We start from the raw sequence: 56,869 nt of genomic DNA, 5'->3' as shown, positions 1-56,869 counted from the left end.
GCACCGTGCACACGCCTGTACCGCTCGCGACCGAATCGCAATATCAACTGTGCTCGTGGCACGTGCGGCGACTAGCCCGGCGTCACCAGCCGCGCCTCGTACGCGAACACCGCCGCCTGCGTGCGGTCCCTGAGGCCCAGCTTCACCAGGACGCGGCTGACATGGGTCTTGATCGTGGACTCGGCCACCACCAGACGCTCGGCCATCTCCGCGTTGGACAGGCCCTGCGCGATCAGGATCAGCACCTCCGTCTCCCGGTCGGTGAGATCGCCGTACGCCGCCTGGGCCGTGGACATCAGCCGCGGGGTGCCGGAGAGCCGGGAGAACTCCGTGATCAGCCGCTTGGTGACCGAAGGGGCCAGCAGGGCCTCGCCCGCCGCCACCACCCGCACCCCGTCGGCCAACTGGCGGGCGGAGGCGTCCTTGAGGAGAAAGCCGGAGGCTCCCGCGCGCAGCGCCTGGTACACGTACTCGTCCAGGTCGAAGGTGGTCAGGACCAGCACCTTGGCCGTGCTGTCGGCCGCCACGATCTCCCGGGTCGCCTCGATGCCGTTCAGCTCGGGCATCCGGATGTCCATCAACACCACGTCGGGGGAGAGTTCACGGACCCGGTCCACCGCCTCGCGGCCGTTGACCGCCTCACCGGCGACCTCGATGTCCGGCATCGCGTTGAGCAGGACCGAGAAGCCCTCGCGCACCATCATCTGGTCGTCGGCGATCAGTACCCGGATGGTCATGCGTCACCTTCCGGGGTGGCCGCGACGGGCAGGAACACCGTCACCTCGTAGCCTCCTTCGGCCGTGCCGGCCGCCGTCATCTCGCCGTTCAGCATCGAGACGCGTTCCCGCATGCCCGTGATGCCGTGACCGGCGCCGGGGGACGGCTTGAGCAGGGCGGTCCGCGGCGGCGGGTCGTTGACCACGCGCAGGCCCAGGCCGCCGAGCACATAGGCGACCTCGACCCGGGCGGCCGCCCCCGGCGCGTGCCGCAGGGTGTTGCTCAGCGCCTCCTGGACGATCCGGTACGCCGACAGCTCCACGCCCTGCGGCAGTTCCCGCACCTTGCCGGTCATCGTCTTCTCGACGTCCAGACCCGCCTCCCGCACATTGGCCAACAGCCCGTCCAGGTCGGCGAGGGTCGGCTGCGGGGCGTCCGGCGCCTCGTAGTCCTCGGCTCTGACCACGCCCAGCACCCGGCGCAGTTCGGTGAGCGCCGCCACCGCGTTCTCCCGGATCGTGACGAACGCCTTCTCCAGTTCCGGCGGCGGGTTCTCGACGCGATAGGGGGCCGCCTCGGCCTGGATGGCGACGACGGACATGTGATGGGCGACCACGTCGTGCAGTTCACGGGCGATCGTCGTGCGCTCCTCCAGGAGGGTGCGCCGGGACCGCTCGTGCGCGGTCACCGTCCGCTGGACGGTCATCTCCCGCCGGGCCGCGCTGCGGATGTGCCAGACGGTCACGCCCAGCAGGGACAGCGCGGACAGGAACAGCAGCGTGGCGGTGTCGGACCCGCCGTAACCGCCGCTGTGGACCGTCTGCGCCATCGCGCCGTACAGCGCCGTCAGCAGCCACATCCACGCCGCCGTGCGCGGCCTGGTGCGTATCGCCACCACGGTGAGCACGAACAGGTGGCAGGCGAAGCTGCCGTCCAGCCAGGGCCACGGGCTGCCCCAGTCGCTCCCCACGACGGCCGCGACGGGGGTCGCCGCCATCGACAGCCAGAACGCGCCGACCGGCCGCACCATGGTCAGCAGGACCGGGACCAGGGCGAGCAGGCCGAGGACCAGGTTGACCGCCGCGCCGTTGACGGCGCTGTTCGAGGCGATGAACATCGCGAGCAGGCCGGCCGCCCCGATCAGGGCGTGCGGCGCCCGGGCCGCGTACTCTTGCAGCCTGGCCGGCAGGCGGCGGGCGAACGGGCCGTCGGTGCTCGCCCGGGGCAGCGGACGATAGGCGAAGGCGTCCTGAAGCAGATCCTGCCGCAGCCCCCGCAGGGCGTCCATCGCCGCCCGGAACTCCGGGCTGCGCGGCTTGTACGGCTCGAACGCGCCGTCCGGCGGCTGCGGTGGTGTGGCGTGCGGGTGGGTCGTCTCGGTCACGTACACGACGGTAGGCGGCGGCGAGGGTCACCGTCGTCACCAGTGAGAAGGGTCCTGCGGGGTCCCTCTCAGGTACTACGGGGCGCAGCCGGGGGCCCTCCGGCCGGTGTCCCGTCAGTATCCCGCCGGGCGCACCAGGCCCGACTCGTACGCGAACACCGCCGCCTGCGTGCGGTCCCTGAGCCCCAGTTTCACCAGGATCCGGCCCACATGCGTCTTCACGGTCTGCTCGGCGACCACCAGCCGCTCGGCGATCTCCGCGTTCGACAGCCCCTGCGCGATCAACGCCAGGACCTCCGTCTCCCGTTCGGTCAGATCGCCGACGCGCGCCTTCAGCGGAGCCCGCACCCCGCCCCCGTCCAGCTGGGAGAACCGGGCGATCAGCCGCCGGGTGATGACGGGCGCGATCAGCGCGTCCCCGGCCGCCACCACCTGCACCGCCTCGGCCAGTTTGGCCGCGGACGCGTCCTTGAGCAGGAACCCGGACGCACCCGCCCGCAGCGCCTCGTACACGTACTCGTCGAGGTCGAAGGTGGTGAGCACCAGCACCTTGATGTGCGGGCGTTCGCCGACGATGCGGCGGGTCGCCTCGATCCCGCCGAGTTCGGGCATGCGGATGTCCATCAGGACGACGTCCGGGGTGAGTTCACCGACCTTGGCGACCGCGTCCAGTCCGTCCACCGCCTGCCCGACCACCTCGATACCGGGCTGGGCGTTCAGCAGCACGGTGAAGCCCTGCCGGACCATCTGCTGGTCGTCGGCGATGACGACGCGGATGGGGCCGCCACTGCTGTTCGTCATGCGCGGTCGTCCTTCGGGTGCAGGGCACGGGGTACGCCGGTGCCGGGGTGCTGGGTACGGCCGGCCACCAGGCCGGCGTCCGGAGCGGTGGCCGGAAGCTCCGCGAAGACCCGGTAGCCACCGTCCGCCCCGGGGCCCGCGGTCAGTGACCCGCCGAGCATCGCCGCCCGCTCGCGCATACCGAGCAGGCCGTGCCCGGCGCCGGGCGACGGCGAAGCGGGCCGGCCCGGACGGGAGTTGGCGACGGACACCAGCAGACCGTAGGGGATGTACTCGATCTCGACATGGGCGGTGGCTCCCGGCGCGTGCCGCAGCACGTTGCTCAGTGCCTCCTGCACGATCCGGTAGGCCGACAGCTCGACGCCCGACTGCATCGGACGGCGCTCGCCGTTGATCCGGGTGGTGACGGTGAGACCGGCCGCCCGGGTGTTCTCGACCAGCGCGTCCAGCCGGTCCAGGGTCGGCTGCGGGCTGTGCGGCCCGGCGCCGCCGTCGTCGGGCGCGTCCGCGTCGGGGCTCTCCGAACGCAGCACGCCCAGGACTCTGCGCAGTTCGGTGAGCGCCTCCAGCGCGTTGTGCCGGATGCCTTCGAGGTTCTCCCTGAGCTCGTCCGAAGGGTTCTCCACGAGGTGGGGGGCGACCTGGGCCTGGATGGAGATCACCGACATGTGGTGAGCGACCACGTCGTGCAGCTCGCGCGCGATCCGGCTGCGCTCCTCCAGGAGGGTGCGCCGGGCTCGTTCCTCGGCGGTGAGCGTGGTCTGGCGGTTGAGCTCCGCGCGGGCCACCCGGCGGCCGCGCAGCGCGGTGCCGAGCGCCACCACGACCGTGGCCAGCACGACGGTGATCAACGAAGTGGACTGGTGGGGCGGCGCGCCCCAGACGCCGTCGAGCAGCCAGGTGACCAGAACGGTCAGACCCAGTGCCTCGGCGGCCGCCCGGGCGCGGACGCGCAGCGTGAGCAGCAGCAGGACCAGCAGCTGCGCGATCATCCCGGCCACGGTCCAGGGCCAGGTGAACAGCACCACCGGTGTCGTGCCCAGCCGGCCGTGCAGCGTGACGGCGGCCACCAGCATGGCGCCCGTCGACAGCCACCAGGCCGGGACGGGCCGCCACATCGCGAGGAGCACGGCGGTGCCCGGGGCGAGGCCGAGCAGGGAGGCGAGACCGGCGCCCAGGTGCCCGTTGTGCTGGAGTTGCGCGACGCCGCCGATCGTGATGCCGACCGCCGCCACGCACAGCACACCGTGCGGCAGCCGGCGCGGCCACCCGGAGGCGGGCAGCGGGTCGGCCCGGAGGGTCCACAGGTCGTCATGGAGTGTCCGCAGCCAGCGCGGCGCGCGGTCGAGCCGCTCCGCCTGCCGGGTCCCCGTTTCCGTCACAGCGGTCAGCCTAGACACGGCGGGCCTCCGTCGGTGTCGCCCGATCGGACGAGCGGTGGGTCCGTACGACGCGCGAAGGGAGGACGACGCCGGTCGGGGCGACGCGGGTGCGGGCGAGGGTGCGAGCGCGGGCGAGGGTGCGGGAGCGGGAGCGGGAGCGGACGACGGTGCGGGAGCGGACGTGGGAGCGGGAGCGGACGACGGTGCGGGAGCGGACGTGGGAGCGGGAGCGGGAGCGGACGACGGTGCGGGAGCGGACGTGGGTGCGGGTGCGCGCCTCACGAGGACGGCCGGGTCGCTTGCGGGGGCGGTGTCCGGGGCCGGAGCGCTCGTACGTGTGGAACGCCGCCCAGCAGACGGCGAGCGCCAGGGCGAACACCGGGAGCCACAGCAGGCGGTCGCCGACCCAGCCGAAATGGTCCGGAGGTGTGTGCAGACCGGGGAGCCGGCCCAGCAGCAGACCGGTGGCCGTGGTCGCCATCAGGGCCGTCTGGTGCCAGAGGAAGATCGTCATCGCGGACAGGTTCACGAAGGCCACCGCCGCCCAGGCGAGCGGACGGCGCATCGTACGGCGCAGCCGCTCGCGCAGGAGCAGGGCGAGGCCGCACTGCGCCAGGCCGAAGGTGACGGCGGCGAGGGTGGGCGGGTCGAGGTTGGAGACGGCGGCGCCCGGGACGCCGACCATCGCCGCCGGATAGCCGGCGAAGCCGACCAGCACGGCCGTCGCCGCCGTACCGCCTATGAGCAGTACCCAACCGGCACGCGGGCGGTCCAGTTCGCCGCGGGTCCAGGCGGCGCCCAGCGTGTACGGCACCAGCCAGCCCGCCGCCAGGTTCACCCAGCCGATCCCGGCCGGGGCGCCGGAACCGAAGCGGAGCAGGTCCACATGGAGTACGACGGCCAGCGGCCACAGCGGGTTGAGCCGGGCGACCAGGGGGGTGGCCGCTGTCAGGGCCGCGAACACCACGAGGAACCAGAGCGGGGACAGGGCGAGTTTGACAAGGGTGTGGACGGTGGCGAGGTCGGTGCCGGACACCAGGAGGGCGGTGGTCGTGACCGTCCACAGGGCGAGGAGGGCGGCGACCGGTTTGCACAGGCGGGCGAGGCGGGAGCGCAGCCAGCGGCGGTAAGGGGTCCCGTTCGCCTGGGCGGTGGCGTGACTGCGGGTCGCCACATGACCGCCGACGAGGAAGAACACGGCGAGCGTCTGGAACAGCCAGGAGACCGGGGCCAGTACGGGCAGGTGCTGGAGGGGGCTGCTGGTGCCCAGCCCCCCGCCGTCCGCCACCAGCGCGGTCACCAGCCAGTGGCCGAGCACCACACCGAGCACCGCGAAGGCGCGCAAGGCGTCCACGGCACGGTCCCGGTCGGGTGGGGTGGCCGCGTCCACGCGGTGGGCGAGCCGCCGCACGGCACCCGGGAGGTGCGGGGCGTGCCGTACCGCGTGCTGGGGGTGTCGGTCGTCGGGTTTCCGGGGCTTACGCACGGGTGACCTCCGTAGTCTCGCCGAGGACGATCCGGGCGAGGTTGGCCAGGGAGGCCGAGCCCGGGGTGAAGTAGTCGCTGTGGCCGCCGGGTCCTGCCGCGAAGACGCGGGCACCGAAGGCCGGGGACACGGGGTCGGTGCCGAAGCCGACGTCCGTGCCGAAGAGGCCGGCACGCACGTGCGGCACGTCGGCGATCCAGTCGTCGGCACCTCGGGCCGCCCACACGCGGGCCGACGTGTGCAGGGCCGCGGCCGAGTCGGCGCCGGTGCCCGGGCTGCCGACCAGGGCGATGTCGGTGACGCCGAGACCGGTGAGGGTGGGGGCGGCGCGGGCGCAGACGACCGTGCCGTAGGAGTGGCAGAGGAGGGAGACGGCCGGCGGCTTCGAGTCAGGGCGGGGACGGGGGCGAGTGCGGGGACGGGGACGGGGGCGGGCGGTGAGGGTGCGGAGCTCGTGGACGAACTCCCGCAGGTGCGGGGCCGCTTGGTCGGCCCGGCCGGGGGTGAGGACCGTGGTGCTGATCGTGGCGGGGGTGCGGTAGCCGAGCCAGGCGACGACGGCGGTGCGGGCGCGCGGCTGCTCGTGGGTCAGGCGCCGGTACAGGGAGTCGGCGGCGGTGTGGAAGCGGGCGTAGGTGTCCAGGGTGGTGTCGGAGCCGGGGACCAGGACGGCGATACGGGTGGCCTGCGCCAGGTCGCCGAGGACCTCGGTGACCTGGCCGGTGCCTCTGGCGTCGAAGTGGAGGAGGTGACGGGACGGGGAGGCGAGGGTCCGGTCGGCGGCGGCGCGGGAGGTGTCGCCGTGGGCGGCGGCCATGCGGGCGGCCTCGGCCGCGTCGGCGCGGTTGGCCGCGTAGACGGTGGCGAGGGCGGTCGGGGTGAGGGGGTTGGGGAGCGTGGCGGGGGGTGGGGCGGGGATGTGGGGGGTGGCGGCCGCGGAGAGGGGGAGGACCACGGCGGTGGTGAGGAGGGCGGCGAGGAGGGTGCGGCGGGTTCTGGAGAGGGGTGCGGACGCGAGTGCGGGCGCAGGCACGGGTGCGGGCGCAGGCACGGGCACGGGTTCGGGTGCGGGCACGGGTTCGGGTGCGGGCACGGGTTCGGGTGCGGGAGCGGGAGCGGCTGGCGAGCGCCGGGGCGAACCGGAGTCCGTGGGGTGGGGCTCGCTGGTCGGCGATGCGTCGTCGAGGGGGGTTTCGCTGGGGCGGGGGGTTTCGCTCGCCCGCGCTCGCGGGGTGCCTCCCCCAGCCTTCGGCCGGGGGGACCCCCAGCGCCCACCTGTGCCGCCCCTGGCGGCACGCGTGCCCGCCGCTGCCCGAACCGGAAGGGCACTCACCCGGCTCCGCAGCTGCCCGCGGTCGCGGAGCGAGCCGAGCAAAGAGCCGACGCCCCGCCTCCGCCGTGCCCGTCGGGGCGTGAGCTCCCCCGTCACGTTCCCCATCGCGGGCCTCCCCGTTCAGTTCGCCCGGGTGTCGGGCTGGTCTGATCGGGAAGTTACGGAGCGGGGTGTGTCGTTCGCGTCCCGCTGGGGAGCTCTTCCTCGGCGTAGCTCTCAGGTACTACGGGTATCTCCGGGGCGCCCCCGGAGTGGCTTCCCGGAGTGGCTTCCCGGAGTGGCTTCCCGGAGCTAGTGGCTTCCCGGATTGGCTTCGCACGGGACCCAGCTCGCTCAGTAGGCCAGTTGGGCGATCTCCTCCGCCACCACCGCGCACGCGTCCGCCGCCGGGTCGATCAGCGGGAAGTGGCCAACCTCCTCCAGCAGCGTCAGCCCCACCACCTCACCCGCCCTGGCCGCCGCGTCCGCGTAGGACTCGGCGACCGCCTGGGGGACGACCGTGTCGGTGCGGCCCTGGACCAGGGTGGTCGCGATGCCGGTGGGGAGGAGCAGCGCCGGGTCCGCGTACCCCTGGCGGTCGGCGAACTTCGCTTCCCCTCCCAGGAGTTGCAGCGCGGCGTTGCCGCAGACGTCCAGCTTCTCCGCCATCGCGAAGTCGGCGATCGGGGCCAGCGCCACGACCCCGCGGAGCGGAGCGGGGGCGGAGGTGCGCCAGGGGGCGTCGGCGGGCAGCACGTGCCGCGCCGCCGCCCACAGGGCCAGGTGCCCGCCCGCCGAGTGGCCGGTGAGGACGGTGCGGCGCAGGTCCGCCTGCGGCAGCGCCTCGCGGGCCAGGGCGGGCAGCGCGTCCAGGGCCGCGGCGACGTCGTCGAAGGTGTCCGGCCAGCGCCCGGCCACCGGGGCCGTACCGCCCTGCGCGGGCAGCGTGGCGCCGCGCCGGTACTCGACGTTGGCCACGGCGAAGCCGCGCCGGGCCAGGTAGTCGGCGAACGGGGTGATGTGGAGCCGGTCGTAGGGTGCGCGCCAGGCGCCGCCGTGCAGGACCACGATCAGGGGCGCCGACGGCCCGCCGGCACGCGGGGCGTAGAAGTCGATCACCTGGTCGGGGTGGTCGCCGTAGGCCGCTGTGGCGTCGGGCTCGACGTGCGGGTGCGAGAAGGCGGACTCCTCCTCGGCTGCGGCCCGTTCTGCTGCGGCGTCGTCCGGCATGCTCCAACCTCTCAGCGGCGTGTTGATGTTGGCGGACCGGGAGGGAGATCGGCCGTTGGCCGGGACGGTACCAGGCCGATGACGTGCGCGGACACGTGGATGTCACGCACGGTGAGGATTAAACGGATCTGTACCGTCCCGGCCCCCGCGACACGGGTCGCCGTATCCCCATGTCGACCCGCCCGGACCGGGCTTGGGCGGCACGGGCCGCTGCACGACCGGGCTACACGACCTCCCCCAGCACCCGCGCCGCCCGCTCCACGTCCGCGAATCCGACGTACAGCGGGGTGAACCCGAAGCGGAGGACGTCGGGGTGCCGGAAGTCCCCGACCACACCCCGCTCGATCAGCCGTCCCATCACGTCCCCGGCGTCGGTACAGCGCAGCGCGATCTGGCTGCCGCGCTCCTCGTGCGCCACCGGGGTCAGGCACTCGACGCGGCCCGCCGGCAGGTACGCCTCGACGCACTCCAGGAAGAAGTCCGTCAGGGCGAGGGACTTGGCCCGTACGGCGTCCACCGCGACCCCTTCCCAGACCTCCAGCGCCGCCTCCAGGGCCAGCATGGAGAGGATGTCCGGGGTGCCGACCCGCCCGCGCAGCGCACCCGGCGCGGGTGCGTAGGACGGGCTCATGCCGAACGGCTCGGCGTGCGAGTTCCAGCCCGGCAGCGGGGAGTCGAAGCGGTCCTGCAGCTCCCGCCGCACGTACAGGTACGCCGGTGAACCCGGGCCGCCATTCAGGTACTTGTAGGTGCAGCCGACCGCCAGGTCCACGCCGTGCTCGTCGAGGCCGACCGGCAGCGCGCCCGCGCTGTGGCACAGGTCCCAGACGGCCACGGCGCCGGCCGCGTGGATGGCGGCGGTGAGGGCGGGGAGGTCGTGCAGCCGGCCCGTGCGGTAGTCGACGTGGTTGAGGAGGACGGCGGCGGTGCGGTCCCCGAGGGCGTCGCGCACCCCGGCCGGGAGCACCGGACGCAGCACGCGGCCCGTCAGCCGGGCGGCGGACTCCGCGATGTAGCCGTCGGTGGGGAAGGTGGTCGCGTCGACGAGGATCTCGTCACGCCCCTCCCCCGCGAGCCGTACCGCACCCACAAGTGCCTTGAAAACGTTGACACTTGTCGAGTCGCCGACCACGATCTGCCCGGCTTCGGCGCCCACCAGCGGGGCGATCCGGTCGCCGATCCGCTCCGGCGCCGTCCACCAGCCGCTCTCGTCCCAGGACCGGATGCGCAGTTCGCCCCACTGCCGTCGTACGACGTCCTCGACCCGGCCGGGGACGTGCGCGGGCAGGGCGCCCAGGGAGTTGCCGTCGAGGTAGACGCCCGCGGCGCCGTCCGCGTGCCCGGACGCCGTGTCGAGGACGAAGCGCTCGCGCACCCCCGCCAACTCGTCGGTTGCGTCCAGCTTTTCCGCCTTCAGTGCGAGCTCAGACATGGGACCTCGCCGTCCACAGCTCCGGGAACACGTTCTTGCGGGCGCGCTTCTCCAGCCAGGCGACGCCGGCCGAACCACCGGTGCCGGGCTTGGCACCCATCGCGCGGCGGGTGGCGACCAGGTGGTCGTTGCGCCAGCGCCAGACGAGTTCGGCGACATCGGTCAACGCCTCGCCGAGCCGGGCGAGTTCGGCGTCCTCGGGGCCGGAGTAGACGGCGGTCCAGGCCGCTTCCACGGCGTCGTCGGGCTCGTAGCGCGCGGAGACGTCACGGTGCAGCACGGCGTCCGGGACGGCGTGGCCGCGGCGCGCGAGCAGCCGTACCGCCTCGTCGTACAGGCTCGGCTCGTGCAGGGCCTTCTCCAGTTCCGCGTGGACGCGGGGCGCGCCGCGGTGCGGGACGAGCATGGACGCGGACTTCTCGCCGAGCAGGAACTCCATCCGCCGGTACATCGCCGACTGGAAGCCGGAGCCCTCGCCGAGGGCGGAGCGGTAGGAGTTGAACTGGGCGGGGGTGAGCTGGCCGAGCGGCTTCCAGGAGGCGTTCAGCGCCTCCAGCTCACGGGTGGAACGCTTCAGCGCGGCGATCGCGGTGGGGATGTCGTCGCCGCGCAGGGCGACCGCGGCGGTCTCCCACTCGTGGACGATGACGGTGAACCACAGCTCCATGACCTGGGTCGTGACCAGGAAGACCATCTCTCCGGGGTCGTCGGAGAGGGTGTGCTGGAGGTGGGTGAGCACGTCCGCCTTGACGTAGTCCTCGTACGGCGTCGTGCCGGCGAAGTCGAGATGCGGGGTCTCGGGCTCGTTCGTGTCGAGAGCCTCTTGGGACATCGCTGTCTCCTGTTGTACTCCGGGTAGCGGTCCGCCCCTGCCGATGCCGACACGGGGGCCCCGGTCCCCACCCGCATCTTGCGCAACGTACCCCGCGCACGGCAAGGCCCGCCCCCTGCGGGACGGGCCACACCGCCGAACGGATGACTCAGCCGAGGGTCGCCGCGGCGGTCGGGGAGGAGTCCTTCAGGAACTGCGAGCAGCGCTCGTACTCCTCCTGCTCACCGATCGACTGCGCGGCACGGGCGAGCGCGTGCAGGGCCCGCAGGAAGCCACGATTGGGCTCGTGCTCCCAGGGCACCGGGCCGTGCCCCTTCCAGCCGTTGCGGCGCAGCGCGTCCAGGCCGCGGTGGTAGCCGGTACGGGCGTAGGCGTACGACTCGACGACCGAGCCGCGCTCGAACGCGTCGTCGGCAAGCCGGGCCCAGGCGAGCGAGGAGGTGGGGTACTTCGCGGCGACGTCCGCGGGAGCGGTGCCCTGGGCCAGCAGCTCGCGCGGGGCGGGCTCGTCGGGGAGGTGGGTGGGGGGCGGGCCGCCGAGGAGGTTTTCGTGGATGCTCATGGGTCCAGTCTGAGGGATCCGCCGGTACGCGTCGGAAGCGGTCGCAGCCGCCACGGTCAGGCGTGTCCCTCCGCCTCCAGCGGTGGGGTCGTGATGTTGCCGTGGGTGCGGCACTCCGGGCGCACGCACCCCGGGGCCGGGCGGCGTACCAGGGTGAAGGCCAGGGCGGAGCCCAGCACCAGGACGCCCGCGCAGATCGGCATCGCGCGGTCGAAGGCCGCGTCGAAGGCGGTCGCCGACCGGTACGCCTCCGGGCCCATCCCGGCGAGCAGGGGCAGTCCCGCCACCGCGATCAGGCCCGCCGCCCGGGCCGCCGCGTTGTTGATGCCGCTGGCGATGCCCGCGCGGGCGGTGTCCACGGAGGCGAGGACCGTCGCGGTGAGCGGGGCGACCAGGGTGACCATGCCGGCGCCCATGACGAGGACCGCGGGCAGCACGTCCGTCAGGTAGTGCGCGTGCTCGCCCACCCGGAGCATCAGCAGCATCGCCGCGGCGCAGAGCAGCGGGCCCACGGTGAGCGGGATCCGGGGGCCGATCCTGTCCGCGAGGGCGCCCGAGCGGGCGGAGAGGAACAGCATCAGGACCGTCGACGGCAGCAGGGCCGTACCGGCGGCGAGGGCCGAGTAACCCGCCACCACCTGGAGCTGCAGCGCGGTGAGGAAGAAGAAGCCGCTGAAGGCCGCGTACACGCACAGGGTGACGATGTTGACCGCCGTGAACTGGCGGGAGGCGAAGATCTCCAGCGGCAGCATCGGGTCCCGGCGGCGCTTCTCGACCTGCACGAACGCCACCCCGGTCCCGACCCCGGCGACGGCCACCACGACGCCGGTCACCCCGCCCTCGATCAGCGCGTACGTCACCAGGCCGAGCGCGAGCGCGCCGAGCACCGCGCCGAGGACGTCGAAACGGCCGTGCACGCGCTCTCCCCCACTCTCCGAGCGGGAGGTGCCCCCGGAGGACTCCGGGACGTGGCGCAGGGCCACCGGGACGCAGAGCAGGGCCAGCGGGACGTTCAGGAGGAAGACCCAGCGCCAGCCGGGGCCGTCCACCAGCCAGCCGCCGAGGAACGGGCCGACGGCCGCGCCGATACCGCCGAAGCCCGACCACAGGCCGACCGCCCGCGCCCGGTCGTCGGGGTGGAAGGAGGCCTGGATGAGGGCGAGCGAGCCGGGGGTCAGCAGCGCGCCGCCGACGCCCTGGAGGGCGCGGGCGCCGATCAGCACGGCGTCGGTGGGGGCCAGACCGCACATCAGGGACGCGGCGGCGAACCAGACCACACCCGTCACGAACACCTTCCGGCGGCCGTATCGGTCGCCGAGCGAGCCGCCGAGCAGGATCAGCCCGGCCAGCGTCAGCATGTACGCGTTGACCGTCCACTGGAGCGCGGACAGGCTCGCGTCCAGGTCCTCGCCGATGCGGGGCAGGGCGACGTTGACGACCGTGGAGTCCAGCAGGGCCATGCTGGAGCCGAGGACCGTGGTGAGCAGGATCCACTTGCCCTGCGGGGAGGCGAGCCGGACGTCGGGCATGGGTCCAGGTATACAGCGGACCCGGCGCCGTCGGCAGATGCAGACGGACGCCGGGTCCGGACCGTGATGAGCGCGCTGCGGTCTACTTGATCTTGTTGCCCGCGGAGCGCAGGTTCTGCGTGGCCTCGACGACCCGGGCGGCCATGCCCGCCTCGGCCAGCTTGCCCCAGGTGCGCGGGTCGTAGGTCTTCTTGGAGCCGACCTCGCCGTCGACCTTCAGGACGCCGTCGTAGTTCTTGAACATGTGGTCGGCGACCGGGCGGGTGAACGCGTACTGGGTGTCGGTGTCGAGGTTCATCTTCACGACACCGTTCTCCAGCGCGGTCAGGATCTCCTGCTCGGTGGAGCCGGAACCGCCGTGGAAGACGAAGTCGAACGGCGACTGCTTGCCGAACTTCGCGGCCACGCCGTCGTTCAGCTCCTTGAGCAGGTCGGGGCGGAGCACGACGTTGCCCGGCTTGTAGACGCCGTGCACGTTGCCGAAGGAGGCGGCGAGCAGGTAGCGGCCCTTCTCGCCGAGACCGAGCGCCTCGGCCGTACGGATCGCGTCGTCGACCGTGGTGTACAGGGAGTCGTTGATCTCGTGGGAGACGCCGTCCTCCTCGCCACCGGTCGGGGTGATCTCGACCTCGAGGATGATGTGGGCGCGGCGGGCCTGCTCCAGCAGCTCCTGCGCGATCGCGAGGTTGTCGGCGAGGGTCTCGGCCGAGCCGTCCCACATGTGCGACTGGAAGAGCGGGGTACGGCCGTTCTTCACGCGCTCCTCGGAGATCGCGAGGAGCGGGCGTACGTACCCGTCGAGCTTGTCCTTCGGGCAGTGGTCGGTGTGCAGCGCGATGTTGACGGGGTACTTCTCGGCGACGATGTGCGCGAACTCGGCGAGCGCGACCGCGCCGGAGACCATGTCCTTCTTGTACTGGCCGCCCAGGAACTCCGCGCCGCCGGTCGAGATCTGGACGATGCCGTCGCTCTCCGCCTCCGCGAAGCCGCGCAGCGCCGCGTGCAGGGTCTGGGTCGAGGTGACGTTGATGGCCGGGTAGGCGAACTTGCCTGCCTTCGCCCGGTCGAGCATCTCGTTGTAGACCTCGGGGGTTGCGATGGGCATCTGTCCGCTCCTTGGGTGTGCGGGTCGGGTAATGCTGTTTCTCTACGGCCCTGACCTAGACCTGTGTGGGGGGCGACGTCATCGTCGGCCCCATCTTTCCAGACCTGAACCGATGCTCCCGGCGCCGGTCAAATCCGGGTCAATCCCACGCGTCAACCGGCGTGTCAGTCCAGCCCCAGTTCGTCCTTCGAGAAGGCGAAGAGGTACGGCACACCGGCGCCCTCCTGGATCTTCTCGGCGGCGCCCGTCGCCCGGTCGACGATGGTGGCGACGGCGACCACCTCGGCGCCGGCCTCGCGCACGGCCTCGACGGCGGTGAGCGGGGAGCCGCCGGTGGTGGAGGTGTCCTCGACGACCAGGACGCGCCGGCCCCTGATCTCCGGACCCTCGACCCGGCGCTGCATGCCGTGCGCCTTGGCCGCCTTGCGCACGACGAAGGCGTCCAGGCGACGGCCGCGGGCGGCGGCCGCGTGCAGCATGGCCCCGGCGACCGGGTCGGCGCCCATGGTGAGCCCGCCGACGGCGTCGAACTCCAGGTCCGCGGTCAGGTCCAGCAGCACCTGGCCGACCAGCGGGGCCGCCTCACCGTCGAGGGTGACGCGGCGGAGGTCGACGTAGTAGTCGGCCTCCAGCCCCGACGACAGGGTCACCCGGCCGCGCACCACGGCCTTGTCCTTGATCTGTTGCAGCAGCTCAGCACGTACGTCGCTCATGCCGACCAGCTTAGAGGCGCGTCCACGTCCAGGTGGTCGCGGCTTCCAGCGGCTCCAGTGGGGTGACGAGCCTCGGCAGCGTGTTGAGCCCGTTCGGCGGTCCGGTCTGCGGCTCCACGCACACGGCGGCCTCCTGCTCGTCGTAGACGACGACCCACTGCTCGCGGGAGGTGACCTTGAGCGCCAGCTGCCCCGGCCAGGTGAGGGTGACGTCGACGCCGTCGGGCATGCCGAAGCAGTCGTCCCAGGGGCCGGGCTTCGGGTCGATGCGGTTGCCGGTGGGCAGGTGGTCGGCGCCGCGCTCCTCCTGCCAGGCGGGAGCGAAGTCGACCTGGGCGTCCTGGCCGCCGAGGTTCCGGTTGAACCAGGGGTGCCAGCCGATCTGCGCCGGGAAGGAGTTGTCGTACGTCTCGACGCCCATCGTCAGCGTCAGCGAGTCCTCGGTGAGCTGCACGGCGTGGGTGACGCGGGCGGGGTGCGGCCAGGGGGCGACGAGTTCGTACGTGATGACGGCCTCGTCCGCCGAGACACGCGCGGTGCGCCAGGCGCCGTCGCGGGCGGTGCCGTGGATGGCGTGCGGCGGGGAGTTGAGGGGCATCTGGACGGGCGTGGCGCCGTCGAGGAAGCGGCCGTCCCGGATCCGGCCGCACCAGGGGACCATCGGGAAACAGCCGAAGCGGTCACCCTGGCGGAGGAGTTCCAGGGAGCCGATCTTGAGGCCGGCGATGCGGCCGCCGTTGCGGGGGTGGATGCGGACTTCCGCGTCGCCTGCGGTCAGCGTGATGTCTTCGTTACTCACGGGACGACAGTACTGGGGGACGGGGGTTGGCTCTCGGGTGCGGGAGGGTGCGGGTTGCTCGCGCAGTCCCCCGCGCCCCTTTCGGGGCGCCTTGATTCACCGGCGTTTGCGCAGGGCCCTCGTCACCACGATCGCCGATGCCAGCGCCAGTGCCGCCGCCGGGGCCGCCCAGCGCAGTGTCGAACTCCCTGCCACCGTCTGCGGGGCCGGGACCGGGGCGTACCGCCCTCTCGGGGGTGCGTGGTCGACCTCCTCCGCGCTGCGCCCGATCATCGTGCGGCGGGCGTGGGCCGCCTCGGCGAAGATCTCGGGGAGGGGTTCCTCGATCGGCACTTCCACCGGCACCACCGGCTCCACCGGCTCCACCGCTTCGGGGGCTTCGGGCTCTTCGGGAGCCGGGGCCTCGGGCTCCGCGTCGCCCAGCCCCTCCACGAAGCGGCTCAGCAGCCTCGTCGCCGCCGACTCCACCGCCTCCGTTGGCAGTTCCGCGGCCCGGCCGCCGACGGAGGCGGTGCCGGTCACCGTGACCTCGCAGCCCTCCGCCACGTCCGCGAGGCGCAGGGTGAGCGCCAGCTTCACCGTGCCGGTGCCGCGCGCCTCGGTGGCGTCACCGTCGACCGCGTAGGAACCGTCGTCGTGGGGGGTGACGCGCAGGGCACCCCGGTAGGTGATCGAGTGGCTGCCGATCCGGACCTTCAGACGGCCGGTGCCGGGGGCGGCGCCCGCGTCCTGCTGGAGGCCGGGGACGGCCCGGGCGACCCGTGCGGGGTCGGCCAGCGCCTCCCTGAGCCGAGCGCTCGGGGCCGGTACGTACACCTGGTGCTCCATGGCGTCTGAGCGTACCCAGGAGTCGGCCCCCCGTACCCTCCACGACGCACGGCACCTGCCGGGGCGGGCCGACGCCACGGCGCCGTGCCCCCGTTCAGTAGGCCGGATCCACCAGAGTGGAGGCCGGCAGGGAAGCCGTCGGGGAGGGGAGGGCGTCGTGGGTCAGGGAGCGCTGGGTCAGGGTGCGCAGTGGGGGCGCGTCGGGAGCAAGTCGTAGGCGGGGTTCGCGGCCGTCGGCGGCCGCCAGCAGGAAACCCCAGTCGTGCGGGGTCCTGGACTCGCCCGCGGAGCGGTCGGGGCCCGGGGTGAAGCCGGCGTCGTGGCCGAGGACGCGGTAGGGGGCCGGGGTAAGGCCCGCGGCCCGCATGGTGGCCGCGACCGTCCAGAAGGTGCGGGGGCGCGCCTGCACGGGACCGGCGTGCACGACCAGGCGCCCGCCGGGGGTGAGGACGCGGCGGGCCAGTCCGTAGAACTCCTCGGAGTACAGCTTGGCGCTGGCGGTGATGCCGGGGTCGGGCAGGTCGGCGATGACGACGTCGTAGCCGTAGCGCGGTGTCTCACGCAGCCAGCGGAAGGCGTCGGCGATGGCCACGTGGACGCGGGGGTCGTCGTAGGCGTGGCCGTTGAGCGCGGCGAGGGCCGGGTCGTGGCGGGCCAGGCGGATCAGCCCGGCGTCGAGTTCCACCACGTCGACCCGCCGGACGCCGGGTTCGCGGAGCACCTCCCGGGCGGCCATGCCGTCACCGCCGCCGAGGATCAGCACACGCGCGTGCGGGCCGTTCATCGCGGGGTGGACGAGCGCCTCGTGGTACCGGCGTTCGTCCCGGCCGCCGACCCGCAGCCGGCCGTCGAGGAAGAGGTCGAGGGGCCGCCCGTGGGTGCCACCGGCGAGGACGATCTCCTGGACGTCGGTCTGCAGGGCGACCCGGACGTCGTCGCCGTAGACGGCGTGCCGTGCGGCCCGTTCGAAGTCGTCGACGAGGACGGCGGCGGAGGCGAGGACGCCGAGGACGGTGAGGTTGGCGACGACCAGGGTCCAGCGGGCCCGCCGGGACAGGTCGCGGCGGAACAGGCCGAGGACCAGGGAGGCCCCGGCCACCACGTTGACCGTGCCGGTGAGCAGGGTGCCCGTCAGCTGGCCGAGCACCGGCAGCAGCAGGAACGGGAAGGCCAGGCCGCCGACCAGCGCGCCCACGTAGTCCGCCGCGAACAGGTCGGCCACCGCGCCGCCCGCGTCCTGCCGGCGGATCCGCTGGATGAGCTCCATCAGCAGCGGCACCTCGGCGCCGATGAGCAGCCCGATGGCGAGGGAGAAGGCGACCAGCAGGCAGCGCGGGCCGGACGTCCACAGGCCGCCCCAGCCGCCGGTCCAGGCGAAGACGGCGTACAACGCCATGGCGCTGCACCCGCCGACCAGCGCCAGCGTCGCCTCCACCGCGGCGAACCCGGCCGCCGCGTGCCAGCGCAGCCGCTTCGCGCCGAGCGAGCCGATCCCCATGGCGAAGACCATGACGGACAGCACGACGGACGCCTGGGTGACCGAATCGCCGATCAAGTACGAGGCGAGGGCGACGAGTTCGAGTTCGTACACCAGTCCGCAGGCCGCGCAGACGAAGACGCACGCCAGCACCAGCAGGCGGCCCGTCCCCGGCCGCACGGGCAGCGGCGTGGGGGTGCCCCAGGGCGGCGGTGCGCCGGGAGGGGCGGGTGCGTGCGGTTCGATCACTCTGCGACGTTACGTCACTCGCTCGGTACGCTTCGTCACCCACACGTGTGGAACTCGCATCCGTTGACGCCCAGTTGGTTTATGTCATCGACCGATGGACTGCGACACCGGAGCGCGGACGCCGACCCTGGTCCGGGTCGCCACCAGCTGGCCGTCCTGCGGATAGGCGTGCCAGGTCCGCCAGTGCACCTGCCCCTCGTACCGCTGGGCCAGCATCGCGGTGAACGCGTGCGGGCTGCCCGGGAAGACCCCGGCGAGGCCGTGCGGGTGCTCGGAGACGAGCGCGAGCAGTTCCTGGGCGCGGCCGGCGAAGGAGCCGGGTGACAGCACCTCGACGCGGGCCGCGAACTCGTACTCCCAGTCGCCGATGCGCTTGGCGACCCCGAGCGGCAGGGGGGTGCTGGACCCCGGGATGCACGCCACCGTCTCCGAACAGCCGCCCCGCTCCTCCTCCAGGAGCACCTGGTGGGACGCGCCGAGCAGTCTCAGCTGCAGCTTCGCCCCCGTCAGTTCCAGGTCGAGGGTGGCCAGGGCGGGCAGCGGCTCACGCCCCAGGGCCCAGGCGAGGTCGGCCGCGCGCGTATCGGTGTAGGAGGTGTTCAGGGTCGTGAGCATGGATCGGCTCCGCTAACACGCAAAAGACGGGGAGTGTGGTCCGGCGCACCTCGGTCGACACCGGGAGATCGGCCCGGCCGGCCCAGCCGGGGAAGGGGTGTCGTCAGGACGCCCGAGGCGCTGCTTTGGTGATTTAGAGGGAATCATGAACTGTGCTGCTGGCACAGCGTTTTTACCCAACTTCGTGGGGTTTCCATCCCTCAGAGGGCTCCACAGCTCAACTGTTCAACCAGACGTGCGCCATGTTCCGCCCGGCGCGCGCCAGGGCGTCCGGCGGGAGAGCTCCCCCGCCCTCCCGCCGGACGCCCTGGTCCCCCCGTTCCCCCTCCCCGGTCTCCTCCCCGTCCCCCGGGTCAGTTGCCTCCGCCGCAGCCGCCCCCGCCCCCGCCCCCGCACGAGGACCCGCCGCCACAGGAGGAGTGACCGCCGCACGAGGAGTGCCCGCCCCCGCAGGAATGCCCCCCGTGCCCCCCGTGCCCGTGCCCACCGTGCGACGACGACGAGGACGACCCGCCGTCCCCCGCCCACCAGCTGCGCGAGCCGTCGTACGCGGAGGACCCGCCCCCGCGGAACGCCGACCCCTTGCCCGACCCGCCCCTGCGGACCGCCCCCCGGACGATCGCCAGGCAGACGATCGCGGCCACCACCACGATGACTACGGTGCCCATGGCGTCACCTGCTTTCTTCCCCCTGGGGCGACCCCCCGTGGGCGCCCCGGCCGCCGCGGCAACGCGACGTGCCCCTGGGATGCCCGGCCGTCTCACCGGCCAAAGCAGAGTTGAGGAACTCCAGAGCTTGGGCGCAGGATGACCCGCATGACCTCCAGTGAACGCCCGCTCCTGAACCGCCGGCTCGCCGAGTTCGGGACCACGATCTTCGCCGAGATGTCCGCCCTGGCGCTGCGCACCGGGTCCATCAACCTGGGGCAGGGCTTCCCGGACACCGACGGTCCCGAGGAGGTCAGGGAGGCCGCCGTGCGCGCGCTGCGTGAGGGGCGCGGCAACCAGTACCCGCCGGGCCCCGGCGTCCCCGAGCTGCGCGGCGCGATCGCCGCGCACCAGGAGCGCCGGTACGGGCTGTCGTACGACCCGGACGCCGAGGTGCTCGTCACGGCGGGCGCGACGGAGGCGATCGCCGCCGCCCTGCTGGCCCTCGTGGAGCCCGGTGACGAGGTCGTCGCCCTGGAGCCGTACTACGACTCCTACGCGGCGTGCATCGCGATGGCCGGCGGCACCCGGGTGCCGGTCACGCTGCGCCCGGACGGCGGCGCGTTCCGCCTTGACCTCGACGAGCTGCGCGCCGCCGTCACCCCGCGCACCCGGCTCCTCCTGGTCAACACCCCGCACAACCCGACCGGCACGGTCCTCACCCGCGCCGAGCTGACCGCGATCGCCGAACTGGCGGTGGAACGGGACCTGTTGGTGGTGACGGACGAGGTGTACGAGCATCTGGTCTACGACGAGGCGGAACACATCCCCCTCGCCGCCCTCCCCGGCATGCGCGGGCGCACGGTCACCATCGGTTCGGCCGGCAAGACCTTCTCCTTCACGGGCTGGAAGGTCGGCTGGGTGACCGCGACGCCGGAACTGGTCACGGCGGTGCGCTCGGCCAAGCAGTTCCTGACGTACGTCGCCTCCGGGCCCTTCCAGTACGCCGTGGCCGAGGGACTGCGCCTGCCCGACTCATACTTCGCGGACTTCCGCGCGGACATGCTGGCCAAGCGGGACCTGCTCGCGGGCGGCCTGGAGCGGGCGGGCTTCAAGGTCTTCCGCCCTGCCGGTACGTACTTCATCACCACCGACATCCGGCCCCTCGGTGAGAGCGACGGTCTCACCTTCTGCCGTGCACTGCCGGAGCGCTGCGGGGTGGTCGCGATCCCCAACGCGGTCTTCTACGACCACCGCGAGCAGGGTGCGCCATTCGTACGGTTCGCCTTCTGCAAGCGCACGGGAGTGCTGGAGGAGGCCGCCACCCGGCTCAAGACGCTGGCCGGGTGACAGCCGACAGCCGTACCGGCGAGGGTCCCGGCCTGACTCACGCCGCAGCGCGTAGATGTCGCAGGCCGTAGAGCGGCGCGGTGGATGGACGAGCGCGACCGCTGACGCGGAGTTTGCACGACCGGGTGGAGCGACCGCCGGTCCACCGACCTCGCCGGCCTCCCTCGGCGGGGCCTGCCGCGCGGCACGCGAGCGGGTGCGTGAACACGGTTCCGGCTGGGTCACGGCCGACGGCCCGCTCGGTTCCGCCGTCCCGACGGCGGAGCAGTACCCGACGTACGTCGGCGCCGGCCTCCGCCGAAGCGCGACCTGCTCGGCAACGGCCTGCGGGCAGCCGGGTTCGAGGTCGGCCGGCCCCGTGGCGCGTTTTTCGTCACCACTCAGAAGATCCCCTTGTACCCCCGCCATCCGGTGGCGATCTTCGTGCGGGCGCCGAACACCCCCTTGCCGTTGCCGTTGTTGCGCCACAGGTTGCCGGAGGTGTCGCGGGACAGGAGGTCGGCATTGCCGTCGCCGGTGAGGTCGCCGGCGCCGATGACGGTGTCGTACGAGCCGCCCCAGGAGGAGGACAGCTTCACGCGTGCGGAGAAGGTGCTCTTGCCCGTGCCGAGGTAGCGGTACAGGTTGTTGGACTTGTCCTGGGCGACCAGGTCGCCGATGCCGTCGCCGTTGAGATCGCCGACACCCACGATCTTCTTGTACGTCTTCCAGTCGGCGTAGAGCTTCACGCGCGCGGAGAGCTTTCCGGTGCTCGTCCCCCGGTAGAGGTAGACGGCGCCGGTGGCGGAGTTGCGGGCGATGAGGTCGGGACGGCCGTCACCGCTGATGTCGCCGGGCGAGGTCAGGACGTCGTACTGGTTCCAGCCCTTGCCCAGCGAGGTGTGCGGAGTGCTGGTGAGGAACGCCTGGCCGAGCATGGTCCGGTACACCCGTAGTTCGCCGCTGCTGAACCGGACGAGGATGTCGTTGCGCCGGTCGCCGTCGAGGTCACCGAACGGGAAGAGCTTCACGGAGGCGGGCCAGCCGGAGGCGGACATGGCCTTGCCCAGGGTGCCCGTGCCGGTGCCCGGCCGGTAGCTGACGGTGCCGGAGGAGCTGAGGGTCAGGATGTCGCCGGTTCCGTCGGGCGCCCAGGAACCGGCGCTGGTGAAGTCGTGGCGTACGGCGGCCCCGTCGGACACCTGCACCGTCTGCGACACGGTCAGCGCGCGTCCCGAGCCGTCGGCAGGCGGGATCGTCACCGTGAAGGTGTAGGCACCGTTGGGGACGAGCGCGCCCTTGGCGTCACGGATGTCCCACCGCGCGGTCAGGTTGCCCTGCACCGCCCCGCCGGAGAGGGTGCGGACGACGGTACCGGTGGCCTTGCTGGTGAGGGTGGCCGTCCAGGAGGCGGCCGGCTTGGAGAGGAGCCCGCGCCACTGCCACCACGGGCTGTCGGCCGCGCTGTTCTCCCCCGCGTTGCCGGTCGTCTCGGACTCGACGGCGGAGAGCGGCTGGGTGGCGACCCCGCTGGGCACCAGGTGGATCCGGTTCTCCGCGTCGACGTAGGCGACGGGCCCGCCGAACTTGTCCACGGTCCAGGTCGTCCCGCGCCCGCCGGACGTGCCCGCCGGGAGGTCGGCTATCTCACGGGTGGTCGCGGTGCCGTCGGCGAAGGCAGTGAGGAGCAGCGTCCCGGTGGTCGTGTCCTGCCGGACGAGGTATCCGTCGCCGAGCTGGACCTGGCCGGACGGGACGGGGATGTTCTTCTTCGCCGTTCGGTCCCAGACGCCGGCCGTCCCGCCCGTACCGCAGGACCAGTAGATCCAGCGGCTCACCACCTGGAGCTCCTTGGGGACGCACGGGGCGCCGGTGCTGACGGTGGCGGCGGTCGCGCCGGTCTTCAGGTTCCTGGCGGTGACGACACCGTTGCCGGAACCCGGCGTCCACAGGCTGCTCCCCCAGACGGAGGCGGCTGTGACGGAGCGGGTGAGGACGGGCTGCAGGTCGGTGTAGACACCGAGGTCGCCGACGTACTGCTTGCTGGGGAAGGAACCGTTGACGACCGCGTAGCGGCCGGTGACGTCGAGGACGGTGCCGGTTGCCGAGGGCAGGTAGAAGAAGCCGGCCTGGTCGTCGCGGTCGACGGACTGGACGTACGAGCCGACCGGGTCGGCGTCGGCGGTGAACGTCACGGCGCGGCCGTCCCCGGTGGCGTACGGGCCCGTGTCGAGGCCGTCCCACTTCTCCCAGGTCCGGGTGCCGGGCGTGCCGTCCGCGGCGATCGGCCGGGTGTAGTACGCGCCCAGGAAGCTGGAGTTGGCCTCGTCGGTGGCCAGGGTGCCGTTCTCCAGCGACAGCCGCGTGATCTTCGCCGCTACCGGCGGTACGGCGGTCAGTTCGGTCAGTGCCGGGGTGTCCGCGCCCGTGCCGGTGACCCGGCGTACCGCCCAGTGCCCGGCGTCGGCGCCCCCGACGACCAGCAGGCCGCCGTCGGGGGCGGGTACGACGGAGCTGTTCGCGTGCCGGAGCAGGGTGACCGGGGCGCCGCCCGTGACGGGGACGGCCATGAGCTGCTCGCCGGACTCGTCGGCCAGGTTGGAGGGGTTCGACGGCACGGTACGGGCCACCACGAGCCAGTCCCCGGCGATGCCGACCGACGGGGTGCCCTCGGTGCCGGGCAGGGTCACCGTCGTCCCGGGGGCGGTGAGGTCGCCGCGGTCCAGGACGTGCGCCGTCGGCGTGGTACCGGACGGGTACCAGACCAGCCGGTCCGCGCTCAGCGCGACGGCGGCCGGAGCGGCGGACAGGGTCACGTCGCCGGTGACCTTCGCGGCGGCCAGGTCCACCAGCGCCAGGTGCTGCACGCCCCCCAGCGCGTAGCCGACGACGGCGGTGCCGCTGTCGCCGCCCAGCACCCGGAAGTTCGAGGTGATCCCGGCCGGCCACCCGTCGACGAGGGTGCCGTCGGCCGGGGCGTCGCCGCCGTAGAGCCACAGCGTGCGGCTGCCGCCCGTGTCGCGGGCCTGGGTCAGCACATGGGTGCCGTAGGTGGCCATGTACGTGCCGTGGGTGAGGGTGACGTCGGTGCTGGTGGCGGCGGAGAGGTCACGCAGGACGACCTTCTGGGTGGGCGAGACGACGTCGGTCACGATGTCGGACGACGAGCCCAGGTAGCCGGCGAATTCGACTCGCGGCAGCTCGCCCAGTTCGGTCGTCGCACCGGTGGCGTACGACGTCCACAGGTAGCCGGAGCGTCCCTCCTGGGCGTGCAGGTAGCCGTCGGTACCGGCGCTGTAGAGCCGGTCGGCGCGAGGCTGGTAACGGTCGGACTGGAAGACCTTCTCGGTCGCGCGTGCGGTACTCCCGGTGCCGTCGCCCGCATCGGCCGTGCCGACGAGTGGACCGGGACCGGCGACGACGGTGAGGACTGCCAGCGCGGCGACGACGCCACGGGCGGTGGTACGACGAGCCATCGTCGCCTCCTGGGGGCTTCCGGTGGAAAGAGGCGTGCCGGAGGCCGACGGTCGGGAAGGCGTGTATTGATGCTGCCGCGAAATATCCTCCCCCGAACTTCCCCCCACACGCGGCGAGTTGATGATAACAGTGGCCACAGGTTTCTCTGAGGCACCGGTAGGACGAGATCCCGATCGTCTTCGCGACGGCCACCGGATCGGCGACCCCAGGTCCCTTCTCGGCGCACCCGCCGTTGTCGGTGACGTCGATGCCGTCGCCGCGCGCCGGACAAAATGCTCCCTGCCGCAGCGGGCGCCCCCTGCGTCCGGCTCGCATTCTGCAAACGCACCGAGGTGCTGCCGGGTGCGGCGGAAAGGCTCCGCAAAGCGCTCGCGCACCGGAGGCCGCATGCTCCCGGCCGCGGTACAGGCGCTTGCCGCACCACAGAGCGAGACGTACAATTTCTTGTACGTCGAAGGAGGGTTGATCGTGAAGACCATGACGTATTCCGAGTCCCGCGCGCGGTACGCCGAGGTGCTCAACTCCGTCACCGACGACCGCGAGGAGGTCGTCATCACCCGGGCCGGACATGAGCCGGTCGTCATCGTCTCCCTTGAGGACTACGAGTCCCTGAAGGAGACCGCGTACCTGCTGCGAAGCCCGGCGAACGCCCGGCGCCTGCTCGCCTCCATCGACGAGCTGGAGAACGGCGGCGGCACCGTACGCGAACTGGCGACCGACGAATGAGGGCCCCGAGTTGAAGATCACCTTCTCCTCCCGCGCCTGGGAGGACTACCTGTGGTGGCAGCTTCAGGACCGGAAGATCCTGAAGCGCATCAACACGCTCATCGCGGACATCGCCCGGAACGGCAACGAGGGGATCGGCAAACCGGAACCGCTCAAGCACGGATTCCAGGGCTACTGGTCGCGCCGCATCAACGACGAGCACAGACTGATCTACAAGGCCACCGAGGACGCCGTCCTGATCGCACAGTGCCGCTACCACTACGAGAGCTGACCGGTGAACCGCGGCGATCCACCGTTCCCGTCCCATCCGCACGGTGCGCTCAGTCGTACGGCGGAGAGCGACGGACTTCTCAGCCCGCGCCTCGGTCGGCGACGGCTTACCTTGGTGGGCCCGGTGCGCCACGCGTGAATGGGTGTACGAAGGAGGCGTGGCCTGGGTGACGGCGGCCGCGGGGCTGGTCTCGGCGGTCCGCTCCGCGAAGCAGTTCCTGACGTACGTCTCCTCCGGCCCCTTCCAGTACGCCGTCGCCGAGGCGCTGGCCCTCCCCGACAGCTACTTCACCGCCTTCCGCGAGGACATGCTGGCCAAGCGGGACCTGCTGGCGGCGGGTCTGGCGGACGCCGGCTTCAAGGTCTTCCAGCCCGCCGGCACCTACTTCATCACCACCGACATCCGCCCCCTGGGAGAAACCGACGGCTTCGCCTTCTGCCGCGCCCTGCCTGAGCGGGCGGGTGTCGTCGCCATCCCCAACGCCGTCTTCTACGACCACAAAGAGGCCGGCGCACCATACGTCCGGTTCGCGTTCTGCAAACGCGTCGAGGTAGTGGCGGACGCGGCGGAACGGCTGCGCAAGGCGTTCGCACACTGACCGCCGCTGCATGGGGCCAGTCGTCCTCGGCGCGGCCGTCCTCCGACTCCGGTCGGCCCGCCACGTGCACCGCAAGAGCCCATCGCAGCCCGCGCCCTGGTTCGCCTCGCCTTCCGCACGGGCGAAACACCGGAGGCTATTCGGTGTCCTTCGGGTGTCGCGGGGAGGCGTACACAAGGATCACAGTCGAGGTGTCCGGGCTGACCAGGTAGCGGACCCGGCCGCCGCTGGTGATCTCGTACTCCCGCTGCTCCAGCTCAGAGCCCTTCCATTCCCGGGTGGCGTGTCTGCCTCGGAGTTGGTGCTGGCGGTTCCAGTTGGCCCGCGACAGCGGGTCTGCGCGAAGGACTTCCAAGCAGCGATGCGCGTTCGGCAACGCCACCCGGCACAGCTCCTCCCAACCGGTCGCGGCCTCGGTCGTGCCGTAGATGACGTGCCAGCCGCTCGGCGGAGGAACACTGACCCGATCGCCTTTCCTCGGACTCACTCGTGCACCTCGACGGGGCCGAGGTCGACGTCATCGAGCGGACGGAGCGCTTCCCTGAGCTGGTCAGGATCGGCGTTGATGCGGGCGGTGGCCCGCCACGAGACGATCGCTCGGTGCACAGCCTCCCTGGCGCCCAGTTCAGCGGCGTCGGACAGCGCTTCCAGAAGCTCGACAGCCCCGGTTCAGGAGACGGTCAAAGGCGTAGGAGCCGGCGGGCGTTGCCGGAGGCGATCTTCTGCTTGTCGGCGTCTGCGAGGCGGGTCTGTTCGAGGGCGGTGACGGCCGCACCTGTCCTCTCGTAGGGGTAGTCGACGGCGAACAGCACGCTGTCCGCACCGAGCACGTGCACGAGTGCCTCGATCGCGGCCGGGGACAGCACACCGCTGGTCGTGGCGAGGACGTTCGCCCCGAAGTACTCGGACGGCTTGCGCCGCAGCGGGTACGGCACGGTGAGGGTCGCGTAGCGCGAATCGAAGCGGGAGAGCTGGAAGGGGAGGAACTCGCCGGCATGCCCGAGGATCATCGTCGCCTCTGGATGCCGGTCGAACACCCCGGACATGATCACGCGCATGGCGTGCCCGCCGGTGGCGGCCTGCCAGCTCCACAACGCGCCGTCCAGTTCGGGATGGGCATCGAGGACGCGCCAGCGGTCCGCGGGCGGCATGCCGGGGTGCAGGTACAGCGGTACACCGAGTTCGCTCAGCGCGGCCCAGACCCGGTCGAACGCGGGGTCGTCGAGGTACCGGCCCTGGATGTGGTCGTTGACGAGCGCTCCCTTGAACCCGAGGCGTTCGACGCTTCGGCGCAGCTCCGTGACGGCGGCGGGCGGGTCCTGGAGCGGTAGGGCCGCGAAGGCGGCGAAGCGGCCAGGGTGGGCGTCGACGATCTCGGCGAGGTGGTCGTTGACGTACCGTGCGTTGTCCACTGCACGGGCCGGATCGGTTTCCGCTTCGATGCCCGGGACGGTGAGGGAGAGTACCTGTACGGCGATGCCGTTGGCGTCCATGTCGGGCAGCCGCAACCGTGTGACGTCGGGCAGCCGGGCGGCCATGTCCGCGAGGAAGGCCGGTTCGATGTTGTCCGGCATCGGCATCGGCGGTCGCCGGTCCGCCAGACCTGGAATCGCGATGGCCTCCTCGACGGCGATGTACCCGCGCATCAGGCGCTTCCCACCGGGACGAGGATCCCCGCTGCGCGGGTCGGCCGTTCGGCCTCGTCGAGCATCAGCGCCGCGACGGTGGCTCGGGAGGCGTGCGGCGGCAGGACGGGTTTCGTGCAGGTCTCCAGCGGGATGTTGCGGCGCTTGGTGCTGACGCCGCCGGCCCAGAGGTCGGGGGCGTGGAAGACGGTCGCGCCGCTGTCGACGGCGATCGAGTCCGCGGTGGTCTTCTCCGCCAGTTCCTCGCCGACGAAGGTCTTCATGACCCACTGGTAGATCCCGCCGCCGGCGCCGACGGAGGAGCCGGAGCCGAGCGCGGCGAGCCACAGCGTGCGTACCGGGACGTCGGCGAGGACCCTCGCGCCGGCGACGAGCGTTCCCCGGCCGTCGCCCTTGCCGATGCCGAGGGCGGAGACGACCACGTCGACGTCCGTCAGGTCCGGGAACGCGGCGGGGGCGGTGACGTCGGCCTGGCGGATCTCGATGGTCGGCTGCCCGGGCATCGGGCGGGACTCCGGTCGGCGAACCAGCGCGACGACCTCGTGCCCGCGCTGAAGGGCTTGCTCGACGACGAGGCGGCCGACCCTGCCGGTCGCCCCGAGTACGGCGATGCGCATGCTTCCTCCCCGATAACTAAACAACTGTTGGTCATGTAAGTGAACAACTGTTGGTAACCGGTGTCAAGAACAGGGGCTGGATGCGAGGGGCAGGGTGATGGCGTGGGCGATGACCTTGAGGCCGAGCGCGTGTGCCTCCTCGACGCCGGCCTTGATGGTGGCGGGGTCGATCATGGGCAGCCCGGGTGGCCCATGATGGCGCCGTCTTCGATCGCCCCAGGCGTAGGTGCTGCCCGCCCAGGTCGCAGCCATGATCGCTGGCCGACGTCGACCAGCCGGTCTTGTCAGCGAGCCGGTGGGGTGAGGGTGGTGCGGTCGAACGGGCCACCATGTGAGGCGGCGTACGCGACGGAGTCGTTGACGGCGTCGAGGCCGAACGACCGGACCCGTTCGGCGGCGAGGTCCAGGGTGCCCGAGGCGAGGAGCCGGATGATGCCGACGTTCGCCGTACGCGGGTACATCCACTGGCCGCGCACGGTGATCGAGTTGCGCATGATCCATGGGTACGGGAGGGCGAGGTCGTCGCCACCGAGCATGCCGATGCCGCCCATGAGAACGACGCGGCCGTATTCGCGCACGGTCATGGCTGCCGTGCGCGCTGCCGAGCTGGGTGCGCTCGGCGGTAGCAGGTCGATCACCATGTCGATCGGGCCGTCGGCCGCCGCGGACATCGCCGCGCGGTCGCCGGCCTCGTCCCCGGTGAGCGGGACCGGGCGCACGAGCGGACCGAACCGGTCGGCGAGGAGGTCGAGCGCGGCCTGGTTGCGGCCTGGGGCGACCACGCGGCCCGCCCCCATGGCGAGCGCGACCGCAACCGCACTGCTGCCGAGGTTGCCGGTGGCCCCGTTGACGAGCAGCGTCTCACCGGCTGCGAGCCCGCCGGCCAGCAGCCCGCCGTAAGGGATGACGTGCACACCGAGCGCGGCCCAGCGGGCCGGGTCGTCCCCCGCCGCTGCGGGGAGCGGGAAGACGTTCTCCGTCGGGACCCGCATGAGCTCGGCGAACGATCCGTCGTGCAGGTACCGGGCGAGGCGCGCGCCGCCCTCACCGCGGGAACTCCAGCCCTGGAGCGTGATGTCGGGCGTCAGGGCGTCATCCCGCGAGCGCACCGTCGAGTCGCACCACACCAGGTCGCCGCGGCGCAGCCGGGTGGCGTCCGGGCCCACGTGGACGACCCGTCCCACGCCGCCGATCCCGGGCACGACGGGAGGGACCAGGGGGTAGTTCCGCTTGCCGCTGAAGACCTCAGCCGCGTAGGGCGCCACGCTGGCGGCGAGGACCTCGACCACCACCTCGCCGCCGCCGGCCTCGGGGTCGGGAACCTCCCGCACCGTGAGCGGGGCACCGAACTGCGTCAGAACTGCTGCTCGCACGTGATGACCTCCGTGTGCGTCCGTGTTCGTCGGGATCGACACTAGGAGCCTGACGGACATGCGGGAAGCGACGATCAAGCATGCGTGGTATGCGTATGCCGCATGGACATCTCCAGCACAGGCCTACGAGTCCTGCGGCAGATCGCCGAGTCCGGCAGCTTCACCGCAGCAGCCACCCGGCTCGGCTACACCCAGTCAGCGGTCTCACGCCAGGCCGCCGCCCTCGAACGAAGCGCGGGCACCGCCCTGTTCGAACGCCGCCCCGATGGGGTGCGGCTCACCCCCGCGGGCCTGACCCTGCTGCGCCACGCTCGCACGATCCTGGACTGCCTGACGGCGGCCGAGCGCGACCTCACCGGCACCGTCCCGCGGACCGAACTCGTGCGGCTCGGACTGTTCCTGAGCGCGGGCGCGGTCATCCTGCCTCGCTCACTCACCCGCCTCGCGGCGACCGACCCGCACATCACGGTCACGACTACCGAGGGCACCACGCCCTCCCTGATCCGGGCACTGCGCGCGGGCTCGATCGACCTCGCCGTACTGACCTCCCGCCCGCCGCACCGGCCTTTGGACGGCGAGTCGCCGCGCCTGCACACCGAGACCGTTATGGACACCGAACTGGTCGTGGCGGTGTCTTCGACCGGAGAGTTCGCCGGCCGCACCGCTGTGCACGTCGACGAACTGATCGACGCCCCGTGGATTGCCGCCCCGGCGTCGAACGCCGAGCCACTGCTCGGCGTCTGGCCTGGCCTGCCCGGACGGCCGGACATCGTCCACTGCGCGCGCGACTGGCTGACGAAGCTTCAGCTGGTCGCCGGCGGCTTCGGGGTGACAACGGTGCCCTCGCGGCTCTCGCCGGTGCTGCCGCCCGGGGTGAGCCTGCTGCACGTCGAAGGCGCACCTCCCGAGACCCGCCGGGTTCTCGTGGCGCGGCTCCCCGGCCGCCCCACCCCGGCGATCACGGCCGTCACCCGAGCAATTGCCTCTTCCACCTGATACGTGCCGCCGGCTGTCAGATTCGGTGCCGTAGCCCGCCGAGGGAGCGCACCATCACGTGTACCTCGACATCAGCCAGGGCCCTTTCAGCAGGAGCACCCCGCTGCCCACGCAAGCACCCCAGTGACGTCGAAACTCGGGTTCTGGATCAGCTTCTGTGGCCAGTGGCCGAGAGCTACTGGGCTCGGCCCACCTGTCCATCACATCACCCTTGCCAGGGCAGTCAGCGTGTCCGGATGCCATCCGTGAACCTGCGTCACTCAGTCCGCGCGATCATCCTCGACGAGGACGACCGCGTCCTTCTCTGTCGGTTCGCGATTCCAGAGCCAGCGGAAACGGTGGTGTGGGCAACTCCGGGCGGAGGAATCGAACAGGACGAGACGCCACGTGCCGCATTACGTCGCGTACGACGGCGTCGTCAATGACTACTTCCTCGTGCGCACTGCAGGGTTCAACCCGCGCGGGGCGCTGTCCGAGGACGAACTCGCCGAGGAGAACATCACCGGGCTGGAGTGGTGGCACCCACAGGAAGTCGCCAGTTATGACGGTCCGGACCTGTTTTCCCCCCGCGACCTTGCGATTCCTTTGAGGGCGTTGATCACCTTCGGTGTTCCAGCCAGACCTGTGCTGCTCGGCCTCCGAGCAGACAGCCCGCGTCATGGCGCGAGCAGGACTCGTTTTCGCAGGAGGGCGAAGCCCGCGCGGCCGAACATCCGGCGTTTGAGCATCTTGATCCGGTTGACGTGGCCTTCGACGGGGCCCGAGTTCCAGAGCAGGATGAGGCCGGCGATGACGGCGTGGCGGTCGCGGTTGATGCCTGCGGCGAGGGTGTGGAGACTGGGCAGGTCGTCCTGTCGGAACTGGTGGCGGCGGTGCGCTCGGCGAAGCAGTTCCTGACGTACGTCTCCTCCGGCCCCTTCAGTAGGCGGCGGAACGGCTGCGGCAGCTGCCGTGACCGACCCTGCGACGGGCCGGACTCAGGTACCCGGCTGGGCCCCACCAGCGGTGCTCTCCGGCACCGCGTAACCGGGTACCGACGGCCAGCGCACCGTCAGGAGGACCGAGTCCTCCTCCGCGTACCAGGAGTGGTCCACCCCGCGCCCCCACACGACGTAGTCGCCCTGCTCGGCCAGCACCACGCTGCGGCCGGGGAGCTCGACGCGGAAGCGGCCGCTGACGAGTACCAGGAGGGCGGTGCGCTCCTCGCCCTCCACCCATCGCGCCCGCTCCTCGCCACGGGGGTGCACCCCCCACTTGATCTCCACGGCCTCGCTGTGGCGCGGATCGCCGGGGTCCTTGAAGTGCCCGAGGAGCCACCCCCGGTCCAGTGCCGCGTCCTTGCCCGCGTTGCCCACGTACACGCTGTCGTCCACGCTGTCGTCCACGCCCTCGTCCACGCCCTCGTCCCCACCCTCGTCCACGCAACCGGACGCTAGCAGCCGCCCGGACGGAGGGCCGCTACCCCATCGGGCGCACATTTCTCGCACATCACCGCCATCCCCCGGCAGGGTGCGAATGTGAGCCACGTCAGCACCGCCCTCGCCCCGCCCGTCGCCCAGCGGCCCGGCACCCGGCTGTCCCTCGTCACGGCCGGCGGGCTCGCCGTGGGACTGTTCGCGGCGGTCCGGCTCACCGGTATGGCCGTGCTCGCGCTGGTGGCGTGGGCGGGCGGCGGGCATCCGCTGACCCTCCTCGGCCGGTCCTGGGACTCGGCCTGGTACCTGGGCATCGCCGCCCACGGCTACGGCCGCACCCTGCACTTCGGTTCCGGTGTCGTCCACAGCGACCTGGCGTTCTTCCCGCTCTACCCGGCGCTGATCCGCACCCTCACGGCGGTGACCCCGCTCAGCGGGGCGGGGGCCGCGCTGCTGGTCTCCTGGACCGCGGCGGCCGTCGCCGCGGCCGGCGTCTACGCGGTGGGCACCCGGCTGCACGGCCGCGCGGTGGGCACCGCGCTGGTCGTGCTGTGGGCCCTGCTCCCGCACTCCGTGGTGCTGTCGATGGCGTACACGGAGCCGGTGCTGACCGCGTTCGCCGCCTGGTCCCTGTACGCGGTCCTGGCCGGCAACTGGCTGTGGGCGGGTGCGCTGGCCGCCCTCGCCGGCCTGTCCCGGCCCAACGGCTTCGCGGTCGCCGCGGCCGTGCTCGTCGCCGCCGGCTGCGAGCTCCACCGCCGTCGCGGCCCGGTCACCCACAGGCTGTGGACGGGCGCGGCGCTCGCCCCGGTCGGGTGGGCGGCCTACGTCCTGTGGGTGGGCGGCCGCACCGGCGACCCGCTCGGCGGCTACTTCGACGTACAGCGCCTGTGGGGCTCGCGCTTCGACCTGGGCCGGGGCTCCCTGCGCTTCGCCCGCGAACTGCTCCTGCACGGCGACCGCTTCGTCTTCTCGATGGTCCTGCTGATCGTGGCGGCCGGGGTGCTCCTGTACGCCCTGCTGGCCCTGGACCGCCCGCCGCTCCCCCTGCTCGCCTACACCGCCGTGCTCCTCCTGATCACGCTCGGCGGCTCGGGCTTCTTCGAGTCGAAGCCGCGCTTCCTGCTCCCGGCCTTCCCGCTGCTGCTGCCGCCGGCACGGGCGCTGGTCCGCACGGCGAGAGCCCGGCCCTGGCACGCGACGGTGGTGGTCACGGCCCTGGCCGGGCTCTCGTTCGGCTACGGCGCGTACCTCGTCGTGTACGCGCACACACCGCTGTAGGTCCGCTGGTTACTCGTCGCCGTCTTCCGGCTTCTCGGCACCGTCGACGTCCTCCTCCAGGCCGAGCTGCTCGACGAGCCACTTGTCGAACTCGATGGCGGCCCGCACCCAGCTGACCGTGGACGAGACGAAGTGGTTGATGTCGACGCCGGTGCCGATCAGCATCTGCGCCTCACCGATGAGACGGACGGTGCCGTCGTCGTGGGTGTGGGTGTAGACCTTGGGCCACAGGGTCCGCCGGTTCCAGTCGTCGATGGACTCCAGGAGCTGCGGCTTCTCGTCGATCTTGTGCGGCCGGTCGTAGAACGTCCGCACCGAGAAGACCGCCTGCTCGTCCTCACCGCGGAACATGAAGTACGTGCGGAACTGCTCCCACGGCGCCGCGAGGTCGCCCTCGTCGTCGACGACGTACTTGAGCTCCATCTGGTCGAGGAGCTGCTTCACGAGATCCTGATCCGGGACGACGGGGCCCGCCGGTCCTTGGGGCTGCGGCTCGGGCTGGCCCCCGAAGTTCGGAATCGAGGACGGGTCGATGCTCACCGTGTTTTTCCCTTCATGCGGATCCCGCCATCCTCCCCCATCCGGGGAGGGGGGTGGCAACCCCCGCCCCGGCGGGTTCACCTCTCGTTGGCGGAATTCAGCTCAGAGCGTCTTTCCGGTGCCCCGGCCGGGTGCCCCGGCCGGGGCACCGGTGGTCGCCGGGCCCACCAGGAGGCCCTCCCCGAAGGCGTCCACGCGGATGGTGTCGCCGTCCTTGACCTCGCCGGAGAGGATCTCCTTGGCCAGGCGGTCGCCGATGGCGGTCTGGACCAGGCGGCGCAGCGGGCGGGCGCCGTACGCCGGGTCGTTGCCCTCCTCGGCGAGCCAGGCCAGGGCCTCGGGCGTGACCTCCAGGGTGAGCCGGCGGTCGGCGAGGCGGCGGGCCAGGCGGTCGATCTGGAGCCGGGCGATCCGGGCCAGCTCGTCCTTCTCCAGGGCCGAGAAGACCACCAGGTCGTCCAGGCGGTTCAGGAACTCCGGCTTGAAGGACCTCCGGACCGTCTCCAGGACCTGCTCCTTCTTCTCCTGCGGGCTGAGCGCCGGGTCGACCAGGTACTGGCTGCCCAGGTTCGAGGTGAGGACCAGGATGGTGTTGCGGAAGTCGACGGTGCGGCCCTGGCCGTCGGTGAGGCGGCCGTCGTCGAGGACCTGGAGGAGGATGTCGAAGACCTCGGGGTGGGCCTTCTCCACCTCGTCCAGGAGGACCACGGTGTACGGGCGGCGGCGGACCGCCTCGGTCAGCTGGCCGCCCTCCTCGTAGCCGACGTAGCCGGGCGGGGCACCGACCAGCCGGGCCACGCTGTGCTTCTCGCCGTACTCGGACATGTCGATGCGGACCATCGCCCGCTCGTCGTCGAAGAGGAAGTCGGCGAGCGCCTTCGCCAGCTCCGTCTTGCCGACGCCGGTCGGGCCGAGGAAGAGGAAGGAGCCGGTGGGGCGGTCGGGGTCGGCGATGCCCGCGCGGGAGCGGCGGACGGCGTCGGAGACCGCGCGTACGGCCTCGGTCTGGCCGATCAGGCGGCGGCCCAGTTCGTCCTCCATGCGGAGCAGCTTCTGGGTCTCGCCCTCCAGCAGGCGGCCGGCCGGGATGCCGGTCCAGGCGGCGACCACGTCGGCGATGTCGTCGGAGCCGACCTCGTCCTTGACCATGGTGTCCTTGGCCGTCTCCTCCTCTGCCTCGGAGGCGGCCTCCAGCTCCTTCTCCAGCTGCGGGATCTCGCCGTACAGCAGCTTGGACGCGGTGTCGAAGTCGCCGTCGCGCTGGGCGCGTTCCGCGGTGCCGCGCAGCGCGTCGAGCTTCTCCTTCAGCTCGCCGACCCGGTTCAGGGACTGCTTCTCGCGCTCCCAGCGGGCGTTGAGGCCGCGCAGGTCCTCCTCCTTGTCGGCGAGGTCGCGGCGCAGCTTCTCCAGGCGTTCCACGGAGGCCGGGTCGGTCTCCTTCTCCAGCGCCAGCTCCTCCATCTTCAACCGGTCGACGGAACGCTGGAGTTCGTCGATCTCGACGGGGGACGAGTCGATCTCCATGCGGAGCCGGGAGGCGGCCTCGTCCACGAGGTCGATCGCCTTGTCGGGGAGGAAGCGGGAGGTGATGTAGCGGTCGGACAGGGTCGCGGCGGCGACCAGCGCCGAGTCCGCGATCTGCACCTTGTGGTGGGCCTCGTAACGGCCCTTCAGGCCGCGGAGGATGGCGATGGTGTCCTCGACGGTCGGCTCGGCGACCAGCACCTGCTGGAAGCGGCGCTCCAACGCCGGGTCCTTCTCGATGCGTTCGCGGTACTCGTCGAGGGTGGTGGCGCCGACCATGCGCAGTTCGCCGCGGGCCAGCATCGGCTTGAGCATGTTGCCCGCGTCCATGGCGGAGTCGCCGCCCGCGCCGGCGCCGACGACGGTGTGCAGCTCGTCGATGAAGGTGATGATCTGGCCGTCGGAGTCCTTGATCTCGGCGAGGACGGTCTTCAGCCGCTCCTCGAACTCGCCGCGGTACTTGGCGCCGGCGACCATGGCCCCGAGGTCCAGCGCCACCAGCCGCTTGTCCTTGAGAGACTCCGGCACATCCCCCTTCACGATCCGCTGCGCGAGCCCCTCGACCACGGCGGTCTTGCCGACGCCGGGTTCGCCGATGAGCACGGGGTTGTTCTTGGTGCGGCGGGACAGCACCTGGACGACCCGGCGGATCTCGGTGTCCCGGCCGATGACCGGGTCGAGCTTGCCGTCCCGGGCGGCGGCCGTGAAGTCCGTGCCGAACTTCTCCAGCGCCTTGTACTGGCCCTCCGGGTCGGCGGTGGTCACCCGGCGTCCGCCGCGCGCCTTCTGGAAGGCGTCGGCCAGCTTCTTCGCGGTGGCGCCCTGCCGGTCGAGCACCTCGCCGGCCGCGCCGCCCTTCGCGGCGATGCCGATGAGCAGGTGCTCGGTGGAGAGGTAGTCGTCGCCGAGGTCCTTGGCGCGTTCCCCGGCGTCGGCGATGACCGCGAGCAGTTCGCGGTTGGGCTGCGGGGGCGCGACCGTGGAGCCGGTCACGCTGGGCAGCGCGGCGATGGCCCGCTCGGCTCCCGCGCGGACGGCGGCCTGGTCGGCGTCGACCGCGGCGAGCAGGTCGGTGATGTTCTCGTTGTCCTGCCCCTGGAGCAGAGCCAGCAGCAGGTGGGCAGGGGTGAGGTCCGGGTGCCCCTCGGTCACGGCCCGGCTGCTGGCCGCGTTGATCGCGTCCCGGCTCCTGTTGGTCAGCTCGGCGTCCACGTTCGCGTTCTCCTCCTACGTCCCCATGCTGATCCCGGTACTGACTCAGCCAACGTACACAAACTTGAGTCTATTCCACTCAAGGTGCGAGCGGGAGGTCTTCCGGGGACGGGAGGGGGCGGGAGGGGAGGCAAGGCGGCGCCACCGGCGGGTTTCAGCCACCGTGACGGGTGGCCGGAAACGATGGATACCAGGAAATGTCCCCATAAAACTGCAGCGGCGTCACCGTGTTCAGGTCACGGTGACGCCGCTGCGGGGGGAAGTACCTGAGCGATCTTTTTACGACGGGGGAATCGCGTCAGGCACTGCGGGGGGTGGCCGAGATGGTCCTCACGTCCGGCACCTCCGGCTCAGCCAGCCGATGGTCCCGTTGGTCCAGGTTCACGAAAATCATTCCGTACCGCACGGCACAGCGCACGGGCTGTGGCGCACCCCGCGGCTTGCGCAGGCACCGGTACGCCCGTACGTCCTCGTCCTCGTCCCGTGTGACGACGACCGGCTCACCGAAGACGGTCACCATCAGCGAGTCACCACTGTGGGGGATGGCGGTGACCAGGTCGATGAAGTGCCAGCCGGATCGGTACGCGGTCGCCATCTCACGGCGGAAGGATCGGTCGTCGGGTGGGGTGGTCACGTCAGCTCCCGGCTCCATCGGTCACGGAATCAGTAGCGCCGACAGTCTCGGAGTTCACGGCAACCGCCGGCCAGCTGCTGTTCGCACGTACCTCACTCTTGCCGGCGGCCGAAAAACCACTGAGCACCCCGAAGGCTGCGACGGCGGACAAGGCGGCGACAAGTACCGAGCGAAGCAGTCTGTTACGCATCTTCGGCTTCGTCCTCACTTGAAGGTCCCCTTTTCCCCCGTCAGGTACGACGATGGCTCATTCGGGCACGTCATGGCCACACAATCGGTGCATCATGTTCCTGCATGTTCAGGACCCTGGGGGGTGGAGTTTTGGTAATAAACAGCTCAAATGAGACACATCCCCATGCCATGAACGAGCTGTGTACGGAGGGTAGTCGCTTGTATGCGGCCGCGCTGCGTGCGGGAGGCATCGCGCGCGCGGACGCGGAACCCGCGCCCTGCCTGGTGGACTCCGCCCTGCTGCACCCCGACCCCGACGACCCGAACCTGCTGCGGCCGGTGCCGCCGGCGATCGCCCTGGCCCAGCGCCTCAACCCGCTGGAACGCGAGATCACCGAACGCCGCCGGCTGGCCAACGACATCGCCGGCGTCTTCGAACCCTTCCTGTCCATCGGCGGCCAGTCGGCGGCGGGCGGCGGCTCCATCACGGTGCTGGAGGGCGGCGAGCGCATCAACGCCGCGCTCAACCTGGCCACGGCCCAATGCCACACGGAGATGCTGACCGTCCAGCCCAGCGACCGGATCTCCGAGGCCAGCATGTTGCGCGGGCTGGAACGCGACAGACCCCTCATCGACCGGGGCGTCCGGATCCGGACGCTGTACCAGCACACCGCCCGCTACAGCCAGGAGAAGCTGGCCTACGGGGCCCAGCTCGCCGACGGCAAGGTGGAGTACCGCTCCATAGACGAGCTGGTGGAGCGGCTGATCATCTGTGACGAGACGGTCGCCTTCATCCCCACCCGTGAGGACCAGCAGGTCGCTCTGGAGCTGCGCCACCCGGGACTGGTCCGCTACCTCATCAAGGTGTTCGAGTTCATGTGGACCCGGGCCGTGCCGCTGAGCGCCGGCGCCCCCTACGAGACGGCTCCCGACGGCATCACCGACATCCAGCACTCGATCGCGAAACTGCTCGTGGAGGGCCACGTCGACGAGGCCATCGCCCGTCGGCTCGGCATGAACGTCCGCACCTGCCGGGCCCACATCGCCAAGCTGGCCCAGGTGCTCGGCAGCGGCAGCCGTGCCCAACTCGGTTACCTGATCGCCCAGTCGGGGATCCTGGAGAACAAACTCCCCGAGGAGGGCGGCGGTCGGTGACGGCCGCACGTCATACCGCGCACGCGCACCACCCGGACGGTACCCGGTGACCCGCTGCGAGCACGGGGTCGAGGAGCTGTGCCCCACCGGCGCGAAGCTGTACGAACGGGCGCTGAGCGCCGGGTACGTGCGTGCCCGGGACGCCGCCGACGCGCCGTGCCTGACCGACTTCGGCCTCCTCCACCCGGCCCTCGACGACCTGGACCGGTTGGAGCCCGAGCCTCCCGGCGCGGCGCTGCACCGGCTGCTGCGCTCCGCCGCCGCCCGCATCGCCGACGAACGGCGGCGCGAGGAGCGGCTCGTGGAGCTGTTCGAGCGCGCTGATGAAGGTCCACGCGCCGAACCCGTCGGCCGACGGCACCCCGACGCTGCGGCTGCACGACGGCACCCGCCGCATCAACCAGGCCATCACCGATGCCATGGCCGAGGCCGGCCAGGAGGTGCTCTGCATCCAGTCGCACGCCGGTCTCACCGGCGCCCGCGGCCGGGCCGCCGCCGCGGCCGCCCGCAACCGCGACCAGGCGCTCCTCGACCGGGGCGCCCGCATCCGCGCCCTCTACCAGCACACCCTGCGCCATGTGCCGGAGGTGTACGGCGTCTTCGAGGAGGTACGGGGCGACTTCGAGGCCCGCGGCCTGGACGAACTGCCCGACCGGCTGATCGTCATCGACCGGACGGTCGCCTTCGTGCCCGCCGACCCCGAGGGCTCACTCGCCCTGGAGGTCCGGCATCCGGCGCTGCTCACGTACTTCGTCACCACCTTCGACCGGCTGTGGCGGCTGGCCACCCCCATCTACCCGGACGTGGCGTACCGCCCCACCGTCAACGGCGTCACCCCGCGCCAGCGGGCCATCGCTGCCCTCCTCGTGGAGGGCCACACCGACGCCGCCATCGCGGAACGCCTCGGCATGAACGTGCGCACCGCCCGCGACCACATCGCCAAGCTGGCCGTGACCCTCGGCAGCGAGAGCCGCGCCCAACTCGGCTATCTCATCGGACGCTCGGGGATCCTGGACCGGGAAGCCTGATCGCGGCCGGCGCCCCGCCCGCCGCGTCCGACACCCCGCTCTCCGCGTCCGGCACCCCGCTCGCCCCGCCTGGCGGCCGGTCCAGGCCCACCTGGGCGATCCGCACGCCCAGTTGGGTACGGCTGGCCGCGCCCAGCGTCTCCGAGAGACGGGCGATGTGGGCACGGCAGGTGCGGACGCTGATGCCCAGGCGTTCCGCGATCACCGCGTCCTGGTGGCCCTCGGCGAGCAGCGCCGCGATGGACTGCTCCCGGTGCGAGATGCCCTCGATGCCGGTGTCGGGCAGTGCGGCGGTGAGCGGGATCGCCAGGCGCCACAGGCGTTCGAAGACCGTGCCGAAGTACTCCACCAGGGCCGGGTGGCGCAGCTCCAGGGCCATCGTGCGGTCCGCGTTCGCGGGGATGAAGGCGACCGTGCGGTCGAAGAGGATCAGCCGGTCGATGACCTCGTCGAGGGTGCGGGCCTCCACCGCGTCGCCCATCAGCTCCAGGTAGTTGAGCAGTCCCTGGCCGTGCCGGGCGACATGGGTGTAGAGGTCGCGCATCCGTACGCCGCGGCCGCGCAGGGCGAGCGCCCGGTGCAGGCCCTCGGTCAGCTCCGACTCCCGGCGGATGCCGCCGGGCTGCACGGTGAGCACCTCGGTCGTGCAGGCCTCCGTCGCCTCGTCCATGGCCGCCTGGATCCGTGACAGCCCGTCGAGGACGCGGATCGCCGCCGTACCGTCGGCGGCGGCCGTCAGGGCCGGCAGGTGCCGCCCCAGCCCGGCGTACCACTCGAACGCCGCCACCGCCGAGCCCACGCGCCGCTGGCTGTCCGTCACCTCGTCGTAGACCCCGCGCAGCAGCCGGGTCATGACCTCCTGCGGGGAGGTCGGCACCAGCCAGGCCATGTCGTCCGGGTCAGGGTGCAGCAGCGCCAGTTCCAGCAGACAGGGCACCGCGTCGGCATCCGTGCGTGCCACCCGGCCCCGGCGCACGGCCCGGGAGTACACGCGGTCCCCGGCGGCGCACAGTCGGTCGGCTCCGTGTGGATGCTCCTCCGTCCCGTGCCCGGCCATCGCCCATTCCACCCCCGGTTTGCTGCCTCTTCCGCAGCGCAACTATGAGCGGTCCTGACCGGCTCCGCAACACGGCTCCCCTCGCACCGGGTGCCGTTATGCAGGGGTGTGCCCCGATATCCGACCGCCTCCGGGGACCCCGTTGCAACAAGATGACGGTGGTGGGCACGGGGTTCGGACGGCATCGTGGAGATCGCTTCCCACGGGTGCCCCCCGGCACCCGGCGGGGCCTCGATCCGGCTCCCCCGCTCGGGTCGAGGCCCCGGCAACGCGTCCACGGGGGTGGCGCGTTGCCGGGCTGGGCCGCTCAGGCCCGCGGCGCGCCCGACCACCTCGGCCGCGCCGCGGGCCCCTCGCCCACGCGCCGCCGCGCCGAACTCACCCGACCGTCCGACGCGGACACGGCAGGACGGCAGCGCACGACGCCCGGCCGCGGAACGCACCGGACGGCCCTCGGCGGAAGCGACGGACCGCGAGCGGCCGCACGACGCCCGGGACGCGACCCCCGTCCGCCACCTCATCGCCACAGCACCGCGCCCACTCGGCCTGCCCACCTCGGCCGCGCACGCGACCGGGCACCCGCGGCCCCCGGCGGTGCGGCGGGCCGCTCAGCCGGTCGTCCGCCGTGCGCGCGTTCGCGGGGCCGGGGTCCTTCGTGGTTCACCTGCGGCCGGTGGCGCGCGGGTTGACGGCCGCCGAACCGCGCGAGCGCGGCGGGGCTACTTGAGGCCGGCCTGGGCGCACGCCGTCTTGTACGCGGCGGTGCAGATCTGCGAGATCTTGTAGATGCCGTCCGCGACGACGGTGTCCTTGATCTTGCTCTTCGTGACGGCGTTGACCTGCACCAGCTGGGACGGGATGTTCTTCGTGGTGGGGCTGTCGACGGTGTCCTGGGTGAGCGCGTCGAACTGGATGTCCTTGCCCTGCACCTTGTAGACGGCCATCTCGGCGGCGGCCTCGGCCTCGTCCGGGTACGGCTTGTAGACGGTCATGTACTGGTCGCCGCTGAGGATCCGGTGGATGGCGTCGAGGTCCGCGTCCTGGCCGGTGATCGGCGGCATGCTGGTGACGCCGGCCGCCCTGAGGGCCTTGACGACGCCGCCCGCCATGGCGTCGTTGGCGGAGTAGACGGCGGCGATGTTGTCCTTGCCGATCGCGTCGATCGCCTTGGTGACCTCCTGCTGGGCGATCACCGGGTCCCAGTCCTTGGTGTCGTACGAGTCCGCGATCGTCACCTTGCCGGTCAGCTCGGACACGGCGCCCGTCTTGAACTGCTTGGCGTTGGGGTCGGTCAGCGAGCCGTTGATCATGACGACCTTGTCGGAGGTGTCGACGTTCGAGCCGAGGCCCTCCAGGAGGGTCCGGGCCTGCACCTCGCCGACGAGCTCGTTGTCGAAGGAGACGTAGGCGTCGATGGGACCCTCGGCGAGACGGTCGTAGGCGATGACCGGGATACCGGCGTCCTTGGCCTTCTTCACCGTGCCGGCGATGGCGTGCGAGTCGACCGAGTCCAGGATGATCACGTCGACCTTGTCGTCGATCATCTTCTGCATCTGCTTCGCCTGCGCGGAGGCGGAGGACGCGGCGTTCTCGTAGTCGACCTTGCCCTGGTTGTTCGTGAGCTCGGCGATCTTCGACTTCATGATCGGGTAGTCGAAGTTGGTGTACCGGGTGTTGATCTTGTCCGGCATCAGCACGCCCACCGTGATGTCGTTGCCCTTGGTCGGCGTCGCGGTGCTGGACGATCCCGTCGCGTTGAGCACGCCGCAACCGGCGAGCGAGAGGGTCATCGTGGACGCGGCCACGAACATGGCTATACGACGCATACGGGGGCTCACTTCAGGTGCGTTCCGGACACAGGGTCACTTGAGGGACCCAGATGTCTGAAAAGCCAACGCGTACGCCACACCTGACGTCAAGCGAAACTACTTAACGAGTGCGCAACACCACGCTCCGCTGACCCTGTGAAGACGATGCGGAACCGCCTCCAGGCGCTCTCTACGCCTCCTCCATCCAGGGGAGTTCATGGGCAGGCAAAGATCAGGACAGACGAAGGGGCCCGGAGGTGCAACCACCTCCGGGCCCCTTCGTACGCGCGTCGCGGTCAGTCCTTGGCCTTCTTCGGGCGCCACACCACCAGCGCGCTGGTCTGCTGCACCTCCTGGTACGGCACCAGGTCACGGCGGTACGAGGCGTGCACCGCCGCTTCCCGCTGCTGCATCGCGGCCGCCGCGCCGTCCACCGCCGCCTGGAGTTCGGCGACGCGCTGCTGGAGCGCGACGACCTGGTTCTCCAGTTCGATGATGCGTTTGATGCCGGCCAGGTTGATGCCCTCGTCCTGCGACAACGCCTGCACCTGGCGGAGCAGTTCGATGTCGCGGGCCGAGTAGCGGCGGCCCCGCCCGGCCGTGCGGTCCGGGGAGACCAGGCCGAGGCGGTCGTACTGGCGCAGCGTCTGCGGGTGCAGCCCGGAGAGCTGGGCCGCCACCGAGATGACGTAGACCGGGGTCTCCTCGGTCAGTTCGTAAGGTCCCCGAAAACTGTCACTGCGTCGACGGCCGTCCATCTCGTCATGCTCCCTTCGCGGCCTCGAACAGCTCGGCCCGCGGGTCCTCGCCCGCGGTCGCCTCGCGATACGCCTCCAGCGCGTCACGAGCCTTCCCCGACAGGTCCTTGGGGACACTCACCTCGACGGTGACCAGGAGGTCGCCGCGGGTGCCGTCCTTGCGGACCGCGCCCTTGCCACGGGCGCGCATGGTGCGGCCGTTGGGCGTGCCCGGGGGCAGCTTCAGGGTGACCGGCGGTCCGCCCAGGGTCGGGACCCTGACCTCGCCGCCGAGGGCCGCCTCGGTGAAGGTCACCGGGACGGTCACCGTCAGGTTGTCCTCCTTGCGGCCGAACACCGGGTGGGTGTCGACGTGCACCACGACGTAGAGGTCGCCGGCCGGGCCGCCGCGCTCGCCCGGCGCGCCCTTGCCGCGCAGCCGGATGCGCTGGCCGTCGGTCACCCCGGCGGGGATGCGGACCTGCATGGTCCGGGACGACTTGGCGCGTCCGCTGCCCTTGCAGTCGGGGCAGGGGTTCTCCGCGATCAGGCCGCGGCCCTTGCAGTCCGGGCAGGGGTCGGTGAGCGAGAAGCCGCCGCCGGATCCCCGCGCCACCTGTCCGGTGCCGACGCAGGTCGGGCACACCCGGGGGGTGCCGTTCGCGTCGCCGGTGCCCGAACAGGCCTTGCAGGGGGCCTGCGAGGACATCCGCAGCGGGACCGTGGCGCCCTCGATGGCCTCCGTGAAACTGAGCGTGACCTCGGACTCGATGTCCTGGCCCCGCCGCGGCTGGGTACGCGTGCCCGCGCCCCCGCCCCGGTTGAACAGGCCCCCCAGGACGTCACTGAAGCCGCCGCCGCCGAAGCCGCCCCCGCCCTGGGCGCCACCCCCGAAGAGGTCGCCCAGGTCGAAGTTGAAGCTGCCGCCGCCCGCGCCCGGCCCGGGGCGGAAGCCGCCGTTGCCGAAGAGGGCGCGTGCCTCGTCGTACTCCTTGCGCTTCTTGGGGTCGCCGAGGACGTCGTTCGCCTCGGAGATCTCCTTGAAGCGCTCCTCGGCCTTGGCGTTGCCCTTGTTGGCGTCCGGGTGGAACTCGCGGGCGAGCTTCCGGTACGCCTTCTTGATCTCGGCCTCGGTGGCGTCCTTGGGGACGCCGAGGACCTTGTAGTAGTCCTTCTCGATGAAGTCCTTGGTGCTCATCCCCGACGCCCCTCCTTCCAGTCGATGTCTACGACTTCGATACCTACGACGTCAGCCCTCCTCAGGGCCGTTGTCCTTCTTGTCGTCCCCGGCCGCCGGGGCCTCGTCGGCTCCTTCGGCCTTCGCCGGCGTCGCCCCGGGCTGCGGTTCGGCGACCGCCACCCGCGCGGGACGGATGGTGCGCTCCCCGATGCGATACCCGGGCTGCAGAATCGCCACGCATGTCGTCTCGGTGACGTCCGGCGCGTAACTGTGCATCAGCGCCTCGTGGATCGTCGGGTCGAAGGGCTCGCCCTCCTTGCCGAACTGCTGCAGGCCCATCTTCGCCGCGACCGTCTCCAGCGACTCGGCCACCGACTTGAAGCCGCCGACCAGCTCGCCGTGTTCCCGGGCGCGGCCGATGTCGTCGAGCACGGGCAGGAGTTCGGTCAGGAGGTTCGCGATGGCGATCTCCCGGACCGTGATCCGGTCCCGCTCCACGCGGCGGCGGTAGTTCTGGTACTCGGCCTGGAGGCGCTGGAGGTCCGCGGTGCGCTCGGAGAGCGCGGTGCGTACCTGGTCCAGCTGTGCCGTCAGACCGGCCAACTGTGCGCTTGCGTCCCCGGCCGGGGCCGCACCCTCCGCGGGAGCGGCCTTCGGCTCGGCGTCGTCGGGGGTGGCGCCGGAGGGGACGTCGGGCTTCTCCTCGAAGCCCGGGGTCTCCTCCGTCACGCGGCACCGTCCTTGCGCTCGTCGTCGACGATCTCGGCGTCCACCACGTCGTCGGCTGCGTCACCGGCGGGGGCACCGCCGGCCGCGGCACCGGCGGCCTGGGCGTCGGCGTACATGGCCTGGCCCAGCTTCTGGGAGACGGCCGCGACCTTCTCGGTGGCGGTACGGATCTCGGCGGTGTCCTCGCCCTTGAGCTTCTCCTTCAGCTCGGTGAGGGACTCCTCGACCTCCGTCTTGATCTCGCCCGGGACCTTGTCCTCGTTGTCCTTGAGGAACTTCTCGGTCTGGTAGACGAGCTGCTCGCCCTGGTTGCGGGTCTCGGCGGCCTCGCGGCGGCGGTGGTCCTCCTCCGCGTACTGCTCGGCCTCCTGGCGCATCCGGTCGACCTCGTCCTTCGGCAGCGAGGAGCCGCCGGTGACGGTCATCTTCTGCTCCTTGCCCGTGCCCAGGTCCTTCGCGGTCACGTGCATGATGCCGTTGGCGTCGATGTCGAAGGAGACCTCGATCTGCGGGACACCGCGCGGGGCCGGCGGCAGACCGGTCAGCTCGAACATGCCGAGCTTCTTGTTGTACGCCGCGATCTCGCGCTCGCCCTGGTAGACCTGGATCTGCACGGAGGGCTGGTTGTCCTCGGCGGTGGTGAAGATCTCGGACCGCTTGGTCGGGATCGTCGTGTTCCGCTCGATGAGCTTGGTCATGATGCCGCCCTTGGTCTCGATGCCGAGGGACAGCGGGGTCACGTCGAGGAGCAGGACGTCCTTGACCTCACCCTTGAGGACACCGGCCTGGAGCGAGGCGCCGATGGCGACGACCTCGTCCGGGTTCACACCCTTGTTGGCCTCCTTGCCGCCGGTCAGCTCCTTGACGAGCTCGGCGACGGCGGGCATGCGGGTGGAGCCGCCGACGAGGACGACGTGGTCGATCTCGCCGAGCTGGATGCCGGCGTCCTTGATGACGTTGTGGAACGGGGTCTTGCAGCGCTCCAGGAGGTCCGCGGTCAGCTGCTGGAACTGGGCGCGGGTGAGCTTCTCGTCGAGGTGCAGGGGGCCCTCGGCGGAGGCGGTGATGTAGGGCAGGTTGATCGAGGTCTCGGTGGAGGAGGACAGCTCGATCTTGGCCTTCTCGGCGGCCTCGCGGAGGCGCTGCAGGGCCATCTTGTCCTTGCCCAGGTCCACGCCGTGGCCGGCCGCGAACTGCTTGACCAGGTAGTCGACGACGCGCTGGTCCCAGTCGTCACCACCGAGGTGGTTGTCGCCGTTGGTGGCCTTCACCTCGACGACGCCGTCGCCGATCTCCAGGAGGGACACGTCGAAGGTGCCGCCACCGAGGTCGAAGACGAGGATCGTCTGGTCGTCCTTGTCGAGGCCGTACGCCAGCGCGGCGGCGGTCGGCTCGTTGACGATGCGCAGGACGTTCAGGCCCGCGATCTCGCCGGCCTCCTTCGTCGCCTGGCGCTCGGAGTCGTTGAAGTAGGCCGGGACGGTGATGACCGCGTCGGTCACCTTCTCGCCCAGGTAGGCCTCGGCGTCCCGCTTGAGCTTCTGCAGGATGAACGCGGAGATCTGCTGGGGGTTGAAGTCCTTCCCGTCCAGCTGGATCTTCCAGTCGGTGCCCATGTGACGCTTCACGGACCGGATGGTCCGGTCCACGTTGGTGACCGCCTGACGCTTGGCGACCTCGCCGACCAGAACCTCGCCGTTCTTCGCGAAGGCGACGACGGACGGCGTGGTCCGGGCACCCTCGGCGTTGGTGATGACGGTGGGCTCGCCGCCTTCAAGAACGCTGACGACGGAGTTAGTCGTGCCCAGGTCGATGCCGACCGCACGTGCCATGGTGATTTCCTCCAGCTGACTTGAGTGGAACGGACTCAAGTGTGCATGAAGCCGCGCCGCGGGTCAACAGACCTGAGTCGATAGGGCTCAAGTCTTATCCGTTCCTTACACGCAGGTGGCCGCTGACCTGCGTCGATTCAAGCCGTCGGGGTCCGTACACCGGCACCCGAAGGAGGAGCAGGACCACGCTGACGGTGACGCAGGCGACGCAGGTGGCGCCCGTCCGGCCGACCCAGCCGCCGTGCACGAGCACCGCGACGAGTACCCCGGCGAAGGATCCGGTCCCGAGCACCACCGTCGCGCCCTGCGGGGTGAGCCCCAGCCGCCGCAGCCGGTGCGCGAGGTGGTCGGGGCCGCGCCGCAGCACCGGCCGCCCGGCGAGCAGCCGCGACAGGACGACCACGAGGACGTCGGCGCCCGCGACGGCGGTGAGCGCGAACAGCTCCCCCGCGCCGGTGACGGGGTCGCGCCCGGTCTGGGTCAGCAGCGCCGCCGCGGCCAGCACGAACCCGGCGAACAGCGAGCCGGTGGCGCCGAGGGCGATCCGCGCGGGATGCCAGTTGTGCATCAGGAACCCGGTGAGCGCGGCGGCGAGCACGCTCAGCAGCACGGCGAGCCCGTCCATCACCTCGGCGGCGGCACAGGCGCCGGCCCCGAAGGCGGTCACCACCCCGACCGTCCCGGCCAGCCCGTCGGCGTGGTCGAGCCCCTTGAAGGCGACGGCGACGAACGCGATCCAGCCGACGCCCAGCACCCCGCCGGCGATCCCGAACTCGCCGTACGGCACCACACAGGCCGCCGCCACGGCCGTACCGAAGAGCAGGAACCGGGTCTTCAGCCGCCACACGTCGGCGACCACCCCGAGCAGCGCGACGGCTCCCCCGGCGATCAGCAGCTCCCCCACCCCGGCACCGAGGGGGGCGACCCCGCTCCAGTCGCCGGCCCCCGCGACCACGCAGGTGGCGCCGACGACGGCGAGGCCGCCCAGGGCGGGCACGGGCCGGGCCCGCCTGCGGTCGACCAGGCCGAGCCGCAGCGCGGGCGGCCGGATCAGCGCGGCGAGGACGGCGGCGAGCAGCAGGGCGGTGGTGGCAGCGGCGATCCCGTAGAGCACGGAGTCCAAATTAGACCCGAATGTAACAATCGTGTACGAATAACACGATCGGGTTGCGGGACCGGAGCACAGGCGGGCCTCAGCGATCCAGATCACTCCGCACCTGACTACAGTGCGGGTAAAGATTGCGGGTAGTCTCAGACGGACTGAATAAGTTACCGCTTAGTAATTTCGGGCACCCTCGTAGAAGAGACCCGAAGAGACCCCTCGCAGGCCCGAGGAGCCCCCATGCAACTCGCCGCGATCATCGTGTCGCTGGTTCTGATCGTGGTCGGCGTGGCGTTGTTCGCCCGCGCCGTCCTGCAGATCTACCGCTTCATGCGGCTCGGTCAGAACGTGCCCGCCGGCACCCGTACCGACGAACCCGTCCAGCGGACCGTCACGGTGGTCCGGGAGTTCCTCGGGCACACCCGGATGAACCGCTGGGGCATCGTCGGCGTAGCGCACTGGTTCGTCGCGGTCGGCTTCTTCTCGCTGCTGCTGACCATCGTCAACGCCATCGGCCAGCTCTTCCAGGCCGACTGGATCCTGCCGGTCATCGGCGACTGGGCGCCGTACAACGTCTTCGTCGAGTTCATCGGCACCATGACGGTCCTCGGCATCCTCGTGCTGATCGCGATCCGCCAGCTGAGCAAGCCGAACCGGCCGGGCCGCAAGTCCCGCTTCGCCGGTTCCAACTTCGGCCAGGCGTACTTCGTCGAGACGGTCATCCTGATCGTCGGCGTCTGCATCTTCACGCTGCACGCCCTGGAGGGCGCCCAGCACCACGTGGACTCCTACGAGGCGTCGTTCTTCATCTCCTACCCGGTGGTCTCCTGGTTCCGGGGCATGGACGTCTCCACGCTCCAGAACCTCACCTACTTCTTCGCCGGCCTGAAGATCGCCACCTCGTTCATCTGGATGATCGTGGTCGCCCTGAAGACCGACATGGGCGTCGCCTGGCACCGCTTCCTCGCCTTCCCGAACATCTGGTTCAAGCGGAACGCGACGGGTGAGACCTCGCTGGGCGCGCTGCTCCCGATGACCTCCGGCGGCAAGCCGATCGACTTCACCGACCCCGGTGAGGACGACGTCTTCGGTGTCTCCCAGGTGGAGCAGTTCTCCTGGAAGGGCCTGCTCGACTTCTCGACCTGCACCGAGTGCGGCCGCTGCCAGTCGCAGTGCCCGGCCTGGAACACCGGCAAGCCGCTCTCCCCCAAGCTGCTGATCATGTCCCTGCGGGACAACGCGCACGCCAAGGCGCCGTACCTGCTGGCCGGCGGCGGCAAGACCGCCGAGGGCGAGGAGAAGGGCTCCGAGGAGCAGCTCGCCCAGGTGCCCGCCGCGGCTCTCGCCGAGGCCGAGCGGCCGCTGATCGGCACCGCCGAGGAGAACGGCGTCATCGACCCGGACGTCCTGTGGTCCTGCACCACCTGCGGCGCCTGCGTCGAGCAGTGCCCCGTCGACATCGAGCACGTCGACCACATCGTCGACATGCGCCGCTACCAGGTCATGATCGAGTCCGCGTTCCCGTCCGAGGCGGGCACGATGCTCAAGAACCTGGAGAAGAAGGGCAACCCCTGGGGCCTGGCGAAGAAGCAGCGCCTGGAGTGGCTCAAGGAGGTCGACTTCGAGGTCCCGGTCGTCGGCAAGGACATCGAGGACCTCACCGAGGTCGAGTACCTGTACTGGGTCGGCTGCGCGGGCTCCCTCGAGGACCGCGCCAAGAAGACCACCAAGGCCTTCGCGGAACTCCTCCACATCGCGGGCGTCAAGTTCGCGATCATGGGCGGCGACGAGAAGTGCACCGGCGACTCCGCCCGCCGCCTCGGCAACGAGCCCCTGTTCCAGGAGCTCGGCATGGAGAACGTGATGGCCCTGAACACGGCGTTCGGCGAGGAGCTGGACGACGAGGGCAAGGTCACCGCGGAGTCGAGGAAGCCGAAGTCGGCCAAGAAGATCGTCGCCACCTGCCCGCACTGCCTCAACACGCTCGGCAACGAGTACCCGCAGCTCGGCGGCGACTACGAGGTCATCCACCACACCCAGCTGCTCCAGCACCTGGTGGACGAGGGCAAGCTGGTCCCGGTCACCCCGGTCGAGGGCATCATCACCTACCACGACCCCTGCTACCTGGGCCGCCACAACAAGATCTACACGCCCCCGCGCGAGATCATCGGCAAGGTCCCCGGTCTGCGCAACGAGGAGATGCACCGGCACAAGGAGCGCGGCTTCTGCTGCGGCGCCGGTGGTGCGCGGATGTGGATGGAGGAGCGGATCGGCAAGCGCATCAACAACGAGCGCGTCGACGAGGCCCTGTCGGTGAACCCCGACATCGTCTCCACCGCCTGCCCCTTCTGCCTCGTGATGCTCACCGACTCCGTCAACGGCAAGAAGAACGACGGCAAGGCCAAGGAGTCCATCCAGGTCGTGGACGTGGCCCAGCTGCTCCTCGACTCGGTCCGCACGCCGGTGGACCCGGCGGGCGAGGCCGAGCCGGAGAACGCCCCGGAGCCCGAGCCGGTGAAGTAACCCGGGCACACCCGTAACCGCCCCCCAGGCCCTGTCCGGGCCTGGGGGGCGCCGTCGTTCCCGCAGCAGGCGTGCGCCGCGGCCGGCTGCCCGGGGTCGGCGTGCGCCGCGGCCGAGGCGTGCGGGACCGGCGTGCGCCGCGGCCGGCGTGTGCGGGGCCAGCACATGCGCGGCTGGCGTGGTGGGGTCGGCGCATGCGTGGCCGGCGTGTGGCGGTGCGCGGCGGGCACGCGGTCGCTGCGGGGGAGTCGGGGGCCACCCGGTCGGACGCGTCGGCGACCCGTACGGCCTGCCTCTGGTCGCGTGCGGGGGCCGGTGCGGTTCGGCTGGAGGAGGACCGGATCGACCTGGAGGTACGGGTGACGGACGACGACGCGCACGAGGACGCCGCGGCGAAACGGTCCGACGTGCAGGAACTGCGGGCACGGCTGGCGGCCCTGGAACAGGAGCGTGCTCGGCCCCGGCACCGCGTCAGGTCCGCCCTCGGCGCCGTGCTCATCGTCCTCGGCTGTCTGCTCGCCCCGCTCTCCGTGCTCGCCGCGTGGGCGGCCGACCAGGTGGCGGACACCAACCGCTACGTGGCCACGGTCGCCCCGCTCGCCTCGAACCCCGCGGTGCAGAACGCCGTGGCGAACCGGGCCACCGACGCGCTCATGAGCCACCTCGACCTGCCCGCCCTGCTCGCGGACGTGACCCCCGCCGACCGGCCCCGGTTGCAGCAGGCGCTGGGCGGCCGGCTGGGCGACGCCCTGGAGAGCGCGGTCCGCAGCTTCGTCCACGACCAGGCCCTCAGGATCGCCGGGTCCGACGCGTTCCGGACCGTGTGGATCGACGCCAACCGCCGGGTCCACAGCTCCCTCGACAAGGCGCTCACCGGCAGCGGCGGCGGCGCGGTGCAGCTGACGAACGACTCGGTCACCCTGGACATCGGCCCCCTCGTGGACCGGGTCAAGCAGCGCCTGATCGACTCCGGGCTGTCGGTCGCCCAGCACATCCCGTCCGTGCACACCGACTTCACCCTCGTCAGGTCCGACCAGGTGGGCAAGGTCAAGACCTACGTACGGCTGCTGCAACTCGCCGGGAACTGGCTGCCGGTGCTGGCCGTCCTGCTGGTCGCGGCCGGCGTACTGCTCTCGGTGCGAAAGCGCCGGGCACTGGTGGCGGGCTGTCTGGGCGTCGCCGTCGCCACCGGGTTCCTCGGCATCGCCCTGCGGGTGTTCCGCGTGTTCTACCTCGACCGGCTGCCCGCCGGGGTGTCGCCGGGCGCGGCGGCGGCCGTCTACGACGCGCTGGTGCACTTCCTTCAGACCACCGTGCGGATGGTGATCGCCCTGGCCGTCGTGGTCGCCCTGGCCGCCTGGCTCAGCGGTCCGGGACGGCACGCCGGGCTGGTGCGGCGGCTGTGGACCTCCGGGATCCTCGCGGTACGGAGCACCGCGGACCACGCGGGGCTGCGCACCGGTCCCGTCGGCCCCTTCGTACGCCGGTACCGCACCTGGATCACCTGGCTGCTGGTGGCCGTGTCGCTGCTGGTCTACCTGCTGTGGCCGTACCCGACGGGCTGGGTGGTGGTCGGCATCGCGCTGTGCCTGCTGTTCGCACTCGCCGTCGTGGAGTTCCTGGCGGCGGTGCCCCCGCCCCAGCCCCCGCCCGCCGAGCGGACCCCGGCCCGGTCACCCGCCTGAGCCGCTGCCCGGCTCAGGTGAGACCGATGGCGGCGCAGGCGGCCGCGTACTTCGCGGTGCAGATCTCCTTGACGGAGTAGACGCCGTCCGCGACGACCGTGTCCTTGATGTTGTCCCTGGTGAGGGAGACCACCGGGACGAGCGTCGCGGGAACGGCCTTCTCGGTCGGGCTGTCGACCTTGTCCTGGGTCAGCGCGTCGTACTGGATGTCCTTGCCCTGCACCTTGTACACCGCCATCTGCGCGGCGTCGGTGGCCTCGTCCAGGAACGACTTGTACACCGTCATGTACTGCTCGCCGGCGACCACGCGCTGCACCGCGTCCAGGTTCGCGTCCTGTCCGGTGACCGGCGGGACCTTGGTGGCGCCCGCCTGCTTCAGGGCGTCGATGACGGCGCCGGCCATGCCGTCGTTGGCGGAGTAGACCGCGGCGATGTTGCCGAGGCCGACCGCGCGGATCGCCTTCCTCATGTTCGCCTCGGCCACCGCGGGCGACCACTTGGCGGTGTCGTACTCCTCGGCGATCCGCACCTTGCCCTTGAGCTCGCTGAGCGCGCCCGCCTTGAACCGCGCCGTGTTCGGGTCCGCCGGGTCGCCGTTCATCATGACGATCTCGCTGGTGGCGGCCCTGCTGCCGAGCGCCTCGACGATGGCGCGGGCCTGGACCTCGCCGACGAGTTCGTTGTCGTGCGAGACGTACGCGTCGATCGGGCCCTGGGCGAGCCGGTCGTAGGCGATGACGGGGATACCGGCGTCCTTGGCCTTGCGGACGTCCGGTGCGATGGCCTTGGCGTCCAGCGCGTCCACCACGATGATGTCGACCTTCTTGGCCACCATCTCCTGGAACTGCCGGCTCTGCCGGTCCTGGCTGGCCCCGGCGTTGGCGTAGTCGACCTTGCCCCTGCCGTGCGTGAGGGCGGCCACCTCCTTCGCGAAGATGGGGTGGTCGAAGGCCTCGAAGCGGGCCGTGTCCTTGTCGGGCAGGAGCAGCCCCACCGTGATGTCGTCGCCCTTCGCCGCGGACGCGGAGTCGCCGCCCCCGCCGATGTCGTCGACGGCACCGCACGCGGTGAGCAGGAGAGCGGACGCGGAGGCGGCCAGGACGGGCGCGATACGGGACAAAAGGGTCCTGCGCAGGATGGGAGAGCTCACCTCGGGCACCTTCCGCCTCACGGCACGTCAAGAGGTATGGACGATAACGTGGTTGAGGGATGGCCGTGAGGGAGAGACTGCGCGCTTTCTGTGCACGGTGTGTGCCCGCCCCGTGCCCGGGCGGGCCCCCTCCGCCCGAAATGCCTGACGGCACAGGAACGGGGCATGCTTACAGTTGCAGGGAGGGTGCTTCGGCCAGCAGGCACCGCAGTGTGCCGCCGCCCGTGCGCAGACCCGGCTGCGGGGTTCCGTGCGGGTGCCGACAGTTCAGGAGACCCCGTCAGTGACCGACCATCCGCACGCACCCGACCGGCCCTCCGTCGACGAGCGCAACCGGCGGCTGGCCCGAGCCGGTGTCGCCCGCGCCGAGGAACTCCTCGTGAAGCGCTACCCGATCCGCACCCGGGAGCAGGCCTTCGACCTGCTGCGCCGCGCCTCGCAGAAGTTCAACGTCAAGCTCCACACCCTCGCCGACGTCGCGGTCCGGCTGCCCGCCCCGGCGGCCGGCGCCCCCAGCTGGGTGCCGCACCGCCCACAGGGCGCCGCACCCGCGCTGCCCGCCCTGCGCTCCTCGGGGCCGGAGCGGCTCACCGGCCACGGCGCGGTCCTCAAGGCCGCCCTGCGTCACACCCTGCACATCACCGACGCCCCCATGGGCAATGTGCAGCTCGTCGAGAACGGCATGCTGCGCCTGGAGGAGCACACCGGACTGAACCGGCGGTTCACCGAGTACTTCGCCTTCGTCGAGGACTCCACGACGGCCTGCGCCCAGGCCGCCGAGGAACGTCGCCAGGTCACCGTCAAGGACGTCGCCGTCTCCGACATCTTCGACGAGCCGTCCCGGGAGACGATCCTCCAGGCGGGCAGCCGGGCCTGCCACAGCATTCCGCTGGTCAGCCCCAGGGGCCGGGTGATGGGCATGATCTCCACGCATCACGACAAGCCGCTCAGCGACTTCAGCGTGGCCCAGCTGGCCGCCCTGCACCACGTCGGCAGCCAGGTCGGCCGCTGGCTGCTGTGGCACCGCAACACCGCGGTCCTCGGCGCCCTGAACGCCCTGCACGCCGACGCCACCCGCGGGGGCTGACGGTCCCCCGCGAATCGGGTCGGATCCGAGGTGTGGATCCGGCCCCCTCGGGCACTCCGGCGTCAAGGGCTCGCTTGGGGACGCAGGCGAGAGCCGTCGGCCCACCGGGCGGGCGGCTGTGTGTCCGCCGCGCCCCCTGGACCGAGGCCCGTCGGACACACCCCGGTCCACCACGGTTCCGCTGTGCACAGTTCGCATCACCTCGGCGACGCTGGGTACGCACAGGGGCATGAGGATGAGTGTGGTCGACGCGGGCTCCAACACGGTGCGGCTGGTGGTCAGCGACGCCACGGGCGGGGTGCCGTTGCCGGTGTACACCGCCAAGTGGAAGCTGCGGTTGTCCGAACAAGTGGGCCCGGACGGTCACTTCGGCGAGCGGGCCACGGAGCAGTTGGTCAGGGCGCTGCGCCGGGCGACGGAGATCGCGGCACGATGGGGTGCGCCGGAGCCGCTGGCGTTCGCGACGGCGGTGGTGCGCAACGCTCCGGACCGTACGGCGGTGCTGCGGGCGGTGGCCCAGGACACCGGGGTACGGCTGTGTGTGCTGCCCGGTGAGATGGAGGCGGAGCTGACCTTCCTGGGGGTACGGCGCTGGATGGGCTGGCGGGCCGGACCGCTGGCGGTCTTCGACATCGGGGGCGGTTCCTTCGAGGTGGCCTTCGGGCGGGGCCGGATGCCGGAGTTCGCGGTGTCCCTGCCGCTCGGCGCGGGCCGGCTCACCGACGAGTTCCTCGGCCACGACGGATGCCCGTCGGACGAGGAGCTGCAGGCACTGCGCCGCCGGGTGCGCCATCAGCTGCGGGACGCCACCGCCCGGATCCGCTGGGAGCACCCGCACACCGCCGTCGCCACCTCCCGCACCTTCCAGCAGCTGGCCCGGCTGTGCGGGGCCGCGCCGGGCCGCCGGGGACCGTTCGCCGAGCGGGTCGTGCGCCGGGGCGAGCTGCGCGGGGCCATCGACCGGCTGGCCGCCCTCCCGGCGGCCGAACGCCACACCCTGCCGGGCATCTCCGCGCCGCGGGCCCGGCAGAGTCTCGCGGGGGCGGTCGTCGGGCACACCGCGATGAAACTCAGCGGGGTGAAGGCGGTGACGATCTGCCCCTGGGCCCTGCGCGAGGGCATCCTGCTGCGCTACCTGGAGGACGGCGCCGACTGGTGGTCCGACATCGAGCGCGCCCACCAGGAACCCCGTCCCCACCCCACTCCGCAGCCGGCCGTCACTCCTCTGCCCGCACGCCCGACAACCCGGACGTCGGCCCGCTGACACGCGCCGCCGAGGGGGTCACCGGCGCCGGGGGGTCACTGGGTGGAGAGGAGGTTTTCCCGGAGGTGGGTGAGGGTGCGGGTGAGCAGGCGGGAGACGTGCATCTGGGACACTCCCAGGCGCTCCCCGATCTGGGCCTGCGTGAGTTCCTCCACGAACCGCATGTGGATGATCTGCCGGTCCCGTTCGTCGAGGGCGGCGATCAGCGGGGCCAGCGAGTGGAAGTCCTCCACCAGCTCCAGGGCCGCGTCCTCGGTGCCGATGAAGTCCTGCAGCACCGCCTCCCCGTCCGTGCTGCCGCCGATGGTGGCGTCCAGGGAGGAGGAGTTGTAGCCGTTGGCGGCGAGGCGGGCCTCCCGCACCTCGTCCTCGGGCAGGCTCATCAGTTCGGCCAGTTCCCGGTCGGTGGGCAGCCGGCCCAGGCGGCTCTGCAGTTCCTCGGTGGCCCTGGCGAGCTGCACCCGGGCCTCCTGGAGGCGGCGCGGCACGTGCACGGCCCAGGTGGTGTCACGGAAGAACCGCTTGATCTCACCGACGATGTAGGGGATGGCGAAGGAGGTGAACTCCGCCTCCCGGGACAGCTCGAACCGGTCGATCGCCTTGATCAGGCCGATCATGCCGACCTGGACGATGTCCTCCATCTCCTCCGGCCCACGGCTGCGGAACCGGCCCGCGGCGTACCGGACGAGGGACATGTTCATCTCGATGAGCGTGCCGCGGGCGTACTGGTACTCGGGCGTGCCTTCCTCCAGCACGGCAAGCCGCTCGAAGAACAGCCGTGACAGCTGACGGGCGTCCCGCGGGGCCACCTGGGACGGGTCGGCCACCTCCGGAAGCACACTGGTCCGCGTGGCCTCTGTCTTCGTGCTCATGGACGCCATGCCGTTCCCCTCCCGAGTCCGTTCCCTGCTCCCTGCGCGGACGCCGCCTATGGCAGTCGGCGTCGCCGCGCGTGTACCCCCTCATCTTCTCCCTACACCGCCGAGTTCGCGAGGTTCCTTCTGCACACCTCGCGCAATACGGGGCAGACGAGACAGACACCCGTTCGGCCGAGGGGAAGGAGGAGACGGTGACGGAAGGACCGGAACAGGAATCAGGGACCGGGTCGAGGCCGGCGCGGTCGTCGTTGAGGGCTGTGGGATGGGCACGCTCGCTGCCCGCGAGCAGCGGGGTGCGAACGGCGAGGGAGTGGACGCGCGGCCATCTGGCCACCCTCGGCTGGACCCGGACCGCCCCCGACCTGGTGGACTCGGTACTGCTGACCGTCTCCGAACTGGTCACCAACGCCCACGTCCACGCCCACAGCGCGGCACAGCTGATCCTGGTCTGGGACGAGGAGTGCCTGCACGTGACCGTGCACGACACGTCCCCGCACCTGCCCGAGCAGCGCCGCCCCGACGACGAGGCGCAGGGCGGCCGCGGCATGCTCCTGGTCGACGCCCTCGCCGACACCTGGCAGGCCCAGCGCTGCCCACGCGGCAAGGACGTCATCGCCTGCTTCCGTCCTCCGTCCGGCGCCACGGTCGGCTAGATGATCTATTCCAAGGGGTCAGTGATCGTAGGCGATCAGTGAGCGGTGGATCGGTTGTCCGGTCTGGTCGTTGTGCCAGATGGCGGCCGTG

48 protein-coding genes and 3 pseudogenes are annotated in these 56,869 nt (G+C 71.6%); 14 read left to right on the top strand and 37 right to left on the bottom strand.

Going from position 1 to position 56,869, the window contains the following annotated elements; genetic code table 11:
* Positions 1-71: 71 nt before the first annotated feature.
* The 17 genes and pseudogenes from ACZ3KP_RS32870 to ACZ3KP_RS32790 form a co-directional block, all read right to left on the bottom strand.
* Positions 72-737 (bottom strand): response regulator transcription factor, encoded by a 666-nt coding sequence (locus ACZ3KP_RS32870; protein ID WP_358978997.1) that lies wholly within the window; start codon positions 735-737, stop codon positions 72-74.
* Positions 734-2,101, bottom strand: a complete 1,368-nt coding sequence (locus ACZ3KP_RS32865) for a sensor histidine kinase (protein WP_467503937.1) — start codon at positions 2,099-2,101, stop codon at positions 734-736. Before ACZ3KP_RS32865 ends, ACZ3KP_RS32870 begins: the two co-directional genes overlap by 4 nt.
* Before the next feature lie 114 nt (positions 2,102-2,215).
* Complete coding sequence (locus ACZ3KP_RS32860; protein ID WP_467503935.1) at positions 2,216-2,902, bottom strand: response regulator; 687 nt, start codon at positions 2,900-2,902, stop codon at positions 2,216-2,218.
* Entirely contained in the window at positions 2,899-4,284 is a 1,386-nt protein-coding gene (locus ACZ3KP_RS32855; protein WP_467503933.1) for a sensor histidine kinase, read from the bottom strand. Before ACZ3KP_RS32855 ends, ACZ3KP_RS32860 begins: the two co-directional genes overlap by 4 nt.
* 265 nt (positions 4,285-4,549) lie before the next feature.
* Positions 4,550-5,695: pseudogene (locus ACZ3KP_RS32850) on the bottom strand (acyltransferase family protein); the annotation flags it as partial.
* A gap of 67 nt (positions 5,696-5,762) precedes the next feature.
* The gene (locus ACZ3KP_RS32845) at positions 5,763-6,803 is read right to left on the bottom strand and encodes an alpha/beta hydrolase (protein ID WP_467503932.1); all 1,041 of its coding nucleotides are present in this window, start codon (positions 6,801-6,803) and stop codon (positions 5,763-5,765) included.
* Positions 6,804-7,436: 633 nt separating this feature from the next.
* Complete coding sequence (locus ACZ3KP_RS32840; RefSeq protein ID WP_358979006.1) at positions 7,437-8,312, bottom strand: alpha/beta hydrolase; 876 nt, start codon at positions 8,310-8,312, stop codon at positions 7,437-7,439.
* A 223-nt stretch (positions 8,313-8,535) separates the two neighbouring features.
* Positions 8,536-9,744: a kynureninase gene (kynU, locus tag ACZ3KP_RS32835; RefSeq protein WP_467503929.1), complete on the bottom strand. Its 1,209-nt coding sequence runs from the start codon at positions 9,742-9,744 to the stop codon at positions 8,536-8,538.
* A complete protein-coding gene (locus tag ACZ3KP_RS32830) occupies positions 9,737-10,576 on the bottom strand; it encodes a tryptophan 2,3-dioxygenase family protein (protein WP_467503927.1) in 840 nt (279 codons plus the stop codon). The genes kynU and ACZ3KP_RS32830 overlap by 8 nt, the downstream gene beginning before the upstream one ends.
* A gap of 148 nt (positions 10,577-10,724) precedes the next feature.
* On the bottom strand, positions 10,725-11,138 hold the full coding sequence (locus ACZ3KP_RS32825) for a DUF3151 domain-containing protein (RefSeq protein WP_358979012.1): 414 nt from the start codon (positions 11,136-11,138) through the stop codon (positions 10,725-10,727).
* 56 nt (positions 11,139-11,194) lie between these two features.
* The gene (locus ACZ3KP_RS32820) at positions 11,195-12,667 is read right to left on the bottom strand and encodes an MFS transporter (protein ID WP_467503925.1); all 1,473 of its coding nucleotides are present in this window, start codon (positions 12,665-12,667) and stop codon (positions 11,195-11,197) included.
* Positions 12,668-12,749: 82 nt separating this feature from the next.
* The gene (fbaA, locus tag ACZ3KP_RS32815) at positions 12,750-13,772 is read right to left on the bottom strand and encodes a class II fructose-bisphosphate aldolase (RefSeq protein ID WP_467503923.1); all 1,023 of its coding nucleotides are present in this window, start codon (positions 13,770-13,772) and stop codon (positions 12,750-12,752) included.
* Positions 13,773-13,936: 164 nt separating this feature from the next.
* Complete coding sequence (gene pyrE / locus ACZ3KP_RS32810; protein ID WP_132889592.1) at positions 13,937-14,485, bottom strand: orotate phosphoribosyltransferase; 549 nt, start codon at positions 14,483-14,485, stop codon at positions 13,937-13,939.
* A 10-nt stretch (positions 14,486-14,495) separates the two neighbouring features.
* On the bottom strand, positions 14,496-15,284 hold the full coding sequence (locus ACZ3KP_RS32805) for an aldose epimerase family protein (protein ID WP_467503921.1): 789 nt from the start codon (positions 15,282-15,284) through the stop codon (positions 14,496-14,498).
* Between the two features lie 96 nt (positions 15,285-15,380).
* Positions 15,381-16,112, bottom strand: coding sequence for an SRPBCC family protein (locus tag ACZ3KP_RS32800; protein WP_467503920.1), 732 nt, complete (start codon positions 16,110-16,112; stop codon positions 15,381-15,383).
* Between the two features lie 94 nt (positions 16,113-16,206).
* A complete protein-coding gene (locus tag ACZ3KP_RS32795; protein WP_467503918.1) occupies positions 16,207-17,838 on the bottom strand; it encodes a polyamine aminopropyltransferase in 1,632 nt (543 codons plus the stop codon).
* 84 nt (positions 17,839-17,922) lie between these two features.
* Entirely contained in the window at positions 17,923-18,453 is a 531-nt protein-coding gene (locus ACZ3KP_RS32790) for a DUF2617 family protein (protein WP_358979023.1), read from the bottom strand.
* Between the two features lie 806 nt (positions 18,454-19,259).
* On the opposite strand from ACZ3KP_RS32790, the gene ACZ3KP_RS32785 reads away from it, so the two are divergent.
* Positions 19,260-20,450 (top strand): pyridoxal phosphate-dependent aminotransferase, encoded by a 1,191-nt coding sequence (locus tag ACZ3KP_RS32785; protein WP_467503916.1) that lies wholly within the window; start codon positions 19,260-19,262, stop codon positions 20,448-20,450.
* Positions 20,451-20,830: 380 nt separating this feature from the next.
* Here ACZ3KP_RS32785 and ACZ3KP_RS32780 read toward each other — a convergent pair whose 3' ends face one another.
* Positions 20,831-23,905, bottom strand: a complete 3,075-nt coding sequence (locus ACZ3KP_RS32780; protein WP_467503914.1) for an FG-GAP-like repeat-containing protein — start codon at positions 23,903-23,905, stop codon at positions 20,831-20,833.
* Positions 23,906-24,374: 469 nt separating this feature from the next.
* Between ACZ3KP_RS32780 and ACZ3KP_RS32775 the strand changes: the two genes are divergently transcribed.
* From ACZ3KP_RS32775 to ACZ3KP_RS32765, 3 genes and pseudogenes are all read left to right on the top strand, one after another.
* Complete coding sequence (locus ACZ3KP_RS32775; RefSeq protein ID WP_037676836.1) at positions 24,375-24,632, top strand: type II toxin-antitoxin system Phd/YefM family antitoxin; 258 nt, start codon at positions 24,375-24,377, stop codon at positions 24,630-24,632.
* 10 nt (positions 24,633-24,642) lie between these two features.
* On the top strand, positions 24,643-24,903 hold the full coding sequence (locus ACZ3KP_RS32770; protein WP_046730454.1) for a Txe/YoeB family addiction module toxin: 261 nt from the start codon (positions 24,643-24,645) through the stop codon (positions 24,901-24,903).
* A gap of 157 nt (positions 24,904-25,060) precedes the next feature.
* A pseudogene (locus ACZ3KP_RS32765) lies at positions 25,061-25,501 on the top strand (aminotransferase class I/II-fold pyridoxal phosphate-dependent enzyme); the annotation flags it as partial.
* Positions 25,502-25,637: 136 nt separating this feature from the next.
* Here ACZ3KP_RS32765 and ACZ3KP_RS32760 read toward each other — a convergent pair.
* The 6 genes from ACZ3KP_RS32760 to ACZ3KP_RS32735 form a co-directional block, all read right to left on the bottom strand.
* The gene (locus ACZ3KP_RS32760) at positions 25,638-25,988 is read right to left on the bottom strand and encodes a hypothetical protein (protein ID WP_467503910.1); all 351 of its coding nucleotides are present in this window, start codon (positions 25,986-25,988) and stop codon (positions 25,638-25,640) included.
* On the bottom strand, positions 25,985-26,107 hold the full coding sequence (locus ACZ3KP_RS32755) for a hypothetical protein (RefSeq protein WP_467503908.1): 123 nt from the start codon (positions 26,105-26,107) through the stop codon (positions 25,985-25,987). Before ACZ3KP_RS32755 ends, ACZ3KP_RS32760 begins: the two co-directional genes overlap by 4 nt.
* Before the next feature lie 74 nt (positions 26,108-26,181).
* The gene (locus ACZ3KP_RS32750; protein WP_467503906.1) at positions 26,182-27,147 is read right to left on the bottom strand and encodes an amidohydrolase family protein; all 966 of its coding nucleotides are present in this window, start codon (positions 27,145-27,147) and stop codon (positions 26,182-26,184) included.
* Positions 27,147-27,764, bottom strand: coding sequence for an NAD(P)-dependent oxidoreductase (locus ACZ3KP_RS32745; protein ID WP_467503904.1), 618 nt, complete (start codon positions 27,762-27,764; stop codon positions 27,147-27,149). The genes ACZ3KP_RS32750 and ACZ3KP_RS32745 overlap by 1 nt, the downstream gene beginning before the upstream one ends.
* Positions 27,765-27,827: 63 nt before the next feature.
* The gene (locus ACZ3KP_RS32740; RefSeq protein WP_467503902.1) at positions 27,828-28,016 is read right to left on the bottom strand and encodes a hypothetical protein; all 189 of its coding nucleotides are present in this window, start codon (positions 28,014-28,016) and stop codon (positions 27,828-27,830) included.
* 32 nt (positions 28,017-28,048) lie between these two features.
* Positions 28,049-29,137: an alcohol dehydrogenase catalytic domain-containing protein gene (locus ACZ3KP_RS32735; protein ID WP_467503900.1), complete on the bottom strand. Its 1,089-nt coding sequence runs from the start codon at positions 29,135-29,137 to the stop codon at positions 28,049-28,051.
* A gap of 102 nt (positions 29,138-29,239) precedes the next feature.
* Between ACZ3KP_RS32735 and ACZ3KP_RS32730 the strand changes: the two genes are divergently transcribed.
* Both ACZ3KP_RS32730 and ACZ3KP_RS32725 read left to right on the top strand, forming a co-directional pair.
* A complete protein-coding gene (locus tag ACZ3KP_RS32730; RefSeq protein ID WP_467503898.1) occupies positions 29,240-30,133 on the top strand; it encodes a LysR family transcriptional regulator in 894 nt (297 codons plus the stop codon).
* Between the two features lie 236 nt (positions 30,134-30,369).
* Entirely contained in the window at positions 30,370-30,558 is a 189-nt protein-coding gene (locus ACZ3KP_RS32725) for an NUDIX domain-containing protein (RefSeq protein ID WP_467503896.1), read from the top strand.
* A 552-nt stretch (positions 30,559-31,110) separates the two neighbouring features.
* Here the strand turns inward: ACZ3KP_RS32725 and ACZ3KP_RS32720 are convergent.
* The gene (locus tag ACZ3KP_RS32720) at positions 31,111-31,506 is read right to left on the bottom strand and encodes a cupin domain-containing protein (protein WP_467504121.1); all 396 of its coding nucleotides are present in this window, start codon (positions 31,504-31,506) and stop codon (positions 31,111-31,113) included.
* A gap of 144 nt (positions 31,507-31,650) precedes the next feature.
* Between ACZ3KP_RS32720 and ACZ3KP_RS32715 the strand changes: the two genes are divergently transcribed.
* A complete protein-coding gene (locus tag ACZ3KP_RS32715) occupies positions 31,651-32,829 on the top strand; it encodes a hypothetical protein (protein ID WP_467503894.1) in 1,179 nt (392 codons plus the stop codon).
* 9 nt (positions 32,830-32,838) lie between these two features.
* Here ACZ3KP_RS32715 and ACZ3KP_RS32710 read toward each other — a convergent pair whose 3' ends face one another.
* The 3 genes from ACZ3KP_RS32710 to ACZ3KP_RS32700 all read right to left on the bottom strand — a co-directional run bounded on the left by ACZ3KP_RS32710 (position 32,839) and on the right by ACZ3KP_RS32700 (position 36,700).
* The gene (locus ACZ3KP_RS32710; RefSeq protein WP_358979029.1) at positions 32,839-33,369 is read right to left on the bottom strand and encodes a type III secretion system chaperone family protein; all 531 of its coding nucleotides are present in this window, start codon (positions 33,367-33,369) and stop codon (positions 32,839-32,841) included.
* A gap of 102 nt (positions 33,370-33,471) precedes the next feature.
* Positions 33,472-36,105, bottom strand: coding sequence for an ATP-dependent chaperone ClpB (gene clpB / locus ACZ3KP_RS32705; protein WP_467503892.1), 2,634 nt, complete (start codon positions 36,103-36,105; stop codon positions 33,472-33,474).
* Between the two features lie 298 nt (positions 36,106-36,403).
* Positions 36,404-36,700, bottom strand: coding sequence for a Rieske (2Fe-2S) protein (locus ACZ3KP_RS32700; protein ID WP_046730465.1), 297 nt, complete (start codon positions 36,698-36,700; stop codon positions 36,404-36,406).
* A gap of 333 nt (positions 36,701-37,033) precedes the next feature.
* Between ACZ3KP_RS32700 and ACZ3KP_RS32695 the strand changes: the two genes are divergently transcribed.
* Positions 37,034-38,065 (top strand): helix-turn-helix transcriptional regulator, encoded by a 1,032-nt coding sequence (locus ACZ3KP_RS32695; RefSeq protein WP_467503890.1) that lies wholly within the window; start codon positions 37,034-37,036, stop codon positions 38,063-38,065.
* 46 nt (positions 38,066-38,111) lie between these two features.
* Positions 38,112-39,093 (top strand): annotated as a pseudogene (locus tag ACZ3KP_RS32690) (helix-turn-helix transcriptional regulator).
* Here the strand turns inward: ACZ3KP_RS32690 and ACZ3KP_RS32685 are convergent.
* From ACZ3KP_RS32685 to ACZ3KP_RS32655, 7 genes are all read right to left on the bottom strand, one after another.
* Entirely contained in the window at positions 39,056-40,150 is a 1,095-nt protein-coding gene (locus tag ACZ3KP_RS32685) for a helix-turn-helix transcriptional regulator (RefSeq protein ID WP_467503888.1), read from the bottom strand. The pseudogene ACZ3KP_RS32690 and the gene ACZ3KP_RS32685 sit on opposite strands and share 38 nt — an antisense overlap.
* 719 nt (positions 40,151-40,869) lie before the next feature.
* The gene (locus ACZ3KP_RS32680) at positions 40,870-41,976 is read right to left on the bottom strand and encodes a sugar ABC transporter substrate-binding protein (protein ID WP_467503886.1); all 1,107 of its coding nucleotides are present in this window, start codon (positions 41,974-41,976) and stop codon (positions 40,870-40,872) included.
* Between the two features lie 278 nt (positions 41,977-42,254).
* On the bottom strand, positions 42,255-42,716 hold the full coding sequence (locus ACZ3KP_RS32675; RefSeq protein ID WP_358979040.1) for a heat shock protein transcriptional repressor HspR: 462 nt from the start codon (positions 42,714-42,716) through the stop codon (positions 42,255-42,257).
* 4 nt (positions 42,717-42,720) lie between these two features.
* Entirely contained in the window at positions 42,721-43,893 is a 1,173-nt protein-coding gene (dnaJ, locus tag ACZ3KP_RS32670) for a molecular chaperone DnaJ (RefSeq protein ID WP_360563136.1), read from the bottom strand.
* Between the two features lie 51 nt (positions 43,894-43,944).
* Positions 43,945-44,604 (bottom strand): nucleotide exchange factor GrpE, encoded by a 660-nt coding sequence (gene grpE / locus ACZ3KP_RS32665; RefSeq protein ID WP_132889608.1) that lies wholly within the window; start codon positions 44,602-44,604, stop codon positions 43,945-43,947.
* Entirely contained in the window at positions 44,601-46,436 is a 1,836-nt protein-coding gene (gene dnaK / locus ACZ3KP_RS32660; RefSeq protein WP_358979045.1) for a molecular chaperone DnaK, read from the bottom strand. The genes grpE and dnaK overlap by 4 nt, the downstream gene beginning before the upstream one ends.
* 94 nt (positions 46,437-46,530) lie before the next feature.
* A complete protein-coding gene (locus ACZ3KP_RS32655; protein ID WP_132889610.1) occupies positions 46,531-47,550 on the bottom strand; it encodes an MraY family glycosyltransferase in 1,020 nt (339 codons plus the stop codon).
* A gap of 228 nt (positions 47,551-47,778) precedes the next feature.
* On the opposite strand from ACZ3KP_RS32655, the gene ACZ3KP_RS32650 reads away from it, so the two are divergent.
* Together ACZ3KP_RS32650 and ACZ3KP_RS32645 are read left to right on the top strand one after the other, a co-directional pair.
* Positions 47,779-50,061 (top strand): heterodisulfide reductase-related iron-sulfur binding cluster, encoded by a 2,283-nt coding sequence (locus ACZ3KP_RS32650; protein ID WP_467503882.1) that lies wholly within the window; start codon positions 47,779-47,781, stop codon positions 50,059-50,061.
* A 194-nt stretch (positions 50,062-50,255) separates the two neighbouring features.
* Complete coding sequence (locus ACZ3KP_RS32645; protein WP_467503880.1) at positions 50,256-51,746, top strand: hypothetical protein; 1,491 nt, start codon at positions 50,256-50,258, stop codon at positions 51,744-51,746.
* Positions 51,747-51,759: 13 nt separating this feature from the next.
* Here the strand turns inward: ACZ3KP_RS32645 and ACZ3KP_RS32640 are convergent, their stop codons facing one another.
* The gene (locus tag ACZ3KP_RS32640; protein ID WP_467503878.1) at positions 51,760-52,896 is read right to left on the bottom strand and encodes a sugar ABC transporter substrate-binding protein; all 1,137 of its coding nucleotides are present in this window, start codon (positions 52,894-52,896) and stop codon (positions 51,760-51,762) included.
* Positions 52,897-53,179: 283 nt separating this feature from the next.
* Here ACZ3KP_RS32640 and ACZ3KP_RS32635 point away from each other — a divergent pair, with 283 nt between their 5' ends.
* Positions 53,180-53,983, top strand: coding sequence for a GAF and ANTAR domain-containing protein (locus ACZ3KP_RS32635; protein WP_467503876.1), 804 nt, complete (start codon positions 53,180-53,182; stop codon positions 53,981-53,983).
* 229 nt (positions 53,984-54,212) lie between these two features.
* Positions 54,213-55,247: a Ppx/GppA family phosphatase gene (locus ACZ3KP_RS32630; protein ID WP_467503875.1), complete on the top strand. Its 1,035-nt coding sequence runs from the start codon at positions 54,213-54,215 to the stop codon at positions 55,245-55,247.
* 35 nt (positions 55,248-55,282) lie between these two features.
* On the opposite strand, the gene ACZ3KP_RS32625 is transcribed toward ACZ3KP_RS32630, so the two are convergent.
* Complete coding sequence (locus ACZ3KP_RS32625; protein ID WP_467503874.1) at positions 55,283-56,128, bottom strand: RNA polymerase sigma factor SigF; 846 nt, start codon at positions 56,126-56,128, stop codon at positions 55,283-55,285.
* A 290-nt stretch (positions 56,129-56,418) separates the two neighbouring features.
* On the opposite strand from ACZ3KP_RS32625, the gene ACZ3KP_RS32620 reads away from it, so the two are divergent.
* Complete coding sequence (locus ACZ3KP_RS32620) at positions 56,419-56,778, top strand: ATP-binding protein (RefSeq protein ID WP_467503872.1); 360 nt, start codon at positions 56,419-56,421, stop codon at positions 56,776-56,778.
* Positions 56,779-56,869: the final 91 nt, after the last annotated feature.

This window comes from Streptomyces sp. NPDC020958 (assembly GCF_055562175.1).
The sequence above is the reverse complement of the archived record's forward strand: the minus strand, read 5'-3'. Positions and strand labels throughout refer to the sequence as shown.

What these genes read in the sequence shown, in the direction of transcription:
- ACZ3KP_RS32870 (WP_358978997.1), bottom strand. Translation starts at nt 737, where the DNA reads ATGACCATCCGGGTACTGATCGCCGACGACCAGATGATGGTGCGCGAG.
- ACZ3KP_RS32860 (WP_467503935.1), bottom strand. Translation starts at nt 2,902, where the DNA reads ATGACGAACAGCAGTGGCGGCCCCATCCGCGTCGTCATCGCCGACGAC.
- ACZ3KP_RS32840 (WP_358979006.1), bottom strand. Translation starts at nt 8,312, where the DNA reads ATGCCGGACGACGCCGCAGCAGAACGGGCCGCAGCCGAGGAGGAGTCC.
- kynU (WP_467503929.1), bottom strand. Translation starts at nt 9,744, where the DNA reads ATGTCTGAGCTCGCACTGAAGGCGGAAAAGCTGGACGCAACCGACGAG.
- ACZ3KP_RS32830 (WP_467503927.1), bottom strand. Translation starts at nt 10,576, where the DNA reads ATGTCCCAAGAGGCTCTCGACACGAACGAGCCCGAGACCCCGCATCTC.
- ACZ3KP_RS32825 (WP_358979012.1), bottom strand. Translation starts at nt 11,138, where the DNA reads ATGAGCATCCACGAAAACCTCCTCGGCGGCCCGCCCCCCACCCACCTC.
- ACZ3KP_RS32820 (WP_467503925.1), bottom strand. Translation starts at nt 12,667, where the DNA reads ATGCCCGACGTCCGGCTCGCCTCCCCGCAGGGCAAGTGGATCCTGCTC.
- fbaA (WP_467503923.1), bottom strand. Translation starts at nt 13,772, where the DNA reads ATGCCCATCGCAACCCCCGAGGTCTACAACGAGATGCTCGACCGGGCG.
- pyrE (WP_132889592.1), bottom strand. Translation starts at nt 14,485, where the DNA reads ATGAGCGACGTACGTGCTGAGCTGCTGCAACAGATCAAGGACAAGGCC.
- ACZ3KP_RS32800 (WP_467503920.1), bottom strand. Translation starts at nt 16,112, where the DNA reads ATGGAGCACCAGGTGTACGTACCGGCCCCGAGCGCTCGGCTCAGGGAG.
- ACZ3KP_RS32790 (WP_358979023.1), bottom strand. Translation starts at nt 18,453, where the DNA reads ATGCTCACGACCCTGAACACCTCCTACACCGATACGCGCGCGGCCGAC.
- ACZ3KP_RS32785 (WP_467503916.1), top strand. Translation starts at nt 19,260, where the DNA reads ATGACCCGCATGACCTCCAGTGAACGCCCGCTCCTGAACCGCCGGCTC.
- ACZ3KP_RS32780 (WP_467503914.1), bottom strand. Translation starts at nt 23,905, where the DNA reads ATGGCTCGTCGTACCACCGCCCGTGGCGTCGTCGCCGCGCTGGCAGTC.
- ACZ3KP_RS32750 (WP_467503906.1), bottom strand. Translation starts at nt 27,147, where the DNA reads ATGCGCGGGTACATCGCCGTCGAGGAGGCCATCGCGATTCCAGGTCTG.
- ACZ3KP_RS32745 (WP_467503904.1), bottom strand. Translation starts at nt 27,764, where the DNA reads ATGCGCATCGCCGTACTCGGGGCGACCGGCAGGGTCGGCCGCCTCGTC.
- ACZ3KP_RS32740 (WP_467503902.1), bottom strand. Translation starts at nt 28,016, where the DNA reads ATGGCTGCGACCTGGGCGGGCAGCACCTACGCCTGGGGCGATCGAAGA.
- ACZ3KP_RS32730 (WP_467503898.1), top strand. Translation starts at nt 29,240, where the DNA reads ATGGACATCTCCAGCACAGGCCTACGAGTCCTGCGGCAGATCGCCGAG.
- ACZ3KP_RS32725 (WP_467503896.1), top strand. Translation starts at nt 30,370, where the DNA reads ATGCCATCCGTGAACCTGCGTCACTCAGTCCGCGCGATCATCCTCGAC.
- ACZ3KP_RS32700 (WP_046730465.1), bottom strand. Translation starts at nt 36,700, where the DNA reads ATGGCGACCGCGTACCGATCCGGCTGGCACTTCATCGACCTGGTCACC.
- ACZ3KP_RS32695 (WP_467503890.1), top strand. Translation starts at nt 37,034, where the DNA reads ATGTTCAGGACCCTGGGGGGTGGAGTTTTGGTAATAAACAGCTCAAAT.
- ACZ3KP_RS32685 (WP_467503888.1), bottom strand. Translation starts at nt 40,150, where the DNA reads ATGGCCGGGCACGGGACGGAGGAGCATCCACACGGAGCCGACCGACTG.
- ACZ3KP_RS32680 (WP_467503886.1), bottom strand. Translation starts at nt 41,976, where the DNA reads ATGCGTCGTATAGCCATGTTCGTGGCCGCGTCCACGATGACCCTCTCG.
- ACZ3KP_RS32675 (WP_358979040.1), bottom strand. Translation starts at nt 42,716, where the DNA reads ATGGACGGCCGTCGACGCAGTGACAGTTTTCGGGGACCTTACGAACTG.
- dnaJ (WP_360563136.1), bottom strand. Translation starts at nt 43,893, where the DNA reads ATGAGCACCAAGGACTTCATCGAGAAGGACTACTACAAGGTCCTCGGC.
- dnaK (WP_358979045.1), bottom strand. Translation starts at nt 46,436, where the DNA reads ATGGCACGTGCGGTCGGCATCGACCTGGGCACGACTAACTCCGTCGTC.
- ACZ3KP_RS32650 (WP_467503882.1), top strand. Translation starts at nt 47,779, where the DNA reads ATGCAACTCGCCGCGATCATCGTGTCGCTGGTTCTGATCGTGGTCGGC.
- ACZ3KP_RS32645 (WP_467503880.1), top strand. Translation starts at nt 50,256, where the DNA reads ATGCGTGGCCGGCGTGTGGCGGTGCGCGGCGGGCACGCGGTCGCTGCG.
- ACZ3KP_RS32630 (WP_467503875.1), top strand. Translation starts at nt 54,213, where the DNA reads ATGAGGATGAGTGTGGTCGACGCGGGCTCCAACACGGTGCGGCTGGTG.
- ACZ3KP_RS32625 (WP_467503874.1), bottom strand. Translation starts at nt 56,128, where the DNA reads ATGGCGTCCATGAGCACGAAGACAGAGGCCACGCGGACCAGTGTGCTT.